Consider the following 55,881-nt stretch of genomic DNA (forward strand, 5'->3'; position numbering starts at 1 on the left):
GCCGCGACGAAAGTCGCGGCCCTTTTTCGTTCGGGGGATGATTACCGACTGGCGGCGACCAGCCGCCGGGTGACCGGATGTTCGGGGTGCGCGATCAGCCTTTCGGCGGGGCCTTGCTCGACGATCCGGCCGGCGTCGATCACCGCGATCCGGTGGCAGAGCCGCCGCGCGACCGCGAGGTCGTGGGTGATCATCAGGATCGCGAGGCCGCGCTCGCGCTGCAGCCGGCCGAGCAGGTCGAGGATCGATCCCGCCACCAGCATGTCGAGCGCCGAGGTCGCCTCGTCGAGCAGCAGCATCTGCGGTTCGGGCGCGAGCGCCCGGGCGATCGCGACCCGCTGCGCCTGGCCGCCCGACAGGCTGGCGGGCCGGCGGTCGGCAAAGCCGGCATCGAGGCCGACCTCGTCGAGCATGATGGCGACCCGCTGCCGGCGTGCCGCCCCGTCGAGCTCGGGGCGCAAATGGTGCAGCGGTTCGGCGACGATATCCCCGATCCGCCACTGGGCGTCGAGGCTGGCGAGCGGATCCTGGAACACCGGCTGCAGCCCGGCGCGATCCGACGGCCGCATCGCCTTGCGCGCGGGCAGCGGCGTGCCCTGCCACATCACCTCGCCGGCATCGATCGGGCCGAGCCGGGCGATCGCCCGGCCCAGCGTCGACTTGCCCGAGCCCGATCCGCCGACCAGCGCGACCGCCTCGCCCCGATCGACCGCGATCGATACCGAATCGACCGCGACCAGCTGCCCGCGCCGCCAGCCGGGGCGGGTGAAGGACACGCGGACGTCGCGGGCGTCGATCAGCCGGTCGCCGGTGGGACCAAGCGGTGGCGCCGGATCGCTCAATCGCGGGCTCGCGGCGATCAGTGCCCGCGCATAGGGGGTTTCGGGCGCGCGCAGCAGGATCGGCGCGGGGCCGCGCTCGATCACCGCGCCGTCCTGCATCACCAGCGCGACATCGGCATGGTCGGCGACCGCGGCGAGGTCGTGACTCACCAGCAGCACCGCGAGGCCTTCCTCGGCGCGCAGCCGATCGAGCAGCGCCATGATGTCGGCGCGCAACGCGGCGTCGAGCGCGGTGGTCGGTTCGTCGGCGACCAGAAGTTTCGGCCGGTGGGCGATCGCCATCGCGATCAGCGCACGCTGGCGCTGACCGCCCGACAGACGATGCGGATATTGGTCGAGCCGCTCGTCGGCACGATCGAGCCCGACCCGGTCGAGCGCGGCGACGAGTTCGGCGCGCGACGGGCGCGGGGCGCCGGCCTGGGTCCACGCCTCGCGCAACTGGGCGCCGATCGTCAGATGCGGGGTGAGCGCGGTCAGCGGCTGCTGGAAGACGAAGCCGACATGTGCGCCGCGCAGCCTGCGCAGCGCGGGCTCGGGCGCACCGACCAGTTCATCGCCGAGCAGCCGCGCCGATCCGGTGGCGATGCCCGGGGTGAGGCCGAACGGGGCGAGGCAGGTCTGGCTCTTGCCCGATCCCGATGCGCCGACCAGCGCGAGGCATTGGCCCGCGGCGATCTCGAACGCCATGTCGTGGACGATGGCACGGCCGTCGATCGCGATGCCGAGCCGTTCGGCGGCGAAGACGGTCATGCCGCCAGCCTGTCGCGCAGCTTCTCGCCGGCGACGGTCAGGCAGACGAGGATCGTCACCATCAGCACCCCCGGCAGCAGCAGTGCGTGCGGGGCGATGTCCATGTCGTCGGCGCCGTCCTTGAGCAAGATGCCGAGCGAGGTCATCGGCTCCTGCACGCCGAGGCCGAGGAACGATAGAAAGCTCTCGATCATCACCACCTGCGGTACTGTCAGCAGCAGATAGGCGAGCACCACCCCGGCGAGGTTGGGGAGCATATGGCGGACGACGATGGTGGCCGGGCGGGCGCCGGCGGCCTCGGCGGCGATCACGAAGGGACGTTCGCGCAAGGCCAGCATCTGGCCGCGCACCACCCGCGCCATCGTCAGCCATTCGACGAGGCCGATGCCGATGAACACGAGCAGGATCGACCGGCCGAACACCACCATCAGCAGGATGACGACGAACATGAAGGGCAGCGCGTAGAGCGCATCGACGATCCGCATCATCGCCTCGTCGATCCGCCCGCCGCACCAGCCGGCGACCGCGCCCCAGGCGGTGCCGACGAGGAGCGCGACGAGGGCGGCGGCGCCGGCGACTCCGAGCGTCACCCGGGTGCCGACCAGCGCGCGGGCGAGCAGGTCGCGGCCGACGCTGTCGGTGCCCATCACATGGCCCGCGGAGAAGGGCGGCGCGCGCACCGCATCCCAGTCGATCGTGTCATAGCTCCAGGGGATGACGAGGGGGCCGAGCAAAGCCGCCACGACGATCGTCGCCAGCAGGATCAGCGCGGTCCTCATCCGCGGACCCGCGGGTCGAGCCAGCCATAAGCGAGGTCGGCGAGCAGGTTGAACAGGATGATCAGCGCCGCGTAGAGGATGACCACGCCGAGGACGAGCGGATAGTCGCGGTTGAGCGCGCCCTGGACGAAATAGCGGCCCAGGCCGGGCAGAGCGAACACCGTCTCGATCACCACCGCGCCGGTGAGCAGCCCCGCCGCGGCCGGCCCGAGATAGCTCGCCACCGGGATCAGCGCCGGGCGCAGCGCATGGACGATCAGGATGCGCATCGGCCCGAGCCCGCGTGCGCGGGCCGAGCGGACATGGTCCTGGGCGAGCGCGGTCGCGAGGCCGGCCCGGCTGAGCTTGGCGATCGCACCGGCCGCGGGCAGTGCCAGCGCGATCACCGGCAGCACCAGATGCGCGGCGTCGCCATCGCCCCAGCCCGACACCGGCAGCCAGCCGGCGCGCAGGGCGAGCAGCAAGGCGAGAAGCGGCCCGGTGACGAAGCTCGGCAAGGCGGTGAGCAGGGTCGCGGCCAGCATCAGCACGCGGTCGGCGAATCGGCCGGCGCGACTCGCCGCGACGAGGCCGGCGCCGATGCCGAGAAGCAGCGCGACGATGAGCGCGAGCCCGCCGAGGGTCAGCGAGATCGGCAGCCCGCGTGCGACCAGTTCGGTGACGGTGAAGTCGCGATAGACCAGCGACGGCCCGAAATCGCCATGCGCCAGCCGCCAGATATAGAGGCCGACCTGTTCGGGGAGCGGGCGGTCGAGGCCATAGGCCGCCATCAGCGCGGCGCGGGTCTGCTCGTCGATCGCGCGCTCGCCGTCGAACGGGCCGCCGGGGGCGATCCGCATCAGCACGAAGGACAGGATCACCACCGCCGCCAGCGTCGGCAGCGCGGTCATCAGGCGGCGGCGGATGAGGCTCAGCATCGAGACCGCCGTCGGCCGAAGCTGCCGAAGATCAAGCGCTGTCCGTGACGGGGGCGGCCCCGGCCTCCGCCGGGGCGACGATCATTGATGGGGGTGTCGCTGCGCAGCACCCGTCCGCATCAGTTGCTGAGGGTCACTCGCGCGTCGGCATTGTCGGTGGCGGTGGCGGCGAGGATCTTGGTGGTCAGCGGACCCTTGTCGACCAGCACGGTCTGCTTGGCGGCGACCGCCGAGCGGATGCCGGGTTCGGGGACGGTGCCGGTCAGGCCGATGATGTCCTTCTCGGTCTGGCTGCGGCGCGGGGCCGATTCGGGGAACATCGCCGACAATGCCTGCTGGCTCGAATCGGCTTCCTGCGGGCGCGGGGCGCCGGGCTTGGGCGGAACCAGGGTGAAGTCGGGCGGGATGGTCAGCGGCGCGCGCTTCGAGACCATGAACTCGTCGAGGCTCGAACGGCCGGCCATGACGCCGCCCTTGTTGCTGGTACCGCATCCCGACAGGGCGACCAGCGCGACCAGCGCCGAACCGAGGATGAGCTTAGACCGCATCGACATTCTCCGAAGGAACCTTTGTCTCGCGCACGAACAGCGCGCGGACCACCAGAAGCAACACTCCGATGCTAATAGCTGCATCGGCGACATTGAACACCAAAAAGGGATGCCACCCGCCGATGTGCAGGTCGAGGAAATCGGCGACATAGCCGAGCCGCACCCGATCGGTGATGTTGCCGAGCGCCCCGCCGAGCACGCAGCCGAGTGCGACGACGTCGCCGCGCGCGGTTTCGCGCCACATCCAGATCGCGACCCCGATCGCGATGAGCGCGGTCATCGCCACCAGCATCCAGCGCTCGCGCTCGGATCCGGCGACCAGGAAGCCCAGCGACACGCCGTAATTCTCGACCCAGCGCAGGTCGAAAAAGGGGGTGATGGTGACCAGGAAGCGCTGGGGCAGCGCGAGCGGGTTGATGATGAGATATTTGCTGAGCTGGTCGAGCATCAACACGCAGGCGGCGGTGATGAGGCCGAGGATGCGGGCGTTCATCTTACCCTCTCCCCTTGTGGGAGAGAGGGCTGGTTTGCGCATGTTCACTCACCGACGACATCCTCGCAGCGAGCGCACAGCGCGCCGCTTTCGCTGACCTCGGGGAGGTGGCGCCAGCAGCGGCCGCATTTCTCATAGTCGGTCTTGGCGACTTCGAACGCGACGCGTTCGGTCGACGCGACCTCGGCGCCCAGCGCGGCGTCGCCGTCCTGGATATCGGTCTTCGCGACGATGCCGATCTCGGAAAAGTCGACCGAGCGCAGGATCGCGGTCTGGGCCGGGTCATAGCCGATCGCGGTGACGTCGACCTCGAGGCTCGATCCGACGATCTTCTCGCGGCGCAGCGGCTCGATCTGGCCGGTGAGTTTGGTGCGGAGCTGGCGCAGCACCTCCCACTTCATCCGCAGATCGTCATCGGCCCAGCCGGCATCGACCTTGGGCCATTCGAGCAGGTGGACCGAACCCGCATCGGGGAAGCGGGTGCCCCAGACTTCCTCGGCGGAAAAGCAGAGGATCGGCGCGGCATAGCGGACCAGCGCATGGAACAGGATGTCGAGCACGGTGCGATAGGCGCGGCGGGCGACCGAGGTCGGCGCGTCGCAATAGAGCACGTCCTTGCGGATATCGAAGAAGAAGGCCGACAGGTCGTTGTTCGCGAAATCGATCAGCGCGCGCGCATAGCGGTTGAGTTCGAACGCGGCGGTTGCGGCCTCGAGCTCGGTATCGAGGCTGGCGAGCAGATGGAGTACATAGCGCTCGAGCTCGGGCATGTCGGCCGGGGCGATCATCTCGGCATCGTCGAAGCCGTCGAGCGCGCCGAGCAGATAGCGGAAGGTGTTGCGCAGCTTGCGATAGGCGTCCGAGGTGGTGGCGAGCACCTCCTTGCCGATGCGGACATCCTCGAAATAGTCGGTCGAGGCGACCCACAGGCGAAGGATGTCGGCGCCGCTCTCGTTGATGATCTTGAGCGGGTCGACGACATTGCCGACCGACTTCGACATCTTGCGGCCCTGGCCATCGAGCGCGAAGCCATGGGTCAGCACCGCGTCATAGGGGGCACGGCCGCGGGTGCCGCAGCTTTCGAGCAGCGACGACTGGAACCAGCCGCGATGCTGGTCCGATCCCTCGAGATAGAGGTTGGCGCGAACGCCGGCGCCGTAGCGCGCCTCGACGGTGAAGACATGGGTCGACCCGCTGTCGAACCAGACGTCGAGGATGTCGTTGACCGGTTCATAATCGGCGGCGTCGTAATCGGGGCCGAGCAGGTCCTGATGGTCGGCGGTGAACCAGGCATCGGCGCCGCCGGCCTTGAACGCCTCGACGATCCGCGCATTGACCGCGAGGTCGCGCAGATAGTCGCCCGACTTGCTGTGGACATAGAGCGCGATCGGCACGCCCCAGGCGCGCTGGCGGCTGATCACCCAGTCGGGGCGGCCGGCGACCATCGCATGGATGCGGTTGCGCGATTTCTCGGGGACCCAGCGGGTGTGCTCGATCGCGTCGAGCGCGATCTCGCGCAGGGTGGCGCCGTTCGACGAGGGCGCTCCCGCGTTGGACGATGCGTCCTGCGCGGCGCCGGCACTGCGGTCCATGGGGATGAACCATTGCGGGGTGCAGCGAAAGATGACCTTGGCCTTCGAGCGCCAGCTGTGCGGATAGCTGTGCCTGAAGTCGGCGCTCGCCGCGAGCAGTGCGCCGGTCTCGCGCAGGTCGGTGCAGATCGGGCCTTCGGGGGCGTTGAACTTGGGATTGATCACCGATCCCTGGCCGCCCATCCACGCCCAGTCGGCGCGATATTTGCCGTCGCCCTCGACCGCGAACACCGGATCGATGCCGTTCGCCTTGCACAGGAAGAAATCGTCCTCGCCATGGTCGGGGGCCATATGGACGAGGCCGGTGCCGGCGTCGGTGGTGACGAAGTCGCCGGCGAGCAGGGGGCGCGGCTTGGCGAAGAAGCCGCCGAGCGCATGCATCGGGTGGCGGGCGATCGAGCCGGCGAGGTCGGAGCCCTTGAAAGTCGAAATCGTTTCCAACCAAGGCGCGGGTTTTTTTCCAGTGTCGGCCATTTCGACCACCGCTGATCCCATCAAGCGCCTTTCCCAAAGAGAGAGAAGCTCAGTCGCTATGATGAACTTGCGGCCTCGAAGCCTCTCAAGCGCGAGGTGGTCATGGCCGGCGAGCGTATCGTCGCCCAGTGTTGCACGGCCGCTTACGCCCATGGCCGAGAACTGAACCAGAGCATATTCGACCTCGGGCCCATAGGCCAAAGCCTGGTTGACCGGGATCGTCCAGGGCGTGGTCGTCCAGATTACCGCATAGGCACCGACCAGTTCGGGGACCCGGCTCTCGACGATCTCGAAGGCGACGTCGATCTGGGTGGAGACGATGTCCTCATATTCGACCTCGGCCTCGGCGAGCGCGGTCTTTTCGACCGGCGACCACATCACCGGCTTGGCGCCGCGGTAGAGCTGGCCGGTCTCGGCGAATTTGAGCAGTTCGCCGACGATCGCCGCCTCGGCGTCGTACTTCATCGTCAGATAGGGATCGTCCCAGTCGCCCATGACCCCCAGGCGCTTGAACTGCTCGCGCTGGATGCCGACCCATTTCTCGGCATAGGCACGGCATTCGGCGCGGAACAGGACGGGATCGACCTCGTCCTTGTTGAGCTTCTTGGCGCGATAGGCTTCCTCGACCTTCCACTCGATCGGCAGGCCGTGACAGTCCCAGCCGGGCACATAGGGCGCGTCCTTGCCGGCGAGCGACTGGCTGCGGACGATGATGTCCTTGAGGACCTTGTTCATCGCATGGCCCATATGGATGTCGCCATTGGCGTAGGGCGGGCCATCGTGGAGGATGAAGCGCTCGCGGCCGGCGCGCGCGGTGCGGAGCTGGCCGTAAAGATCGGCCTCGGCCCATTTCGCCAGAATCGCCGGCTCCTTCTGCGCCAGCCCGGCCTTCATCGGAAAGTCGGTCTTCGGCAGGAAGACGGTGTCGCGATAATCGCGCGTGCTGTTCTGGGGAGCGTCGGTCATGGGATCGTTCACATTCGGGCCCGAAAAGACGGGCGGTTGATCGCGAAGGCTCTAGGCGAGCACGGGTATCGCGGCAAGCACACGCTTGGCTTCGATACAGTCCGCGTCGATCTGCGCGGTGAGGGCTTCGAGCGTGTCGTACTTCGCCTCGGGCCGAATGAATTCGATCAACTCGACTTCGATCGCCTGACCGTAAAGATCCTCGGCGAAGTCGAACAGATGGACCTCGAGCAGTTCCTTGGGCGGGTCGAAGCTGGGGCGGATGCCGAGATTGGCGGCGCCGTCGATCAGCCGGCCGTCGGGCAGGCGGGTGCGCACGGCATAGATGCCGTAGCGCGGGCGCAGATAGTTGGCGAGCGGGAGGTTGGCGGTCGGAAAGCCGATCGTGCGGCCGAGCGCGTCGCCATGCTGGACCTCGCCGGCGATCCGGAACGGACGGGTCAGCAGGCGGGCGGCCTCGCGTGGATCGCCGGCCTGGAGCGCCTCGCGGATCCGGCTCGATGAGATCACCCCGCCGCTATCGCTGACCGGGCCGATCGCCTCGCTGGTCAGGCCGTGGCGCGCGCCGACCGTGGCGAGCACCCCGACATTGCCGGCCTTGCCGCGGCCGAAGGTGAAGTCCTCGCCGGTGACGATGTGGCGCGCACCGGCCATGCCGATCAGCCAGTCGGTGATGAAATCCTCGGCCGAGACCGCGGCGAGCCGGTCGTCGAAGGCGAACACCAGCATCGCATCGGCCCCGGCCTGCGCGAACAGTTCGGCGCGCTGGTCGAGCGTGGTCAGCCGGAAGGGCGCGGTGTCGGGCCGGAAATGGCGGACCGGATGCGGATCGAAGCTCGCCACCAGCACCGGGCAACCCTGCGCACGACCATAGGCGACCGCCGCGCCGACGACCGCCTGGTGGCCCCGATGGAAGCCGTCGAAATTCCCCAGCGCGACCACGCCACCGCGCAGATGCGCGGGCAAGGGGTGGTCGCAGATCAGCCGCTCCATGCGCGCGCTATAGAAAGCCGGGCGTTCGGGCGCAATCGGCTGCGGTTTCAGCGCCGGACAAGCGTGATCCAGCTATAGGCCGGGCGACCATCTTCGGCGGCGACGTCCTGGCGTGCGGCCTCGCGCCAGCGGGCGGGATCGAAAGGCGGGACGACCGCGTCGCCCTCGGGCGCGAGATGGACTTCGGTCAGTTCGATGCGGTCGGCGATCGGCTCGAACAGCGCATAGATTTCGGCGCCGCCGACCACCGACAGGCGGTCGCCCTCGGTCGCGAGCGCCTGTTCGAGGGTCGGCACCGGTTCGGCACCGTCGGCGCGCCAGCCGGCATCGCGGGTGAGGACGATATGGCGCCGGCCGGGCAGCAGGCCGGGCAGGCTTTCGAAGGTCTTGCGGCCCATCAGCATCGGGGTGCCCATGGTCAGTGCCTTGAAGCGCTTGAGATCGGCGGGCAGCCGCCACGGCATCGCATTGTCGCGGCCGATCACGCCGTTATCGGCGCGGGCGAGGATCATGGTGATCTGGGGCTTAGCCACAGCGCCTCTCCCCGTCGCCCCAGCGAAGGCTGGGGTCCATGGCTGGTGCGGCGAGAGGCGGCATCGCGTGTGGGCAGAGACATAGGCCCCAGCCTTCGCTGGGGCGACGGGAGCGGGTCACACCGCCACCGGCGCGGCGATGTGCGGGTGCGGCTCATAGCCCTCGATCACGAAATCCTCGAGCCGATAGTCGAACATGCTTTCGGGCGTCCGCGCGAAGCGTAGCGTCGGTTGCGCGCGCGGGCTCCGCGAAAGCTGTTCCTCGACCAGATGGGCGTGGTTCGAATAGACATGGACGTCGGCGCCCATCCACACCAGTTCGCCGGGTTCGAGCCCGGTCTGCTGGGCGAGCATGCGGATCAGCACCGCCGCCTCGAAGATGTTGAACGGGAAGCCGAGGCCGAGGTCACACGAGCGCTGGTAGAGGATACCCGACAGCCGGCCGTTCGCGACATGATATTGATAGGTCATGTGGCAGGGGGGCAGCGCCATCCCCGCCAGTTCGGCGACGTTCCAGCCGGTGAAGATCAGCCGGCGCGAGGCGGGGTTGGTGCGGATCGCGTGGACGAGGTCGGCGATCTGGTTGAAGCCCTGCGCCTCGCGGCGGAACAGTCCGTCGCCCGCCGGCGTGTAGCGCGGCCAGTCGACCCATTGCTTGCCGTAGACCGGGCCGAGATCGCCCCATGCCGCGGCGAAATCGTCGTCGCCGACGATCCGCTGCTCGAAGGTGTCGCGGTCGATATCCTCGCCGGTTGCCTGCACATATTTGGCGAGCGGCCAGTCGGTCCAGATATGGACGCCCTGGCGCACCAGCTCGCGGATGTTGGTGTCGCCCGACAGGAACCAGATCAGCTCGCGGATCGCGCTTTTCCAATAGACCCGCTTGGTGGTGATCAGCGGGATGGTGCCGTCGCTCAGGTCGTAGCGCATCGTCTCCCCGAACAGCGAGCGCGTGCCGACCCCGGTGCGGTCGTGGCGCTCGTCGCCCTCGTTCCAGGCGCGGCGCATGGCGTCGAGATATTGGTTTTCGGGGTGGGTCATGGGGGAGCCGTAGCGCTCAGGTAGGGTCGGTTTCAACCTTCTTTCACCCCTCCCTGTTCAGGGAGGGGAAGGGGTGGGTGGCGAGCGTAGCGAGCCTCCCGAACGTTCCGCAAAAGCTACGCGCGGGGCATCGAGCCCCGCGCTCCGCAACCCACCCCCTGCCCCTCCCTGAACAGGGAGGGGTGAATATAGGGCGACCACTTTCCTTAATCTTCGGCCATCGCTACATCGCAGCCGCATGTCCTCGCTCAAAATCGCCTCCTGGAACATCAACTCGGTCCGCGCGCGCATCGATATCGTGCGGCAGTTCCTCGAAGAGGAGCAGCCCGACATATTGTGTCTGCAGGAAACCAAGGTCCGCGACGACGTCTTCCCTTATGCGATGTTCCGCGAGCTGGGGTATGCGCATTTCGAATTGAACGGCCAGCCGATGCACCATGGCGTCGCGATCATCAGCAAGGTCCCGCTCCACGACAATGGCCGCCACGACTGGCAGGACAATGGCGAGGCGCGCCATGTCGGGGTGCGGCTCGATTGCGGGATCCGGCTCGAGAATGTCTATGTGCCGGCCGGCGGCGACGTCGCCGACCGCACCGTCAATCCGAAGTTCGGGCAGAAGCTCGACTTCCTCGAGCGGATGATCCGCTGGTCGGAGGAGCTGAAGGAGCCGACGCTGATCGTCGGCGATTTCAACATCGCCCCGCTCGAATCCGACGTCTGGAGCCACAAGCAGCTGCTCGACGTCGTCAGCCATACCCCGATCGAGGTCGAGACGCTCGCCCGGCTGCAGGCAAGCCATGACTGGGTCGATCTCGGCCGCCATTTCGTGCCGGCGCCGGCGCGGCTCTACACCTGGTGGAGCTACCGCGCGATCGACTGGGCGGCGTCGGATCGCGGCCGCCGGCTCGATCATATGTGGGCGAGCCCCGAACTCGCGCCCAAGGCGACCCGCCATTATGTATGCGAGCCGTGCCGGTCGTGGCTCAAGCCGTCCGACCATATCCCGCTGATCACCGAGTTCGACATTTGAGCACAGCCAGTAAGGGTGGGGGGCGCGAGGCCGCGCGCGCGATCGACGCGCTCAAGCGGGGATGGCCGGTCGCGGTGAGCGCGCCCGACGGGCGGATCTGCGTGCTGGCGATCGAGACCGCGAACGACACCAGCCTTGCCGAGTTCGATGGCAGCGTGCCGGCGGACGTGCTGTTGTCGGCGGCGCGGGCGGCGACGCTCCATCTCGCCAACCAGCGCGAGGCGGCGAGCCCCGAATGCCCGGCGCTGGTCGGGCGGGTGCCGTGGCTCGACCTGTCGGTGGCGATCGCGCTTGCCGATCCGGTGCGCGACCTGGCGACCCCGCTGAAAGGGCCGTTCCTGGCCAAGCATGTCGATGCGCCGCAGGCGGCCGCCGCGGCGCTGCGGCTCGCACGGCTGGCGGGGCTGCTGCCGGCGCTGTTCGTGCGGATCGATGGCGCGGTCGAGGCCGAGGTCACCCCCGAACAGCTCGACGCCTATGACGATCCGGCGAGCCTGATCGTCGCGGCGCGGGCGCGGCTGCCGGTCGCGGCGTCGGAGCAGGCCGAGATCGTCGCCTTCCGCCATGTCGCCGATTCGGCCGAGCATGTCGCGCTGATCGTCGGCACCCCCGACGGCCATCCGCCGCTGGTGCGGCTGCACAGCGAATGCCTGACCGGCGATGTGCTCGGGTCGCTCAAATGCGATTGCGGGCCGCAGCTTGCCGGCGCGTTGCACGCGATGACCGAGGCGAGCTGGGGCATATTGCTCTATCTGCGCCAGGAAGGGCGCGGGATCGGCCTGATCAACAAGCTGCGCGCCTATGCGCTGCAGGACCAGGGCTATGACACGGTTGACGCCAATCTGCGGCTCGGCTTCGGCATCGACCAGCGCGATTTCCGGGTCGCTGCCAAGATGCTGTGCCTGCTCGGCCAGCGTCATGTCCGGCTGATGACCAACAATCCCAAGAAGGTCGAGGGGCTCGAAGCGGCGGGCATCACCGTCGACGAACGGGTGCCGCACCGGATGGGCGCCAACCCGCACAACCTGGCCTATCTCGAAACCAAGCGCGACCGGACCGGCCACGTGTTGTGAGCCGGGTCCGGGTCGACACTAGCGCGCGGACGCTGACCGGCCCCGACGGGATCGCGATCGCCTGCACGATCGGCCGATCGGGGGCTTGTGCCGCCGCCGACAAGCGCGAAGGCGACGGCATGACCCCGCGTGGCGCCTGGCCGGTCCGGACGGTGCTGTTCCGACCGGGCCGCGCCGCGCCGCCGATGGGGATGACGTTGCCCTGGCGCTGGATCCGGCCGGGCGATGGCTGGTCGGACGGAGTCGGCGATCCCGCCTACAACCGTCCGATCCGGCATCCGCATGGCCATTCGGCCGAGTATCTCGAACGCGAGGACGGGCTCTACGACATCATCGTCGTGCTCGGGCACAACGACGCGCCGCCAGTCGCGGGGCTCGGCAGCGCGATCTTCCTCCATTGTTCGAACGGCGAAAAACCGACCGAGGGATGCGTCGGGATTGCCAGGGACAGGCTGTCGGCATTGATTGCGGGTCTCGCGCCCGGGGATGTCGTGCTGATCGGCTGAGGCCTTGCGCGACGTCGGATTTTCGCAGCCGCCGAACCTTTCGTTAACCGAAGAAATGCTAGGATAACCACGCTTTTTGAAGGAATTGCGTGTGCATGGCGATCGGTTGGGCGGCAGAGCGGAGACCGCTTCGGCATGGAACGCGATATGCCGATCGCAGGCGGTCATCGAATTTTCGGCCGACGGCACGATCCTCTGGGCCAATGACCGTTTCCTGGCGGTGACGGGCTACCGGCTCGACGAGATCGCCGGGCGGCATCATCGGATGTTCTGTACCCGCGAGCATGTCGCCGCGCCGGACTATGACGCCTTCTGGTCGAAACTGGGCCGCGGCGAATTCGACGCCGGCGAATATAAGCGGCTCGGCAAGGATGGTCGCGAGATATGGCTGCAGGCGACCTATAATCCGGTTTTCGATGCCGACGGCGTCGCACGGCGTATCCTGAAGATCGCATCCGACATCACCTCGACCAAGCTGCGCGCCGCCGAGGCGGCCGGCAAGATCGCGGCGATCGATCGATCGCTGGCGACGATCGAATTCGCGCTCGACGGCACAATCATCGACGCCAACGAGAATTTCCTCGCCTGTGTCGGCTATGCGCGCGAGGAAATCGTCGGCCGGCACCACAATATGTTCTGCGATCAGCGCACCGCGGCGTCCGCCGAATATCGCGATTTCTGGGCAAAACTGGGCGCGGGGGCGTTCGATGCCGGAGTCTATCGCCGAAAAGCCCGTGACGGGCGCGACGTCTGGCTGCAGGCCACCTACAACCCGATCCTCGATCCCGAGGGGCGGCCGCTGAAGATCGTCAAGTTCGCGACCGATATCACCGAGGACAAGCGGCGCGATGCCGTGTTCGAGGGCAAGGTCAACGCGATCGAGCGATCGCAGGCGGTCGTCGAGTTCGATCTCGAGGGCCATGTGCTCGAAGCCAACGCCAACTTCCTCGACGCCTTCGGTTACGACCGGGAGGCGGTGGTCGGCCGGCATCATCGGATGTTGTGCGATCCGCGATCGACCGGCTCGGTCGAGTATCGGAATTTCTGGGAAAGGCTCGGCCGTGGAGAATATGATGCCGGCCGCTATCGGCGTTACGGCGAAGGCGGCCGCGAGGTGTGGATCCAGGCGAGCTACAATCCGATTTTCGATGCCCAGGGCAAACCGCTGAGCATTCTCAAGATCGCCAGCGACGTCACCCGCCAGGTCGCGCTGGAAGGCGAGGTGCAAGCGCGATTGGAAGAGGGCGAGACAATTCAGGCCGAACTTGCCCGGGGTCGGCATGAGACCGACGAGATGCTCGAGCAACTCGCGGCGATCGTCGCCGCGATCAACGGCATCGCCAACCAGACCAATTTGCTGGCGCTGAACGCGACGATCGAAGCGGCGCGCGCCGGCGATGCAGGGCGCGGTTTTGCGATCGTGGCCAGCGAAGTCAAGAAACTTGCCGCCCATACGCGACAGGCGACGAACCAGGCGGCGGCGATGATGGAAAAGCGTGCCGGGGAGCGCCGCCTCGCCGCGTGACGACATGGCGCAGAGGCAGGCGCCGGCTCCGATCCGATGGGGATCGGAGCCGGTGCTCGATTATTTCTTCGGCTGCTTGACCGCGGTCACTTCGAGTTCGACGAGGAACATCGGCGCGACGAGGTTGGCGACCTGGAAGGTCGAGCGCGCGACGGTGTTGCCGTTGTTGAAATATTCCTTGAAGGCGTCGTTGAAGCCCGCGAAGTCGATCTTGCCGAGCTTGGGATCGGAGGCGAGGAACGCCTGCATCTTGATCACGTCGGTGATCGCATAGCCCTTGCTCTCAAGCAGTTCCTTGATCTTCTTGAGCACGCTCTGGGTCTGGGTCTTGGTGTCGCCGAAATCCTCCATCGTCGCCTTCTTGGCGGGATCGATCGGATCGGCGAGCTGGCCCGAGAGGTAGAAGGTCTCGTAGCCGGCGGGGACGATCACGCCCTTGAGGATCAGGCCGGGCTTGCCGTCGGGCATCGGGCTCTGGATGCGGTCGACGGGGGCGGCCTGGGCGGCCGAGGCGATCATGAGGCCGGCGAGGGCGCCGAACAGGATGCTCTTCATGGGCGTATCTCCTTGAGGGTCGTCAGTCTGGGGTCTGCGGTAGTGTCGTCGCGGGATCAATGGGCCTGGATCGGCTTCACCTCGCCGGCCTTCGGGGCGGTGCCGGTGCGGATCGCGGCAACCTCGGCGGCGGTGACCGGCCCGGCGGCATTGCCCCAAGAGGTGCGGACATGGGTGAGCGCGGCGGCGATCTGATCGTCGGTCAGGTCGGCCTTGAAGGTCGGCATGCCCGCGCGCCCATCGAGCACGACATGGATCGGTGCGGCGGCGTCGCCGAGCACGAACTTGTCGCCGGCAAGCGCTGGGAAGGCGCCCTCGATCCCCTTGCCGTCTTCCTGGTGGCAGGCGGCGCAATTGTCGCTGAAGGTCTTGGCCGGATCGAGCCCCGCCGCCGGCGCCGACGGCACCGGCGGGGCGTGGGTGGCCTGGGCGGACACCGTCTGCGACAGCGCGGCGACACCGAGCAGCGCCGCGGCGGGGAGGAAAGTCAGCACAATACGCATCGCCGTCAACCCTTCATCGCCCGCGCATGGAGCCGCTCGATCTGCTGCCAGGCGCTTTCGAAGGCGCCGGCCTGCCAACCGCCGATATAGCTCAGATGTTCGCCGGCGAGGTAGATGCGGCCGTCGGGCTCGCACAGCACCGGATAGGCGGTGGCGCGGGCCTCATCGCTCCACACGCCCCAGCCGCCGAGATTATATTTCACCCGGTGCCAGGCGACCGAGAAGCTGCTTTCGTAGCTTTCCTTATAGGCCGGGAACACTTTCTGGCCGAAATCGACCGCCATCGCGGCGCGATCGGCGATCGACTTGCCCGACACCTTCGCCGCGTCGGGACCGAAATTATAATAGCCGAGCAGCACGCCCTTCTGGCTCTGCCAGCCGGTCGACGGCAGCGAGATCGAATTGATGTCGGCATTGTCGGTGAAGACATGGCCGCCATAGATCGAATGGTCCTCCTCCCAGAAACGGCGCTTCATCTGCAGGCCGATCTTGCCGACCGGCGCATAGGCGCATTTGGCCATCGCGTCCTTGAACGGCTGCGACAGGCCGTTGTCGATGCCCTTGAGCACCGACAGCGGGATCGTGCAGATGCACCAGTCGGCGGTGATCGTCGCCGGCGCGCCGTCCTTGATCACATCGACGGTCACGCCCTTGGCATCCTGGCGGATGCGCTGCACCTCGGTCGAGAATTTGATCATGCCCTCGGGCAGGTGCCGGGCGATCGCCTTGGGGATCTGCTCCATGCCCTGGACCGGCTGGAACATCGTGCGCTGCTGGTCCCAGCCGGCGATGCCGGTGAGGGTGCGGTAGAGGCCCGAGTTGAGCAGGTCGTCGAGCTTGTAAGGGACGTTGGGCTTGCCGGGGCCGGGATCGGTGCCCGCGCCGGGCTCGATGATGAAGCCGCGGCCTTCGGCGCCGGTGTAGCTCAGATCCTTCTTCGACAGCGCGCCATAGTTGACGAGGAATTCGATGAATTTCTCCTTGTCCTCGGGCGAAAGCTGGCCGTCGAGCGCGCCCTGCTTGGCGTTCTTGGCGAGGATCTCGGACGAATAGCCGACCATGTCGGCCGCGATCTCGCCCTTGCGGATCGGCTTGCCGGCGAGCGGGCCCTTGCCCTTGTCCATGTACAGGTAGGAGGCGTCGTTGTCGTTGTTGAACAGCTCGAGCGGCACGTTGAACAGCTTGGTGTAGTGCAGCGTCGAATGATGGTGATAGGGGATCCGCCACGGGCCGATGTTGATATACTGGCCTTCGTCGAAGGTGCAGGTCTGCGGCTGGCCGCCGAGTTCGGTCAGCGAAAAACCCTTGCGCGCGGTCTGGGCGCGGCCGCCGGGGAAGGAGCGCGCCTCGATGACGGTGACCTCATAGCCGGCCTTGGTGAGCTCATAGGCCGAGGCGAGTCCGGCATTGCCGGCGCCGAGCACGATCACCTTCTTCTTCTTGGGGGTGCCGCTCAGCTTGGGCGGTGCCGCCATTGCCGATCCGATGCCGAACCCGAGCGCGTCCATGCCCGCGAGCAGCATCGCGGTGCCGCCCATCGTCGCCAGCCGCTCGAGAAAACGACGCCGGGTGAAGGCGCCGACGCCCACCCCATCAGCAAGCTCACCCATCATTCGTCCTTCATGTGCGCGACCCATCGGGTCGATCGTATCGATTGATTTCAGGCAAAGAAAGGCCGGGAGCGGCGATGCCACCCCCGGCCGGCAACCTATTAGAATTTAAACGTTGCACGTGCGTAATAATATCCGCCGTTGATGCCATAGGGCGAGAAGGTCGGATATTTGGTGATGTAGCCGGTGCCTGGCGAGCAGGTCGTCGGGCTGCCGGTGATGCAATATTGCGCGCCACGGTAGGTGGTCACGTCGTTCTTGTCGCCCGGATATTTGTTGGGATATTTGTTGAACAGATTGTTGGCGCCGAGCGCGAACTTGATTCCCGTCGTCAATTCATAAGCGACTTCGAGATCGGTGATGAACGCCGAGTTGACGTAATAGGTGTTATATTGGCTCGCGTTGGTCGGGAAGGTCTGATCCTGCGAAGTCCTGCTGTAGAATGATTCGCGCAAGTTGACGCTGAAACCGCCCAGTTCCCAGAACGCGCCTGCCGTGGCGCGGAATTTCGGCGTCGTATTGGTCAGCGTCGTCTGCGCCCCCCGATCGAGGATCGGCGTGGACTGGTTGACGTTGGCCGGCGGAGCATTGACCGACTTGATCTTGGTCTTGTTGTAGTTGGCGGCGAAGGACCAGGAAACCTTGCCGTAATCGTTGAAGTCGCTGCTGTAGGTCGCGAGGAAATCGATGCCCTGGGTCAGCGTCTTCACGCCGTTGACGAAGCTCTGCACCGACAGCGAACCGCTCTGGCCGCCGTTGATCGTGTTGATCACGCTCTGGATCGGTACGCCGTTGGCATACAGGGCGTTCAATACCTGGGGCGACACGACGCCGGTGCAAGTATTGCCCGTGTTGGCGGCAAATGCCCGGTACAGGGCGTCGACGTCCTGGGTTCCGGTATAGCCGGCCGGCAGATATTTGCAGTTGTTCGAATAGCCGGTGAAGCTGCCCGACTGGACGATGCGGTCGCGAATCCCGATCGAATAGGCATCGAGCGTCACGGTCAGCCTGGATACCGGCTTGAAGACGAAGCCGAAGCTATAGTTCGTCGATTTCTCCGGCTTCAGCCCTGAAATGCCGAGGAACTTCGCACCCGCGGAATTGGGCGCGAAAACGCCCGACAGCGACGCAACGCTGACGTTGATCCCCGAATAAAAGGCTTCTGGCAGCGTCGGCGCACGGAAGCCGGTCGAGACGGTGCCGCGAACCGCGATGGCGTCGTTGAAGTCGTACCGGCTGGTGACCTTGAAGATCGTCGTGTTGCCGAAGTCGCTATAATGTTCGTGGCGGGCGGCGGCGTCGATCAGCCAGGCGTCGACCGGCTTGGTGCTGATGTCGAGATATTGCGAGAAGTTCTTGCGATAGTTGTAGCTGGCGTTGGCGGGGCCGTAACCGAAGAAGGACTGGATGCCGCCACCGGGCGCGGACGGGTTCTTGGAGACATAATAGGATGCTTCCTCGCCCTGCTTGAGCTCGAAGCTCTCGCGGCGATATTCGAGGCCGCCGGCGATGTGGACGGGCTCGGCCAGCCCCGCGTCGAGATCCTTGCCCAGGTCGAGTGTGCCCGAATAGGTCTTGAACAGGAAGGCGCCGTTGAAGGTCTTGGTTGGCGAGAAGCCCTTGGTGGTCGTGCTCGACGAGTCGTAATAAAGCGCGGCGTTGGCCGAGCGGTCGACGAAGATGTCATGGCGATCATAGCCATAGTTGAAGCCGGCATCGAAGGTGACGGTCGCCAACTCGCCCTTGACGCCCGATGCATAGGAGTAATCGGTCTCCTCCGTCAGTTCCTGCGGCTGGAAGCCCGACGGATAAGGGACGTCCGCCGAGGTCGCGGCGCTGGTCGCAGCCGCGGTGCCGGTCTTGGGCATCTTGCCGAAGATGACGTTCGGCAGGCGGTAATTCTGGTTGGTTCGTCCGATCTTGCGGCCATAATTGCCGAATGCATAGAGCTCGATGCCGTCGAAGCCTTTATAGCCCGCATTCACGAAGCCGTTGGTCAGTTGCAGGCGGCCGTCACCGACGATGCGGTTCACATAGGGGTAATATGGCGCGCTGGTCGCGCCCGGAAACTGGGCGAGCAGCGCAGGGCCCGTGCGGGAGTCGGGTGCGACGCGCGGGTCGACGTCGCCGCGGAAGCTGTAATTCTTGAACTTGCGTTCGATCGTTACGTCGATGTAGCTGTCTTCGATCGGCGCGAAGCCGACCGTGCCCATCGCATCCCAGCTCTGGCCGCCCTGATCGAAATATTTGCCGCCGGTGAGGTTGATCTCGCCGCCATGGTCCTTGTCTTTCAGGATGATGTTGATGACGCCGGCGATCGCGTCGGTGCCATATTGCGCGGCGGCGCCATCCTGCAGCACCTCGATACGTTCGATGGAGTCCTGCGGAATGAAGGCGAGGTCGGCCGATGCGTTGCCGCCGAACGGACCGCCGGCGACCGCGACGCTGGCGGTGCCATGGCGGCGCTTGCTGTTGACGAGCACGAGCGCGTGATTCGGGTTGAGACCGCGCAGCTTGACCGAAGGGTGGAAGGCGGTCTGGTCGCTGCCGAAAGCCTGGACCTGGATCGACGGGATATTCTGCGCGAGCGCCTGCATCAGATCGGTCTGGCCGACCTTCTTGAGCGCGTCATTGCCGAGCACCTGGATCGGCGCGGGGCTGTCCGACGCCTTGAAGCCGGTGGTGCGGGTGCCGGTGACGATGATCGTGTCGTCGCCGGTTGCCTCGTCGGCGGCCGCGGCGGGCGCTGTCTGCGCATAGGCGCTGGACGATAGCGTGACGAGCGCGACCGCCGCCGTCGATAAGAGACTGATTCTTTTCATGTGACCCCCCAAAGAAAGATTCTCATCTTTCAGGTCCCACCCCCGTAGGTCGGTCAAATGTAGAATATGTTCGACTGGCTAAAGACAAATTGCGACCGGACGAACGAAAAACGCCAGGCGTCTCCCGTATTTATTATTATCCAGAAATTTATTTACTTCAGCTGTTGGTTCGAATCATGCTCCCAATGACCGTTATATCATGCAGCCTATTTGAATTTTGATCGGCTACAATATTTCAAATCCGTAAAAACCTGCGGTGGCCGCGAAAAGGGAGTTGCTGTTGTAATTCTGCAACTCGCTGTTCGGGCGCCCGCGTGCGGGCGCAAAGGCCTGCTCTCCCTGTCAGACGAGCGAGGTGCGCGTTTCCGCCATCATCGAATTGAAATATTTTACGATTGTGGAACGTGAGAGGTCGGGTGCCGACGTCCGGCCGCGCTTTTCGGCGCTTTCCCGCGGCTTTTCAGCCTGCCGTAGCGGTAGCGTGTGCCTGGGTGCCGCGATGCAGGACATCGTCCTGCGGCAGGATGGTGCCGGGTGCGATATCCTCGCCATCGGCGAGCTCCGCGTAGAGCGGGCCGAAATCGGCCTCGAGGGTCTGGCGGAGCAGATCGTCGAAGCTGTCGATCACGAAATAATTCTGCTGATAGTCGTCGATCCGATAGCGGGTGCGCATCACCCGCTTGAGGTCGAAGCCGATCCGGTTCGGCGACGGATCGTCGAGCGCGAAGATCGATTCGCCATAGGAGGAGACGATGCCCGCGCCGTAGAGCTTGAGCCCGGTGCCGTCGCGGATCAGCCCGAACTCGACGGTGTGCCAGTAGAGCCGCGCCAGCTTGTCGAGCGCGCCGAGTTCGAGCGAGCGCAGGCCGCCTTCGCCATAAGCCTGCATATAGTCGGCGAACACCGGGTTCGCGAGCAGCGGGACATGGCCGAACACGTCGTGGAAGACGTCGGGCTCCTCGAGATAGTCGATCTGGTCGGGCCTGCGGATGAAACGGCCGGCGACGAAGCGGCGATTGGCGAGATGGTCGAAGAACACCGCGTCGGGAACCAGCCCCGGCACCGCGACCACGCTCCAGCCGGTCGCCTTGCCGAGCCGGTCCGACAGTTCGGCGAAGTCGGGAATGCCGGGCTTCGACATGCGCAACATGTCGAGGCCTTCGAGGAAGGCGGGGGCGACCCGCCCCGGCAGCATCGCCGACTGGCGGGCGAACAGCCGGTCCCACATCGCATGCTCGTCGGCGGTATAGCGTGCCCAGTCCTGCGGGATCGTCCAGTCGGGCGCGGCGCCCGGCGGCGGCGTCGGATCGGGCTGGGTGCCGCCCTTCATGCCGCAGCCTCCTGCGGCGTATCGGCCAGCGCCGCGGTCTCGATTCGCCGCAGCATGGCGACGAAGGCGTCGAGCTCGGCCCGGTCGAACCGGCCGAAAATCTCCGCTTCGAGTTCGAGCGCCTTGGGGGCGACCTCGGCATAGAGCGCGCGTCCTGCCGGGGTCAGCTCGAGCAGATGCGACCGCCGGTCGCCTTCATGCGGCTTGCGGTCGATCAGCCCGCGGCCGGCGAGCGCGATCGCGGCGCGGCTGACGGTGACCTTGTCCATGCGGGTCTTCAGGCAGATCGTCTGCTGGGTGATGCCGTCATGCTCGGCGATCACCGCGACCAGCCGCCATTCGGGGATCTTGAGCCCGAACAGCGCCTCATAGGCCGTGGCGATCCGATCGCTGACGACATTGGTCGCCACCGACAGCCGGTAGGGCAGGAAGTCGTCGAGGATGAGTGCGGAACCGGTCATGCTGCAGATCGTATCGTTTGACACCATTTAGGCAATGCCGCATATTTGGTTTCAATTGATACGACTTGCAAGTGTTAACGGAGATGGACATGGATTCGGCCACCCAAAATCCGCTGGGTCTCGACGGTTTCGAGTTCGTCGAATTCACCAGCCCCGAGCCGCAGCTGCTGGCCGACCTATTCGAGGCGATGGGCTTCACCCATCTCGCCAACCACCGTTCGAAGAAGGTGCGCCGCTACCAGCAGGGCGACATGAACTTCCTGCTCAACATGGAGACCGAGGGCCAGGCCGCCGCCTTCCGCAATGCCCATGGCCCGTCGGCCAATGCGATGGCGTTCCGCGTCCACGACGCGAAGGCGGCGTTCGAGGAGGCGGTGAAGCGCGGCGCCACCCCGGTCCACGGCCCGGTCGGTCCGATGGAGCTCAACATCCCGGCGATCGAGGGGATCGGCGGATCGAACCTCTATCTGGTCGACCGCTATGGCGCGCAGGAGATTTACGACGTCGATTTCGTGCCCGTCGCGGACGCCGAGCGCGACAGCCGCTCGGTCGGGCTGCACACGCTCGATCACCTGACCCACAATGTCCATCGCGGGCGGATGAACCACTGGGCCGGATTCTACGAGAGCATCTTCAATTTCCGCGAGATCCGCTATTTCGACATCGAGGGGAAGGCGACCGCCTTGCTGTCGCGGGCGATGACCGCACCCGACGACAAGATCCGTATCCCGCTCAACGAAAGCCAGGACGAGCATTCGCAGATCGAGGAGTTCCTGCGCGAATATAAGGGTGAGGGGATCCAGCATCTCGCGCTGGCGACCGACGACATCTTCGCCACCGTCGACCGGCTGCGGGCCAACGGCATCCGCTTCCAGGATTCGCCCGAGACCTATTTCGACATGATCGACCAGCGCCTGCCCGGCCATGGCCACGACATCGAGGCGATGCGCCAGCGCCGCATCCTGATCGACGGCGCGCCCGAGACCGGCGGCGGCCTGCTGCTGCAGATCTTCACCGAGAATATGGTCGGGCCGATCTTCTTCGAGATCATCCAGCGCAAGGGCAATGACGGCTTCGGCGAAGGCAATTTCAAGGCGCTGTTCGAATCGATCGAGCTCGACCAGATCCGCCGCGGGGTGGTGAAGGTGGCGGAGTGAGGGGGCAAATGCCTCCCCCTCCCTTGAAGGGAGGGGCGTAAAGTGATGCTGACCGGTTTCGGCAACCATTTCGCCACCGAGGCGGTGCCCGGGGCGCTGCCGGTCGGGCGCAACTCGCCGCAGCAGGTCCCGTTCGGGCTCTATGCCGAGCAGCTGTCCGGCAGCGCCTTCACCGCACCCCGCGCCGAGAATCGGCGCAGCTGGCTCTACCGGATGCGGCCGGCGGCGAACCATCCGCCGTTTGTGCCTTATCCGCAGCCGACCCTGCTTCGCCCGGCGCCTTATGACGAGTTGCCGCCCAGTCCCAATCGGTTGCGCTGGGATCCGCTGCCGTTGCCCGAATCGCCGACCGACTTCGTCGACGGGCTGGTGAGCTTCGCCGGCAATGCCGGGATCGGCGTCCATCTCTATGCGATCAACCGGCCGATGACCGGTCGCGTCTTCACCAATGCCGATGGCGAGATGCTGATCGTGCCGCAGCAGGGGGGGCTGCACATCGTCACCGAGATGGGGGTGATCGCGGTCGCGCCGCTGCAGATCGTCTTGATGCCGCGCGGGGTGCGGTTCCGGATCGATCCGGTCGGGGGCACCGCGCGCGGCTATGTCTGCGAGAATCACGGCGCACCGTTCCGCCTGCCCGATCTCGGGCCGATCGGATCGAACGGCCTCGCCAATCCCCGCGATTTCGAGAGCCCGGTCGCGTGGTACGAGGATCGCGACGTGCCGACCGAACTGGTCCAGAAGTTCAGCGGGCGGCTGTGGGCGACGATGCTCGACCATTCGCCGTTCGACGTCGTCGCCTGGCACGGCAATATTGCGCCATGCCGCTACGACCTGACCCGCTTCAACACGATCAACACGGTCAGCTTCGATCATCCCGATCCGTCGATCTTCACCGTGCTGACCTCGCCCAGCGACACCCCCGGCACCGCCAACTGCGATTTCGTGATCTTCCCGCCGCGCTGGATGGTCGCCGAGGGCACCTTTCGACCGCCCTGGTTCCATCGCAACGTGATGAGCGAATATATGGGGCTGATCACCGGCGCCTATGACGCCAAGGCCGGCGGTTTCGCGCCCGGCGGCGGATCGCTGCACAACCGGATGGCGGGGCACGGCCCCGATCGGGCGAGCTACGAGGCGGCGGTCGCCGCGGATCTGAAGCCGCACAGGATCGAGAACACGATGGCGTTCATGTTCGAAAGCCGCGACATATTTGCGCCGACCCGCTTCGCGACCGAAACCCCGCTCGCCCAGCTCGATTATGACGATTGCTGGTCGGGCTTCGCCAAGGCAAGGCTGCCCGCATGACCCACGACATCGACGAGACCCATGATCCCGCGCGCACCAGCTGGGTCGAGAGCGCGAACGGCCATGCCGCCTTTCCGATCCAGAACCTGCCGTTCGGCGTCGTCCGTCCGGGCGGCGGAGCGCCCCGGATCGGCGTGGCGATCGGCGACGCGGTGCTCGATCTCAAGGGCCTGCTGCACGATAAGATCCTGCCGGCCGATTTCCACGAGGCGCTGAGCGAAACCACGCTGAACCGGCTGTTCGCGCTTGCCCCCGAGCGGCGGCTGGTGCTGCGCCACTGCCTGTCGGAACTGCTCGGCAATGCGCGGCATCGCGACCGGATCTCCTATCTCGTCTATGACGCCGCCGACTGCGCGATGCAGCTGCCGGCGGCGATCGGCGACTACACCGATTTCTACGTCGGCATTCATCACGCCAACAATATCGGCCGCCAATTCCGGCCCGACAGCCCGTTGCTGCCCAACTATAAATATGTGCCGATCGGTTATCATGGCCGGGCGTCGTCGGTGCGGCCGTCGGGCACCCCGGTCATCCGTCCGAACGGGCAGCGCAAGACGCCCGACGCGCCGGCGCCGAGCTTCGGCCCCGCGCGGCGGCTCGATTATGAGCTCGAACTCGGGATCTGGGTCGGGCAGGGCAATGAGCTGGGCACGCCGATTCCGATCGGCGAGGCGGGCGGGCATGTCGCGGGCTATTGCCTGCTCAACGACTGGTCGGCCCGCGATCTCCAAGCCTGGGAATATCAGCCGCTCGGGCCGTTCCTCGCCAAGAATTTCCTGACCACGGTCTCGCCCTGGGTGGTGACCGCCGAGGCGATGGCGCCGTTCGGGCTTCCCCAGCCGCCGCGACCCGAAGGCGATCCCCGGCCGCTCGATTATCTGTGGGACGATGCCGACCAGCGCGCCGGCGCGCTCGCCATCGACCTCGAAGTGTCCATCGCCACCGCGCGGATGCGCGAAGCGGGCCTAGCGCCGCACCGGCTGAGCCGCGGACCGGCCTCGAACATGTATTGGACCGTGGCGCAGATCCTCACCCACCATGCCTCGAACGGCTGCAACCTGCAGCCGGGCGACCTGATCGGTACCGGCACCATCTCGGCGCCCGACGAGACCGGCTATGGCAGTCTGATGGAGTTGTCGGTCGGCGGCAGCCGGCCGGTGGCGCTGCCGAACGGCGAGACGCGAACCTTCCTCGAGGATGGCGACGAGTTGACTCTGTCGGGGACCGCGCGCGCCGACGGCTATGCGCCGATCGGTTTCGGATCGTGCAGCGGGATCGTCATGCCGGCGCGTTGAGCGCCGCATTTTACGTCGCCGAGTCGATCCGGTCGGTGGCCTGGCGTTCGACGTCGATCAGTTCGGCGATCGTCAGTTCGAGCGCTTCCTTCTGGTGGCGAAGCTCGGCGACGCGCTCGCGCACGCGTTCGCGCAGATGCTTGACCTGGGTCAGATGGAGCGTGTCGACGTCGTAGAGGTCGAGGAACTCCTTGATGTCGCGCAGCGTGAAGCCCAGCCGCTTGCCGCGCAGGATCAGCTGCAGGCGGGCGACCTCGCGCTTGGTGTACACGCGCATCGACCCGGCGCGCTGCGGGTCGAGCAGGCCCTTGTCTTCATAGAAGCGGATCGTCCGGCTGGTGATCCCCAGTTCGGCCGCCACTTTCTGGATATTCTGGAGGCTTTCGCGCTCGCCCTGTGCGTCCCGTCTGGCCATAGTCGTCCCCTGTCGGCCCTCTCGGCGATCGGTCACCGTCTGGCAAGCCCCCGCGTCATGCCGCACCCGCGGATTTCCGGGCTTCTTCCTCGACCAGTTCCTTTTTCGACAGCTTGCCGATCAGTGTCTTGGGCAGGCTTTCGCGAATCTCGATCTGCTTGGGCATCTCGATCTTCGACAGCCGGGTCTTGAGGAATTCGCACAGCGCATCGACCGTCGCGCTCTGGTCGGGCCGCAGCACCACGAACGCCTTGGGCGCCTGGCCGCGATATTCGTCCTTCACCCCGATCACGACCGCCTCGAGCACCGCCGGATGATCGTAGAGCGCTTCCTCGATCACCCGCGGATAGACGTTGTAACCGCCCGCGATGATCACGTCCTTGATGCGATCGACCAGGAAGAGATAGCCGTCCTCGTCGAGATAGCCGACGTCGCCGGTGCGCAACGCGCCATCGACGAAGGTCTTCTCGGTGTCGGCGGGGCGGTTCCAATAGCCCTTCATCACCTGCGGGCCGCGCGCGCAGACCTCGCCGCGCTCGCCCTGCGGCATCAACACATGCGGGTCTTCGAGGCTGCGGATCTCGATCACCGTGCCCGGGAAGGCGGGGCCGGCGCTATTGTCCTTCACCGCGCCATAAACGGGGTTGCAGGTGATGATCGGTGAGCTTTCGGAGAGGCCATAGCCCTCGACGACGCGGCAGCCGGTGAGTTTCTCGAACTCGTTGCGGACGTCGAACGGCAGCGGCGCGCCGCCCGAGACGCAGAATTCGAGATCGTCGAAATGGAGTTCGCGCTGCTGCGCGGCCTTGATGATCGCGGTCAGCATCGTCGGCACCGCGAGCAGCTTGGTCGGCCGGGTGCGCTTCGCGGCTTTCAGGAACTGGTCGATCTCGAAGCGCGGCAGCAGCACCATCTCGGCGGCGGTGTCGATGCTGAAATTGAGCACCGTCGTCAGCGCGAACACGTGGAACATCGGCAGCACACCGAGGATTCGATCCTGCCGCAACGGCTCGCCGCCGATATGCAGCACCATCTGGCGGCAATTGGCGGTGAGATTGGCGTGGGTCAGCATCGCTCCCTTGGGGACGCCGGTGGTGCCGCCGGTATATTGGAGCACCGCGACATCGTCGGGCGAGATCGCCACCGGCTTCGCGCCGCCATGATTGGCGATGATCGTCCGGAACGAGACATGGCGCCCGTCATGCGGGACCAGGGCATGGTCGGCGCGCTTGAACAGCGCGAAGCCGATCGACTGGAGTCGCGGCAATATGTCGGTCATCGGGCAGACGATGATCGTCTTGAGGCCGGCTTCGTCGGCGACCGCGGCGACCTTCGAATGGATCATCTTCAGGTCGGGGACCGCCATGAAGGTCGTGCCCGAATCCTTGATCTGATGCCGGAGCTCATGCTCGACATAGAGCGGATTGAAATTGACGATCGTCGCCCCGCATTTGAGCGCGGCGAAATAGAGGATCACGAAATAGGGGGTGTTGGGTAGGCAAAGGCCGAAGCGGGTGTCGGGTCCGACGCCGAGATCCTGCAGCCCCTTGGCGGCGCGGGCGACGAGGTCGCCGAGCTGGGCATAGCTGGTGCGGCGGCCGAGAAAATCGATCGCGACCCGCTCGGGATGTTGCGCAACCGCCTTGTCGATCAGTTCGGGGAGCAGCCGCGGGGGGATGTCGACGGGAGCATGGCCGGCCGCTCCGCCTGGGGTGGTGGGAGTCGCTGTCACGGTATCGCCGGCCATTTTGCTTCGGTCTCCGGTAATCTGTCTTGTTCCCGCCGGGCGATTCCGCCCGGCGGGAAGAGAGGGCTCAGAACGAGGCGCGGGCGCCGAGGCTGAGCACGATCGCGCTGGCCTTGACCCGGCCGTCGACCAGGATCGGGGTCTGCACCGCCGTGCCCGCATAGGCCGCGGTGACCCGGTCGATGCTCGCCTTCTGGAAGCGGACATAGTTGGTCGCCGCATCGAGGGTGATCGCGTTCGAGATCTTGTACGAGGTGCCCAGCGCGAAGTTCACGCGGTTCGAATCGGGAACGCGGGCATCGCGTTCGCCGTCGCGGGTCGGGGTCTGGTCCCACTGCACGCCGCCGCGCAGCGTCCAGGCCGGGGTCATGTCATAATCCCAGCCGCCGCCGATCGCCCAGGTGCTGCGATAGTCCTCGGGGATCGCGGTGTTGAGCGGCGCGCCGAGCCGGATCGCGTCGAACTTGTTCCAGCCCGCGCGGGTGACCTGGCCGTTGAGGGTCAGATTCTCGACGACCTTCACGCGCGCGGATCCGGTGATCTGCCACGGGGTGCGGAAGGTTGCCTTGGCGGGAATATTGGCGTTCTGGCCGGCGAGCGGGCCGAGCAGGCCGGCGATGGTGACGTCGCCGTCGAGCTTGTGCTTGACCGACGATTTGTAGGCCAGGCCGAGGTCGATCTTGTCGGTCGGGTGGAGCTGGACACCGATCGAATAGCCGACGTCCCAGCCCTTGCCTTTGAGCGTCTGCGAACCATCGGGCAGCGACGCCAGGACGTTGGGCAGCGCGTTCGACAGGGTCGCGTCGCTATGCTCGACGTTCAGGCCGATGCCGATGCCGATCATCGGCGTCGGGGCGAAGGCGATCGTCGGCTGGATGTCGATCGTGGTCAGCTTGGTCTTGTCGGCGGTGTAGCGCGCCCAGCTGGTCGCGGGATAATCGGTCTTGAAGCTGAACGGCGAGGTCACCGCGACGCCGACTGCCCACTGGTCGTTGAGGCGGTAGGCGACGCCCATCGACGGCAGCACGCCCTTCTTGATCGGATCGTTCGACACCTGGTCGCCGCCGACCGCGACCGGGGTCGCGTTGGTCGGACGCTTGATCAGCGTGTTGTTGTTGCTGACCTTGGTATTGGGCAGGATCGCCGAGGCACCGATATAGGCGCTGCTCTTCGCGTTGCCGGCGATCGCGGCCGGGTTCCACCACAGCGACTCGGCGCCCTGGTCGGCGGCTTCGCCCGAGAAGGCGCGGCCCGCGGCCTTGGTCGACTGCTCCTGCAGGTAGAAGGCCGACGCGTTGGCCGCGCCGCTCCACGCCGTCAGCGCGGCGCCGCACACCGTGGCCCACAGCGCGGTGCGGCCGATCTTGCTCGTCATCATATAGGGGTTCCTCATCTCTTTTCTGGTTCTGTCAGCGCACGCGGCGCCAGATCTGGTTCTTGCAGAGCGGCACGAAGATGCAGCCGCGCAGCTTTAGCGTGTTGGCATCGACCATCGTGATGCGGGCATCATAGGTCTTGCCGTCGTCGGCGTTGTAGATGCTGCCGTCGTTCCAGACGCCGTCGGCATATTTGAAGCCGTTGAGCATCTGCAGCCCCTTGAGCTTGCGCCCGCGCAGCGATGCTTCCTTGTTGTTGGCGTCGGTCAAATTGGGATTGGCCGCGATGCCGTCCGACGTCAGCAGCGTGCCGCACAGCGAGGTGCCGCAGCGCGCGATCTCGACGATCCCGTTCTTGGTTTCGGTCTTCCAGCGTCCAACAGCTGCCTCCGGCGGCATTACCGCGGCGGCCATTGCGATGGCGATCAGGGTGACGGCCATTTTTTTCTCCATCCTCTCGCAGCTTTTCCGCGGCTCGGCGGTTGTTGCTGCACTCCGGCGCCGGTTGATCCGACCTCCTGCCGACCTTTCTGCATCAAAATTATCTTGACGTATAGGGCAATCTTTGCACCATTAGGGCAAATTTGTCGGTCGTTGCAAAAAGGCCGCATGTCGGAGAGCCGTTCCATGCAGAATGTCGTTATCGCGGGCTTCGCCCGTTCGCCCTTCCACCTCGCAGGCAAGGGCGCGTTGGCCCGTGTCCGCCCCGACGATCTCGCCGCCCAGGTGATTCGCGGGCTCATCGAAAAGACCAAGGTCAAGGCGGAGGATATCGAGGACATCGTTCTCGGTTGTGCCTTCCCTGAAGCCGAACAGGGCCTCAACGTCGCCAGGCTGATCGGGTTGCTTGCCGATCTGCCGATCAAGATCGGCGGCATGACCGTGAACCGCTTCTGCGGTTCGTCGATGAGCGCGATCCACATCGCTGCCGGCCAGATCGCGATCGGCGCCGGCGAGGTGTTCATCTGCGCCGGGCTCGAGAGCATGAGCCGGGTGCCGATGATGGGCTACAACCCGCTGCCGTCGCCCGAACTCGTCAAGAAGCGCCCTGGCGCCTATATGTCGATGGGCGAGACCGCCGAGAACGTCGCGAGCAAGTTCCAGATCACCCGCGCCGACCAGGAGGCGTTCGCCGCCGGCAGCCAGCACAAGGCCGCAGAGGCGCGCGCCGCGGGCAAGTTCGTCGACGAGATCGTCCCGATCCAGACCAAGAACGGCATCGTCGACCAGGACGGCATCATCCGCCCCGACACCACCGCGGAGATCCTCGCCGGCCTCAAGCCCGCCTTCGACGCCAACGGTACCGTGACCGCCGGCACGTCGTCGCCGCTGACCGACGGCGCCTCGGCGGTGCTGGTCACCAGCGAGGACTATGCCAAGGCGAACGGCCTCGAGATCCTCGCGCGCATCAAGAGCGTCGCGGTATCGGGCTGCGAGCCCGAGATCATGGGAATCGGTCCGGTCTCGGCGTCGCGCAAGGCGCTCGATCGCGCTGGTCTGTCGGCCGGCGACCTCAATGTCGTCGAGCTCAACGAGGCGTTCGCCAGCCAGTCGCTGGCCTGTGCCCGCGAACTCGGACTGAACGCCGAGACGATCAACATCGATGGCGGCGCGATCGCACTCGGCCATCCGCTGGGTGCGACCGGTGCGCGCATCGTCGGCAAGGCGGCCTCGCTGCTCAAGCGCGAGGGCGGCAAATATGCGCTCGCTACCCAGTGCATCGGCGGCGGCCAGGGCATCGCCACCATCCTCGAGGCGATCTGACATGAGCGGCCAGATCAGGAAGGTCTGCGTCATCGGCGCAGGCACGATGGGCGCGGGTATCGCCGCGCAGGTCGCCAACGCCGGGGTGCCGGTGCTGCTGCTCGACATCGTCCCCAAGGACGGCGCGAATCGTAACGCGGTCGCCGAGGGCGCGGTAGCGCGCATGCTCAAGACCGATCCCGCGCCGTTCATGTCGAAGGCCGCGGCGAAGCTGGTCGAGACCGGCAATATCGACGATCATCTCGCCAAGGTCGCCGAATGCGACTGGATCGTCGAGGCGATCGTCGAGCGGCTCGACATCAAGCAGTCGCTCTATGCCAAGCTCGAAGAGGTCCGCACGCCGGGCACCGCGGTGTCGTCGAACACCTCGACCATCCCGCTGGCCAGGCTGATCGAGGGGCGTTCGGACGCCTTCGCGCAGGACTTCCTGATCACCCATTTCTTCAATCCGCCGCGCTATATGCGGCTGATGGAACTGGTGGTCGGCGAGAAGACCGACGCCGCGACCGCGGCTAAGGTCGATGCCTTCTGCGACCGCGCGCTCGGCAAGAGCGTGATCCACGCCAAGGATTCGCCGGGCTTCATCGCCAACCGCATCGGCACCTACTGGCTGCAGGTCGCGGTCAACGCCGCGATCGACCTGGGCCTCACCGTCGAGGAAGCCGACGCGATCGCCGGCCGGCCGATGGGCGTGCCCAATACCGGCATTTTCGGGTTGATCGACTTGGTCGGCATCGACCTGATGCCGATGCTCCAGCACAGCATGGTCAACAGCCTGGCCGCTGGCGACGCCTTCCACGCCTCGGTACGGCCGTCGCCCTTGATCGACAAGATGATCGCCACCGGCTTCACCGGCCGCAAGGGCAAGGGCGGATTCTATCGCCTGGTCAAGGACGGCGCCCAGCGCCGCAAGGAGGCGATCGATCTGGCGACCGGCGACTATCGCCCCGCCATCAAGGCCGATGCGCCGAAGGTCGAACTCGCCAAGCTGATCGCGATCCCGGGCAAGACCGGCGATTTCGCCTGGGCGGTGCTCGGCCAGACGCTTTCCTACGCCGCCGGCCTGGTACCCCAGGCGACCGATGATATCGTCGCGATCGATGACGCGATGAAGCTCGGCTATAACTGGCAATATGGTCCGTTCGAACTGATCGACCGGATCGGTGCGGCGGCGTTCGCCAAGCGGCTCGCGGCCGAAGGGCGGCCGGTGCCGAAGCTGGTCGAGATTGCGGGCGACCGCAGCTTCTACCGGATCGAAAATGGCAAGCGCCAGGCGCTCGGCCTCGACGGCGACTATCATGACGTCGTCCGCGCCGACGGCATCGTCCTGCTCGAGGACATCAAGCGCACCGCCAAGCCGATCCTGAAAAATGGTTCGGCGGCGCTGTGGGACATTGGTGACGGGGTTGCCTGTTTCGAGTTCACCTCGAAGATGAACGCGCTCGACGGCGATACGCTCGGCCTCCTCGGCAAGGCGGTCGGCCATGTCGCCCAGTCGATGAAGGCGCTGGTGATCTACACCGATGCGGCCAATTTCTCGGCCGGCGCCAATCTCGGCCTCGCCCTGTTCGCGCTCAACATCGCCGCCTATGGCGAGATCGAGAAGCTCGTCGCCGGTGGCCAGCAGGCCTATAAGGCGATCAAATATGCGCCTTTCCCGGTGGTCGGCGCTCCCGCCGGGCTCGCGCTCGGCGGCGGCTGCGAGATCCTTCTCCATTGCGATGCGATCCAGGCGCATGCCGAGGCCTATATCGGGCTGGTCGAATGCGGCGTCGGCCTCGTCCCCGGCTGGGGCGGGTGCGGCGAGATGATCGACCGCTGGGCGAAGTCGGGCCTGCTCCCCAAGGGGCCGATGCCGGCGGTCGCCAAGGTGTTCGAGACGGTGAGCGTCGCCACCGTGTCCAAGTCCGCGGCGCAGGCGAAGGAGCATATGTTCCTGCGCGCCGGCGACGCGATCACGATGAACCGCGACCGCCTGCTCGCCGATGCCAAGGCCAAGGCGCTCAGCCTCGTCGACGGCTATGCCCCGCCCGAGCCGCCGACCTTCCGGCTGCCCGGCGCGAGCGGCCGCACCGGCATGAGCATCGCTGCGCAGGGCTTCCACCGGCTCGGCGTCGCCACCGACTATGATCTGGTGGTGTCCGACACGCTGGCGAAGGTGTTGTCGGGCGGCGATGCCGATCTGGTCGACACCGTTTCCGAGCAGGACATGCTCGCGCTCGAACGCGAAGCCTTCATGGCGCGCGTTCGCGATCCCCGTACCGTTGCCCGGGTCGAGTCGATGCTCGAAACCGGCAAGCCGCTGAGGAACTGATCCGATGCAGACCTATGATGCTCCGCTGCGCGACATGCGCTTCGTCCTCCACGAACTCCACAACGACGATGGATTCGGCGGTCTTGCCGCGCATGAGGAGTTCACGCCCGACCTGCTCGACGCGGTGCTCGAGGAAGCCGGCAAGCTCGCCCGCGACGTGTTGCTGCCGATCAACGCCAGCGGCGATCTCGAGGGCTGCCTGTGGGAAAATGGCGTGGTTCGAACCCCCGCCGGCTTCAAGGCGGCCTATGACCAGTTCGCGCAGGGCGGCTGGTGCTCGCTTGCCAGCGATCCCGAATGGGGCGGGCAGGGGTTGCCGGAGACGGTCAACAAGCTGGTCGAGGAGATGATCTGCGCGGCGAACGTGTCGTTCAGCCTCTATCCGGGCCTCACCCACGGCGCCACCGCGGCGCTCGAAAGCCATGGCAGCGCCGATCTCAAGGCGCGCTACATGCCGAAGATGGTGTCGGGCGAATGGTCGGGATCGATGTGCCTGACCGAGCCGCATTGCGGCACCGACCTGGGGCTGTTGCGCACCAAGGCCGAACCCCAGCCCGACGGCAGCTACAAGATCACCGGCAACAAGATCTTCATTTCGGCCGGCGACCATGACCTGACCGCCAATGTCGTCCACCTGGTGCTGGCGCGGATCGCCGGCGGCCCCTCCGGGGTCCGCGGGATCAGCCTGTTCCTGGTGCCAAAATATCTGCCGAAGGAAGACGGCTCGGTCGGGCCCTCGAACGGGGTCAGCTGCACCGGCATCGAGCACAAGATGGGGCTCAAGGGCTCGGCGACCTGCCAGATGAGCTTCGACGAAGCGACCGGCTGGATCGTCGGCGAGCCCAACAAGGGCCTCGCCGCGATGTTCACGATGATGAACACCGAGCGCGTCTCGGTCGGCGTGCAGGGCCTGGGCCTGGGCGTCGCCTCCTATCAGGGCGCGGTCGCCTACGCCAAGGACCGCATCCAGGGCCGTTCGCTGAGCGGGGTCAAGCGCCCCGATCTCGCCGCCGATCCGATCATCGTCCATCCCGACGTGCGTCGCATGCTGATGACGATGCGCGCCTACACCGAGGGCTGCCGTGCGCTCGGCCTGTGGGTGGCGCGTGCGCTCGATGCCGAGAAGCATTCGCCCGAGCCAGAGGTGCGCCAGCGCGCGTCGGACTTCATCGCGCTGATGACCCCGGTGGTGAAGGCGCTGTTCACCGATCTCGGCCATGACGCGGCCCAGCTCGGCATCCAGACCTATGGCGGCCATGGCTACATCCGCGAGCATGGCATGGAGCAATATGCCCGCGATGCCCGGATCGCGATGATCTACGAGGGCACCAACGGCATTCAGGGGCTCGACCTGGTCGGGCGCAAGCTCGGCGCGCATGCCGGCCGCTATCTGCGCAGCTTCTTCCATCCGGTCGCCAGCTTCGTCGAAGCTCACAAGGCGGTGCCGGGGATGGAGGATCTGGTCGGCGGGCTCGAAAAGGCGTTCGGCGCACTCCAGCTCGCTACTGCGACGATCGCCCAGAAGGGCCTGTCCGATCCCGAGGAAGCGGCGGCTGCCGGCACCGACTATCTCCGGATGCTCGGGCTGGTCGGGATCGCCTATGTCTTCGCCAAGTCGGCGAAGATCGCCGGGGTGAAGGTGGCGACAGGCGAAGACGGCGACGGCTTCTATGCCGCCAAGCTGACCACGGTCCGCTTCTTCTACGAGCGCATCCTGCCGCAGGTCGGCGGGCATCTGATGGCGATCAAGGCCGGCAAGAGCTCGATGATGGCGCTGGACGCAGACGCGTTCTGATCGATGACCTGGGACGAAGCCGATCGCCTCGTCCCAGGTCAATCACTTGAGCTGGGGAAACGCCGCCTGCTGCGACAGGCCGGCCATCGCCGGTGAGACTTCGACCAGACGGGTGATCGCGCCGGCGACCAGCAATTCGATCCCTTCGTCGCTCGCGAAGCCGCCATAGATCAGGCAGCGCGACTGGAGGACGCGGCAGAAGGCGTCCCAGATCTCGGGATCGGGCCTGGTCGGATTGGCCCAGAATTCGTCGAGCGGCCCGTCGAAGGTGATCGGCGGGACATTGTAGACGGCATGGCCGAGCGCGATCGTCGGGACCCCGAAAGTCAGCGCGAGCGTGCCGGTGGTGCTGTTGATCGTCACGACCCCCGCCGAGCCGTTGATGATGTCGTTGATGTCGCCGCCCTTGGCGAACAGCACCCGATCCTCGACCCCGAGCCGCGAGGCTTCGCGCCGGATCAGGCGTCCCCAGCTGAACAGGCCGTTGTCGAGCGGATGTTCCTTGATCAGCAGCAACGTGTCGGCAGGCGCCGACCGCGCGAAGCTTTCGATCACATAGCTGGCGCCGGCCTCCATCGACCCGAACGGCGAATGGACGCGGATCTGGTGATCCGAGGTGAGCTGGAGCGGAAAGGCGAAATAGCGCCGCCCTTCGAGCCGCGCGAGCGCGGCCTCGGCCTGGCCGCGGTGGATGCGGCGCAGCGCGAATTGCTTGACCCAGCCGAGCGCCTCCGCGACCGACGAGCGATCGCGATGCGAACGATAATGCGGGAAGCGGATGCGACCGAGATAGGTTCGCGCATAATAGACGGTCGCCTCGCGCGCGCGACGGCGGAAGGTTGCCGGCACCGGGGGCAACGACTGCAGCGGCGGCAGGTCGCGCGCGGCCTCGACATACCAGTGCGGATCGCGCGGCAGGGTCGAATGGCCGTTGACGCCGTCGAGTTCGAGCGTCGCCCAGTCGGGACGGATATAGCCCTCCTCGAACACATGGACGCGGATGCCGCGCAGCTTCGCCATGCCCTTGGCCGCGACGTGCGGGGCACGGCAATCGCCGAACAGGATCATGTCGGTGATGCCCTGATCGACGAGGAAGCTGTCGATATAGCTGGGCCAGCGTTCGGCGGTCCCGGCATAATCGATCGCCTCGCCCGGCCAGGATGCGCGGTCGCCGCCGTTCAGGTTGATCCGGTGGACGCGGTGTCCCAGCGCGCGCAGCGACTGACCCAGCGTGAAGAAGAAGGGGCCCGGCGGTCCCTGCAGGAACAGGAAGCGCTGTCGCGGGCCGATCCCGGGTTTCATGCGCGTGTTCCCTGTCCCGAAAGGGCACGACGCAGCCTGCCCTGGAGGCGGCGCAGACGGGTCAGCATGGTCGCGCGTGGCGCGGGTTCAGCCATCAGCCGTTCCACGAGCAGCTCGGGCGTACACGGCAACTTGGTGACCGGGTCGAGATATCGTGGATATTCTATCAATGTCGCAGCTACCAATTCGGTGATTGTTACGGTGCGACCCCTTCTGCGTTCAATGCTTGGGGCAAGGTCGCGCGTCAACCCCCATCCGGCGAAGAAGGGCTGGCCATGGGTGACAACCTCGCAGTTGCGCATAAGTGCCTCGAACCCGGTGAGCGACGTCAAAATATGTACCCGCGCAACGATATCGAGCAGCGACGCCATTGGCACGTCGCGCACGATCAGGTCGGCGTGCCGGAGCACCTCTCCGTCGTCAACCTTGCCCTTGCGGTGGCCGGCATCGACGTCGGGGTGCGGCTTGAAGATCAGAAAAGCGTCGGGTTCCTCGGCGCGTGCCCGCCGGATCAGGTCGAGATTGCTGCTGATGCCGGCCCCGCCCAACCGCACCGAAAGATCATCGACGACCTGGCCGGCGACCAGCACCAGCGGCCTGGTCGTCGTGGGCGCTGCGAACGGGGCGCGGCTGGTAGCATATTTGCTGATCCCGCCGTCGACGATCATGTGCCGCAGCCGTTCAGCGCGGGCGAGCAGGTGCGGATCGTCGATTCCGGCGGCGATCAGCTTCTCGAGATCGCTTGGCTGGCGCGGATCGAAATGGAGGCCGCTGCGATCGACGATGATCGAGTGCGGCGGATAGAGATCGCTGCCGAGCCCCGCCGAGCGCATGAAGCCGTCCTCGACCGGAATGACCTGAACCCCCTGTGCGGCGGCCAGCGCGTCGAGGCCGCGCGGGGCGCGGGTCGGCCAGACCGCGATCGCGCCGCCAAGGTCGGTCGCGGTCCGCACCGCACCCGCGGCGCTGCGCTCGAAACGGAAGCGATGATCGCCGGGCCACAGCATCGCCTCGACCTCGCGCTGCTTCCAGCGCTTGATCCCGGTGGCGACCGCCAGCCCCTGGTTGCGGTCGATCATCCGTCGCCACGCGCCGAGCTGCGCGATCGCGCCCTCGACCTGGAGCGATTTCCCCGAAAAAGGGTCGCGATAGTCGATGTCGTCGATCAGCAGGCCGGTGACCGCACGCTCGATCGCGTGCGGGGCGCCGTCCCGGGCATAGTCGGCGAACAGGCCGGCGCTGGTCCACGCGACATCGCCTCCGCGCAGCCAGGCGACGAAGCCGCATTCGTCATCGCCGCCGGCCTCGATCGGGGGGGCAGGGAGGCGCGGACGCCAGGGGTCGACGGCATGATCCCAGAACGCGCCACCGACTTTTTCCGCGACTAGCGCGGCGATCACGTCGCCGGCACGTACCAGTTCGGCGGGCGACAGCACGGTGCGATGGACGAGCCCGGCCCGGCGCGAACCGATCGCCGCGATCACGGGGTCGGTTCCCGGAAAAGGCGGTGAACGCAGAAAGGGAGCCGTCGAGCGGATCCCGATAGGCGAGGATCGGTCCTCGTCAGAGCTGCTGCGCGTCGCCATAAACAAGCCCGGGAACGATGGAGCCGAACTGTGGCTCCATCAAGGCGTCGCCGCCGATCAGTCGAACAGGCTCGAAACCGAGCTTTCGTCGGCGATGCGCTTGACCGCCTCGCCGAGCAGCGGCGCGATCGTCAGCACCCGGATCTTCTTGGCATCGGCGACCGCGGCCGGCGCGCCGATCGAATCGGTGATCACCAGTTCGGTCAGCGCCGAACGTTCGACCCGGGCGACCGCACCGCCCGACAGCACGCCATGGCTGATATAGGCGACGACCCCTTCGGCGCCGGCCTGGAACAGCGCTTCGGCGGCGTTGCACAACGTGCCCGCCGAATCGACGATATCGTCGACCAGGATGCAGAAGCGGCCGGCGACGTCGCCGATGATGTTCATCACCTCGGATTCACCGGGGCGCTCGCGGCGCTTGTCGACGATCGCCAGCGGCGCATTGTCGAGCCGCTTGGAAAGCGCGCGGGCGCGCACCACACCGCCGACGTCGGGCGACACCACCATCAGGTTGCGTCCCGAAAAGCGCGCCTGGATGTCGGCCGACATCACCGGGGCCGCATAGAGATTGTCGGTCGGGATGTCGAAGAAACCCTGGATCTGACCGGCATGGAGATCGACCGACAATACGCGGTTGGCACCGGCGGTCTCGAGCAGGTTGGCGACCAGCTTGGCCGAGATCGGCGTGCGCGGGCCGGGTTTGCGGTCCTGGCGGGCATAGCCGAAATAGGGGATCACCGCGGTGATCCGCTTGGCCGACGCGCGCTTGAGCGCATCGATGCAGATCAGCAATTCCATTAGATTGTCGTTGGCCGGATAGCCGGTCGACTGGATCACGAAGCAATCTTCGCCGCGCACATTCTCGTGAATCTCGACGAAGACCTCTTCGTCGGCGAAACGACGCACGCTCATGTCGGTGAGCGGCTGTTCGAGATAGGCGGCAATCGCCTGGGCGAGCGGCAGGTTGGAATTGCCGGTGAGGAGCTTCATGGACCTATTTTCCCTGTGCGCGGCGCTTGGGCTTCGGCGGCGCTCTTAGTCGCAAGGGCCGCCGGGGGGAAGGGGTGGCTTGCGCGGGCGGATACGCTTATGCGGGCGGAGATGATCGTCACCCGTTTTGCACCGTCTCCGACCGGCCGTCTCCATGTCGGCAATATCCGCGCCGCGCTTCACAACTGGATGTGGGCGCGCAAGCAGGGCGGGCGCTTTCTGCTCCGGCTCGACGACACCGATGTCGAGCGCTCCACCGCCGAATATGCCGACGCGATCCGCGCCGATCTCGGCTGGCTGGGGCTCGTGCCCGATGCCGAGACGCGCCAGTCGGACCGCTTCGCGCTCTACCAGGCGCGGTTCGACGAACTGCACGCGGCGGGCCGGGTCTATCCCTGCTACGAGACCGCGCAGGAACTCGAACTCAAGCGCAAGATCCTCGCCGGGCGCGGCCTGCCGCCGATCTACGATCGTGCCGCGCTGGCGTTGGGCGACGCCGATCGCGCCGCGTTCGAGGCCGAGGGGCGCAGCCCGCACTGGCGGTTCAAGCTCGACCATGCTGCGCCGATCGCCTGGGACGACCTGATCCGCGGTCCGCAGCACCTCGACCCGCGTCTATTGTCCGATCCGGTGATCCGTCGTGCCGATGGCAGCTGGCTCTACATGCTGCCGAGCGCGATCGACGATATCGACATGGGGGTGACCCATGTCGTGCGCGGCGAGGACCATGTCACCAACACCGGGCTGCAGTTGCAGATGTTCGCGGCATTCGGCGCCGAGCCGCCGGTCTTCGCGCATGAGGCACTGCTGACCGGCGCCGAGGGCAAGCTGTCGAAGCGGCTGGGATCGCTCGGCTGCGACGCCTTTCGCGAGGAAGGGATCGAACCGCTGGCGATCGCCGCGCTGCTGGCGCGGATCGGCACCAGCCTGCCGGTCGAGCCGGTCACCGACCCCGCGCCGCTGATCGCGAGTCTCGATTTCGCGCGCTTCGGTCGTGCGCCGGCGCGCTTCGATCCCGAGGAACTCAAGAGCCTCAACGCACGGATCATCCACCAGCTAGACTATGGCGCGGTGGCCGGCCGCCTGCCGGCGGCAATGGACGAGGCCGCCTGGAAGGCGATCCGCCCCAATCTGTCGACGGTGGCCGAAGCCGCCGTCTGGTGGGCGGTGGTCGAAGGTCCGATCGTGGCGAGCGTGGCGGCGGAGAACCGCGATTTCCTCGACCGGGCGGCGGAAATCGCCGACACGGTCGATTGGTCCGACGGCCCCTGGAAGGCGCTGACCGCCGCACTGGGCAGTGCGACCGGCCGCAAGGGCAAGGCACTGTTCCTGCCGTTGCGCCGCGCACTCACCGGGCTCGATCATGGGCCCGACATGAACGCGCTGCTGCCGTTGATCGGCAGGGCGCGGGCGCTGGAGCGGCTGCGGGCCTGAGCGGACGCTTCGCGGCATCCCGTTCGCTGCCCGTCGATCAGTAGCCGGCCTTGGGGGCGACCAGGCCGACGAGCAGATAGAGCAGGATCGTCGATCCGACCCCACACAGGGTCAGCAGCACCAGGCCGACCCGGATCAGCATCAGGTCGATGCCGCTATAGTCGGCGAGTCCGGCGCAGACGCCCATGAACTTGCCGTCGGTCTTGTTGAGGCGGAATGCGTTGGTCATGGCAATTTCCTTTGTGAAACAGGGTGGGTTCAGAGCATCGCCAGCCCGCAGGCCGAAACCGGCGCGGCATTGGCGGGGCTGAGCGCGGCGGAGAGGCAGGCGACGCTCAGCAGCATCGCGGCGCCGGCGGCGAGCAGAAACCTCTTGGTGTCGCTCATCGTGAAATCGGTCATCGTCTTGCTCCCTCGTCGATCTGGTCCGCTGTGCGGTTGATGCTCCCAACATTGCAGGAGCCGTGCCAATTCGACGAAAGGCTGATTTTTCTCGATATTACGCGTGTCGCGCGGCGATTATCGAAAAAAAATCGCGAAAATTTGGGATTTTTCGACCATGGAAATTGGGAAATTTCGCCAACTCCGCAAAACTACAGGTTAGTAATTTTCGCTCACGGTGTAATTTGCGATACATTGTATCATCGGTCCTGCGAGCGGCCTCAACGCCGCCGCGTCCGGAGAAGGAGACCGATATGGTGGCGCAAGGCGGCTTTTACGAACCCCGCAAGACCAACAAGACTGGTATCGCGCTCGTCATCGCGGGCCATGCCGCGGCGATCGTCGCGGTGCTGCTCGCCAAGGGGCCGCAGGTCGTGCCGTTCATCCCGATTGTGACGATCGCGGACAACATCAAGGATACGGTTCCTCCCGAGCCCGACAAATTACCACCGCCCAAGCCTGTGGCACGTCAGGACCAGGTAGACGTGGTCAAGTCCGTCGTCCCGCCAATCGCTGTCGACCCGGGGCCGATCTTCGTTCGGAACATCGAGCCGCCCACCATCAGCGATGGCGCCGGTTCCGAGCCCGTCAAGCCCGTGCCCGATCCGGTATTCGTCACGGCGACGATGGAGCCCGGTGCCGCGAACCGCTTCCAGCCCGATTATCCGCCGGCGCTGCTCCGTGCCGATATCGAAGGCTCGGCAACGGTGCGCATCCTGATCGGTACCGACGGCCGCGTGCATCAGGTCGAAAAGGTCTCGGCAACCGAGCCGGCCTTCTTCGACGCCACCGAGCGCCAGGCGCTGCGCTACTGGCGGTTCAAGCCGGCCACCCGCGACGGCGTGCGGGTCGAAAGCTGGCGGACGCTGACCGTCCGCTTCAAGGTCGAAAGCTAGAATCCGAGGCCAGGGAGGGAGGCCTGCGGCCCGGCGGACCCCATAGGGGACGCCGGGCCCTTGCCGCCTCGGCGCGAGTCCGCCTATCCTGTCGGCATGGCCCTTCCCCGTCCTTCGCGCCCCGGCGTCCTGCTCGCCGATCTCAAGGCCTTCTTTGCAGGGGGCGAGCGGCACAAATTCGTCGCCGGCGGCGTCGCCATCCTGATGCCGGTGATCATCATGGCCGGTTTCTACGTGGACTCGAAGAAGGAGCCGCCCAAGCCGCAGCTCATCTACGTCCAGGAGTTCGCCGCCGACCGCACCGACGACGATATCCGCAAGCAGAACATCGCCGACCAGAAGGATCTCGACGCGCGCCGCGAGGCGAAGCGCAAGGAATGGCAGCGGCTCGCCGACAAGATGGGCATTGAATAGCCCCGACCCGGCGGCCGACCGGCGCTGGATTCGCGCGGCGATCGCGCTGGGAATGCGCGGCCAGGGACGGACCGCGCCCAATCCCGCAGTCGGCTGCATCATCGTCAGCGACGGGCATGTCATCGGCCGCGGCTGGACCCAGCCCGGCGGCCGCCCGCATGCCGAGGCGATGGCGCTGGAGCAGGCGGCACATTCCTATCTCGCCGCCGCCACGCTCTATGCGACGCTCGAACCCTGCGCCCATGTGTCGTCCCGCGGGCCGGCCTGTGCCGATCTGATCGTCGCGGCGCGCCCGTCGCGGGTGGTGATCGCGGCCGGTGATCCCGATCCGCGCACCAACGGCCAGGGGATCGAGCGACTGCGCGCGGCCGGCATCGACACCATCTTCAATGTCGAGGCCGAGGCGGCGCGCAAGGCAATGGCCGGATTCTTCACCCGGCAGGCGCTCGGCCGTCCGCACGTCACCCTCAAGCTCGGCCTCTCGCTCGACGGCCGGATCGCGATGGCGGACGGGTCGAGCCGCTGGATCACCGGCGCGCCCGCGCGCGCGCACGCCCATCTCGAGCGTGCCCGCGCCGACGTCATCCTGGTCGGCCGCGGGACGCTGGAGGCCGACGCGCCACGGCTCGACGTGCGTCTGCCGGGGCTCGAGGACCGCGGCCCGCGCCGGGCGGTGCTCGGCCGGGGGCGGGCGCCCGACGGCTGGATCGCGCTGGACGGTCCCGATCGGATCGGGGCGCTCGACGCCTGCGACCATCTGTTCGTCGAAGGCGGGGCAGGGGTCGCGGCGGCTTTCCTGCGCGAAGACCTGGTCGACCGGCTGCTGATCTACCGCGCGCCGATCCTGATCGGGGCGGGCAAGGCCGCGATCGGCGATATCGGTCTGGCCGATCTCGGCGATGCCCATGGCCGCTGGCGGCAGGTCGAGTCGCGGATGCTGGGCGCGGATCGGCTCGACATCCATGATCGGGTGCGGTCATAAGGGGCCATGTTCACAGGAATCATCACCGATATCGGTACCATCACCCAGGTCGAGGAACGCGGCGACCTGCATGTCACGATCGCCTGCGGCTATGACACCGGCGGCATCGACATCGGCGCGTCGATCGCCTGTTCGGGCGCCTGCATGACCGTCGTCGAGAAGGGCCCCGACTGGTTCTCGGTCGACGTCAGCCATGAAAGCGTGTCCCGCACCGCCGGCGGGCGCTGGGCCGCGGGCACCAGGCTCAACCTCGAACGCTCGCTCAGGCTCGGCGACGAACTGGGCGGTCATATCGTCACCGGCCATGTCGATGGCGTCGGCACGGTCGCCGCGATCGCGGTCGAGGGCGATTCGCACCGGATCGACATCGTCGCGCCGAAGGAACTCGCGCCCTATCTGGCGCCGAAGGGATCGATCACGGTCGACGGCATCTCGCTGACCGTGAACAGCATCGCCGATCAGCCCGACGGATCGACCCTGTTCGGACTCAACATCATCCCGCACACCGCCGCGGTCACGACCCTGGGGGCGGCGCAACTGCACGACAGCGTCAATCTGGAGATCGACGTGCTGGCGCGCTATCTGGGGCGGATGGACCAGTTGCGGAAGCAGTTCGCGGCCTGACCGCCGGTCCGTCCGCTCATCTATTGCATAAGGAGATCGCCCGATGGCGAAGATATTGATCGTCGAGGCGCGCTTCTACGACCACCTCAACGACCTGCTGATCGACGGTGCGCGCGAGGCGATCGAAGAGGCCGGCCACAAGCATGAGACCGTCACCGTGCCCGGCGCGCTGGAGATCCCCGGCGCGATCGCGATGGCGGCCGAGAGCGGCCGCTATGACGGCTTCGTCGCGCTCGGCGTCGTGATCCGCGGCGAGACCTATCATTTCGAGGTGGTCTCGAACGAAAGTGCACGCGGGCTGATGGCGCTGTCGATGGACGGGATCGCGATCGGCAACGGCATCCTCACCGTCGAGGACGAAGCGCAGGCGCTCGCCCGCGCGCGCAAGACCGAGAAGGACAAGGGCGGCGAGGCCGCCAAGGCGGCGCTGGCGATGCTCGCGCTGCGCGAGAAGTTCGGGGGATAGGTCGCACCGCGCGTCCCAACGCTATTGCGCGCCGGAAACGGCGGTTTAAGGCGGGTTCATGGACAACACCGCCTCGCCCCTGAAGCCGCCGACCGCCGCGCGCGGATTCGCGGCGATGGTGGCGAGCAATGTCCTGCTCGCCTTCGGGCCGCTGTTCGTGCGGGTCGCCGATGTCGGGCCGGTCAGTTCGGCCTTCTGGCGGCTCGCGCTGGCGATCCCGATGCTGCTGATCCTGCTCAGGGTCGCGCGCCAGCCGATGCCGCGGCTCGGCGGCGGATTGCTGGCGGTCGTGCTCGCCGCCGGCCTGTTCTTCGCGGCCGACCTCGCCGCCTGGCATCTCGGCATTCTCAGGACCAAGCTCGCCAACGCCACCCTGTTCGGCAATATCGCGATCTTCAGCTTCGCGATCTACGGGCTGGTGATCGCCCGGCGGATGCCGAGCCGCAACCAGGCGATCGCGCTGTCGCTCGCCGCGGTCGGTGCGGCGCTGTTGCTCGGCAGGTCCTATGAGATGTCGGCTGCCAATCTCGCGGGCGATGCGCTCTGCATCTTCGCGGGGGTCTGCTACACCGTTTATCTGATCGCGATGGACCGTGCGCGCGGCCGGCTGCAACCGCTGCCGACGCTGCTGCTGTCGACCGCGGTCGGGGCCGGGCCGGTGCTGGCGGCGGCGCTGCTGATGGAGCCGACGATCTGGCCGACCCATTGGGGGCCGCTGATCATGCTCGCACTCGGCAGCCAGGTGATCGGGCAGGGGTTGCTGATCTATGCGATCGGCCATCTCCCGCCGCTCGTCATCGGGCTCGGCTTCCTGATCCAGCCGGTGATCTCCGGGGCGATCGGCTGGGAGTTTTATGACGAGCGGCTTGCGACCGCCGATCTCGTCGGCGCTGTCGCCATCTGTATCGCGCTTGTCCTCGTTCGGCAGGGGGATGCGCGGGGCGGTGAAACGGCTTAAGGCACGCTCATGGATACGACCATCGCCCCGATCGACATGACCCTCGACGAACTGCGCGAGGCGCTGGCGGTCGTGCTGCCCGCACAGGCGGTGTTCGACGGCTGGAGCGACGTCGCGCTTGCCGCCGCCGCGGCCGAACTCGGCGTCCCCGCCGACCGCGCGGCTTTATGTTTTCCGGGCGGCGCCACCGAGATGATCGATGCCTGGTTCGCGAGCATCGACCGGGCGATGGCGACGGCCTTTCCGCCCGAGCGGGTCAAGGCGATGAAGATTCGCGCTCGGATTCGCGCGCTCGTCTGGGAAAGGCTGGCGCTGGCCAGCGCCTTTCCCGATGCGCTGCGCCGTGCGCATCTCATCCTCGCCCGGCCCGGCAATGCCGCGCTGTCGGCGCGGCTGGTCTGGCGCGCCGCCGACGCGATGTGGCGGACCGCTGGCGACAGCAGCGTCGACTTCGCCTGGTACAGCAAGCGTACCACCCTGTCGGCGGTCTATGCCGCGACGATGCTCGCGTGGATCGACGACGACAGCGAAGGCTTTGCCGACACCGCCGCCTTCCTCGATCGTCGGATCGACAACGTCATGAGCTTCGAAAAGCTCAAGGCGCAATGGAAGCCCGATCCCGACCGGCATTTCAGCCCCGCCCGCTTCCTCGGCCGGCTGCGTTACCGCATCCAGGAATAGCCGGTTGGCGGCAGCGACGCGGCCACCGATAATGCTGGCCTTCGTGTCGCTCTATTGATAATCACTCGCAGCATGAACATGCATGCCGGCCCGCTCACGGTGCCTCTGGACAAGATGCCGCTCAGGGTCTGCGGCACGATCGCATCGATCGACTGGTCGATGCTGAACGAGAAGGACGCCCGCCGCCTGCGCGAACTGGGCGTCGATGAGGGTGTCGGCGTCGAAAAGCTCCACAAGGGGCCGTTCGGCGCCGATCCGATCGCCTGCCGGATCGGCCGGATGACGGTGGCGCTGCGCAGCGCCCAGGCGGCGGCGATCGCGGTGGAGCAACTGGTCAAGCCATGAACGCCACACCGCTGATCGCGCTCGTCGGCAACCCCAATGCCGGCAAGAGCGCCCTGTTCAACGCCCTGACCGGCGCCCGCCAGAAGGTCGGCAACTATCCCGGCGTCACCGTCGAGCGGAAGTCGGGCCGGATGGCGCTGGCCGATGGCCGCCCGGTCGAACTGATCGACCTGCCCGGCACATACAGCCTGATCCCGTCGAGCCCCGACGAGGCGGTGACCCGCGACGTGCTGTTCGGCAAGCAGGAGGGCGAGCGCCTGCCCTCGGCGCTGATCGTCGTCATGGACGCGACCAATCTCGACAATCATCTCCGCTTCGCATTGCAACTGATCGCGCTCGGCCTGCCGGTGGTGGTCGCGCTCAACATGGTCGACATGGCCGCGCGCGACGGGTTGGTGATCGACGTCGACAAGCTTTCGGCGGAACTCGGCGTGCCGGTGGTCCCGACCGTCGCGGTGCGCAAGAAGGGGCTCGATGAGCTCAAGGCGGCGATCGGCCTGATCGCCACCGGCGGCCCGCGCTTGTCCACGGGCGAGGCGGCGATCTTCCATGACGATGTCGTGGGGCTCCAGCGGCGTGCGCGCGCGATCGCGGTCGCCGCGACTACCGAGGAGAATTTCACGCGGCGTTGGACGCATCGGGCAGATGCGGTCGCTCTCCATCCGATCATTGGTCCGATCCTGCTGTTCCTGATCATGTTCGTGATGTTCCAAGCGGTATTTTCCTGGTCCAAGATACCCGCTGACTTGATGGGTGAGGGGATCGAGGCGCTGGGCGTGATGATCGGTGACGCCTTGCCCGAAGGCTTCTTCCATTCGCTGATCGTCGACGGACTTATCGCTGGTGTCGGCGCGGTGGTGGTGTTCCTGCCACCGATCCTGATCCTCTTCTTCTTCATCCTGGTCCTCGAGGCGAGCGGCTACATGGTCCGCGCTGCCTTCATCATGGACCATCTGATGGCGCGGGTCGGCTTGTCGGGCCGCGCTTTCATCCCGCTGCTCTCGTCCTTCGCCTGCGCGATTCCCGGCATCATGGCGACGCGGACGATCGACGATCCCAAAGATCGGCTGACGACGATCCTGATCGCGCCGCTGATGACCTGTTCGGCGCGGCTACCGGTCTATGCGGTGATCATCGGGGCGTTCATTCCCGATCGCGACGTTGCGCCCTGGATCGGCCTGCAAGGTTTGGTGCTATTCGGCCTTTTCCTCCTCGGAATCTTCGGAGCGATGGCCGCGGCCTTCATCCTGCGGCGCACCGTCACCAAGGGCGACCCGCCGGGCTTCATGATGGAGATGCCCAAATATCAGATGCCGGCATGGCGCGACGTCGCGCTGGGCCTGTGGCAGCGCGCGATCATCTTCCTCAAGCGCGCCGGCACGATTATCGCCTTCACCACGGTGATCCTGTGGTTGCTCGTCTCCTATCCCAAGCCGCCTGCGGGCTATGACCAGCCCGCGATCGACTATTCGATCGCCGGCCGCATCGCCAACGGGCTCGAGCCGGTCGTGCGTCCGATAGGCTTCAATCGCGACATCGCGCTCGCGCTGATCCCGGCGATGGCGGCGCGCGAGGTCGCGGTATCGGCGCTGGCCACGGTCTATGCGGTGAGCAGCGACGACGAGGCGCAGCAGGAACAGTCGCTGCAGGATCGGCTCGAGGGCCGCTGGCCGTTGCCGACCGCGCTCGCTTTCCTCGTCTGGTTCGTGTTCGCGCCCCAGTGCATTTCCACCATCGCGGTCGTCCGCCGCGAAACCAATGGCTGGAAATGGACGAGCTTCATGCTAGCCTATCTCTTTGCCTTGGCGTACGTCGCCGCCGGCGCGACATATTGGGTCGCGACGGCTTTGGGCCTTTAGGAGAGCATTGATGGCAGGCAGCGTGAACAAGGTGATCCTGGTCGGGAATCTGGGCCGCGATCCCGAATCGCGCAGCTTCCAGAACGGCGGCAAGGTGGTGAATCTGCGGATCGCCACCTCCGAATCGTGGAAGGATCGCAACACCGGCGATCGCAAGGAAAAGACCGAATGGCATTCGGTCGCGATCTTCAACGAAGCGCTGGCGGGTGTCGCCGAACGCTATCTGCGCAAGGGCAGCAAGGTCTATCTCGAGGGTGCGCTGCAGACCCGCAAATGGACCGATCAGAAGGGCGAGGAGCGCTATTCGACCGAGGTCGTGCTCCAGGGCTTCAACGCGGTGATGGTCATGCTCGACGGTCCCGGCGAGCGCGGCTCGGGCGGTGGATCCGGCGGCGGTGGCAGCAGCAGCAGCAGCAGCAGTGGCGGCGGCTGGGGCGATGACGACGGCGGCTATGCCGGTGGCACCGGCTTCGGTGGCGGTGGCGGCGGATCGTCGTTCGGCGGCGGTGGTTCGTCCTTTGGTGGCGGCAACCGCGGCGGCGGTGCCCAGCCGGCGCGCAAGCCCGATCCGTTCGACAGCGATCTCGACGACGACGTTCCGTTCTGAGATCTTTTTGGCGGCGCTTCGGCGCCGCCTTTTCATTTCGACCTTGCACTTGATCCCCGGGACAGGGATGGGCGCCGCATGACCGACGACGATATCCGCCTCGCCGAACGCCTCGCCGACGCTGCCGGGGCGGCGATCCGGCCGCTGTTCCGCGCCGCTTTCGCCAGCGAGATCAAGCCCGATGCGTCGCCGGTGACCGAAGCCGACCGCGCCGCCGAGGCGGCGATGCGCGCGATCATCGCCGCCGAGCGCCCGGGCGACGGCATCATCGGTGAGGAATATGGCGTCGAGCGCGAGGATGCGCGCCGGATCTGGGTGCTCGACCCGATCGACGGCACCCGCAGCTTCACCGCAGGTCGGCCGATCTTCGGCACGCTGATCGCGCTGATCGAGAACGACCGGCCGATACTGGGCGTGATCGACCAGCCGATCGCGGGCGAGCGCTGGCTTGGAACGGGCGGGCGCACCACCCTCAACGGCCGTCCCTGCACCACCCGCAAGGCCGAGCAACTCGCCGGCAGCCTGTTGGCGACGACCAGCCCGCATCTGTTCGCCGACGACGAGATCGAGCGCTTCCTCTCGCTCGGCCGCGCCTGTGCGCCGTCGGGCAATCTGCGCCAGGGACCGGTCTATGGCGGCGACTGCTATAATTATGGCCTGGTCGCCAGCGGCCATCTCGACATCGTCGTCGAGTCGGGCCTGAAGCTCTATGATTTCGCGGCGCTGGTGCCGGTGGTCGAAGGCGCGGGCGGCCGGATGACCGATTGGCGCGGCCGGCCGCTAGGCCGGTCGAGCGACGGCGATGTCATCGCCGCGGGCAACCCGGCGCTGATCGATCCGATCATGGATATCCTCGCATGAGCGTGACGATCCGCGCGGCGCGTATCGACGATGCTGTGGCACTGGCCGCCCTCAAGCTCGAGACCTTCCGCCAGACCTTTCTCGTAGGCGGTTTCGCGATCCCCTATCCGCCCGCCGACCTCACGGCGTTCGAGGCCGAATCCTATGCGCCCGATGTCATCGCGCGTGAGATCGCGGATCCTTCGCGCGCGACCTGGGTCGCGGAGGGCGAGGGCGGGTTGCTGGCCTATGCCCAGGTGGGGGGCTGCAAGCTGCCGCACCCCGAGGTGACCGAGGACGCCGGCGAACTCTACCAGCTCTACGCGCTCAAATCGGCGCAGGGACTGGGTCTTGGCGGCAAGCTGCTCGACCTGTCGCTCGATCATCTCGCGCGGACCCGGCCCGGGCCGATCTGGCTCGGCGTCTGGTCGGGCAATGCCCGCGCTCAGGCGGTCTATGCGAAGCGCGGTTTCGCCAAGGTCGGTGATTACCGCTTCAAGGTCGGAAGCTGGTACGACGAGGAATATATTTTCCGTCGCGACTGAGCGATCGCCTTATTTGATGATCGTCTTCGGCTGCTTGCGATCCCCGGCCTGCTGGCGATTCTCGCTGACCTTGCCGGTGTCCTTGCGCGGATCGCCCTTGGTGGTGCGCTGCGCGGCGGCGTTGGCGCCGGCCAGGATCGGGCCGCATGCCGCCGATTTGGCGTCGCCCGGATCGACGAACGCCAGCACCGCGGCGAGCGGGCTTGCGACCACACCCAGGCCGACGCCGACCGCACCGCGGGTGAGCAGCTGCGGACTGACGATATTGATGCCGGGCGCGGCGAAATAGCCCTTGATGCCGACCGGCGACTGGCCGGAGAACAGGCTGAACTTCTTGCCGTCGGCGCGGAACGCCATGTCGAGGCTCTCGTCCTTGAAGCTGAAGCCGCCCTTCGCGGTCATCACATTCTTGTCGGTGTCGATCAGGATCGGATCGGCGGCGGCGACGCCGTTGCGGACGGTGAAGCCGATAAGGCCGCAATTGATCTGGACCGGCTTCTTGAGCTTGTCCTGGAACAGCCGCTGGACGAACACGCCGAGGTCGAACTCGCTGAGCTGGATATATTTGGTCCAGAAAGTGCCGCGCGGCAGGATGATAGCGATCCGTCCATTCGAGCTGCCCAGCGAATCGCGCAGCGTATCGCCGGTGCCCTTCATCTGGATCCGCGCCTTGATCGTGCCGGTGGTGCCTGCCTGCTCGACGCCGAAGCCGGCGAGCAGCTTGCCCATCGGGGTCGGCGACAGGCGGATGTCATATTCGGTGATCACCGACGGCACCCGCGCGTCGATCGAGATGTCGGAGGCGAGACGGCCGCCAGCCACAGTCATCGTCAGCGGCGACAGCTTCATCAGGCTGTGGTCGAGATCGAAGGTCAGATCGACGTCGGAGATCGGGAATTTGGGATTCCTGAAATCCTTCACCTTGTAGAGGATATGCGCGTCGTAGCTCTTGATCGATTCGATCCGGAGCGGCGCGTCGGGCAGGATGCGCGGGGTGCCGCCGGTCTGGGCGACCGCGGCCTGCGGGCCCTGTGCCGCCAGCGCATTGGGCGCATAGCCGATGAACGGCCCGACATCGATGATGTCGACCAGGTTCGAATCGAGCACCGCATCGAGAAACAGCCGATCTTTCGGAAAGCTGATCGTCATCTTGCCGTGGAGGTCGCTGGCACCATAGCGGCCGTTTATCCGGGTGAAGCGCCATTCGTCGCCGGCCTTGGTCAGCTTCGAGGTGAAGGTGTAGGCGCGGGTGTCGGGGGCGGCGACGCCGAGGAAGTCGAACAGCAGCCGGATATTGGATCCGCGCACCTTCAGATTGAGGTCCGATCCCTCGATCTGGGTGGCGGCGGGCAGGGTGCCGTTCAGATCGAGATAGGTCGGCCCCGACTTGGCATGCATCTCGAATTGGGTCCGCCCGAAGGTAACCGTCGAATTGGGCGACAGGATCGCGCCGTCCATCGTGAAGGGCTTGCCGCGCAGCGTACCGTCGCCGGTGAAGGGCACCTTGCCCTGGATCTCGGTGCCGCCCGCGCGGACCGTGCCGACCTTGATCTCGGTCTTCAGGAACAGCTGCGGGTCGATATAGCGGACCTGGGTGTCGGTGACCGCGGCGCGGCCGATCACCGGCCATAGGAACGGCTCGCCCTTCTTGTTCGGATCGCCGAAGGTCCAGGTGTTCTGGCGCTTGGCGTTCCACTCGGCATCGACCCGGCCGCCGTCGAGCACCAGCCAGTCGGCGCGGCGCTCGCCGAAGATCAGCGGGATCGTCTTGATCCGGCTCTCGATGTGGCGCGCCTCGAAGAAATTGGGTTTGGTCGGCCAGCTCTGGCCCTTCGGATTGGAGATCGTCATCCCGTCGGCGAGGAAATGCGCGTCGATGATGTCGAAATAGAACTGGAAGTCGCCCGCGACCCTGATGTCGCGTTCGGCCATGCGGCTGGCGAAGGATTCGAAGGTCGATTTGAGGAATCGGCCCTTGGTGACGTAGAGGATCGTCCAGGCAAGCACGATCAGCCCGAGGATCGTCGCGAGGATCGCGAATCCGACCGCGATCGCGGTATCCGCGCGGCGGCGCGGGCGCCCGGCCCGGGGAGAATCGGGCGCAGCGACCGTCTCGGGAACGCTGATCGGAGGGTGGGGCTCTACTACCATGACCCGCTGAAACCCTTGGGATGCGGGGGTTGTTCCTTCGAGGTTGCAATCGGCGGCCGAGCCCCTTATAGGCCCGCGCTTCCGCGATTTGATGGATGGTCCGGCCGGTATGGGCTGCCGTGGCCATCTGCAAACGTCGCTAGACAGGAGACGAAAATGCCCAAACTCAAGACCAAGAGCGGCGTCAAAAAGCGCTTCAAGCTCACGGCAACGGGTAAGATCAAGCACGGTGTCGCCGGCAAGCGCCACCGCCTGATCAGCCACAACGCCAAGTATATCCGCCAGAATCGTGGCACCAGTGTTCTCGCCGACGCCGATACGGCTCGCGTGAAGCTCTGGGCGCCGTACGGCCTGAACTGAGGGAGGGCCGTTAGATGGCACGCGTCAAACGGGGTGTAACCACCCACGCCAAGCACAAGCGGGTTCTTGATCAGGCGAAGGGCTATTATGGCCGCCGCAAGAACACGATCCGTATCGCCAAGCAGGCCGTCGAGAAGGCCGGCCAGTACGCCTATCGCGACCGCAAGGTTAAGAAGCGTTCGTTCCGCGCGCTCTGGATCCAGCGTATCAACGCCGCGGTCCGCGCCGAGGGCCTGACCTATGGCGTGTTCATGCACGGCCTGAAGCTGGCCGGCGTCGAACTCGACCGGAAGGTCCTGGCCGATCTCGCCATGCACGAGGGTGGAGCTTTCTCCGCTATCATCGCGCAGGCGAAGGCCGCTCTCCCCGAGGACGCCCGCGTCGCGGCGTAAGTCTTCGTAGGACTGCAAGATAGAAGGGCGCGGTGGCGATGGTCACCGCGCCCTTTTTCTTTTTCCCTCTCCCTGCAGGGGAGAGGGAAGGGGCCCGCGCCGAAGGCGTGGGAAGGGTGAGGGCACGCTTCCCCACGCGTTACGTAAATGGAAAAGCTTGCCCTCACCCTTCCGCCGCTACGCGGCTCCCTCCCTCTCCCAAGTGGGAGAGGGATATCAGCGCCCGACCATCGCCTCCGGCCGCACCACCCGGTCGAAGGTCGCCTCGTCGATCAGCCCGAGCGCCAGCCCGGCCTCCTTCAGCGTCAGCCCTTCATGATGGGCGTGCTTGGCGATCTTGGCGGCATTGTCGTAGCCGATCTCGGGGGCGAGCGCGGTGACCAGCATCAGCGAGCGGCCGACCAGATCGGCGATGCGCTTGCGGTCGGGCTCCATCCCCGCCAGCGCGCGTTCGGTGAAGCTTTCCATGCCGGTGGCGAGCAGGTCGATCGAGCGCAGGACATTGGCGCCGATCAGCGGCTTGAACACGTTGAGCTCCATATGGCCCTGGAGGCCGCCGACCGTCACTGCCTGGTGGTTGCCGATCACCTGTGCCGCGACCATCGTCAGCATCTCGCACTGGGTCGGGTTGACCTTGCCCGGCATGATCGAGCTGCCGGGCTCGTTCTCGGGAAGAACCAGTTCGCCGAGGCCCGAGCGCGGGCCCGACCCGAGCAGGCGGATGTCGTTGGCGATCTTGGTCAGCGCGACCGCGAGCGTCGACAGCGTCCCCGACAGATGGACCAGCGCATCGTTCGCGGCGAGCGCCTCGAACTTGTTCGGCGCGGTCTCGAACGGCAGGCCGGTCAGATCGGCGATCACCGCGGCGATCGCCTCGCCGAAGCCGGGTGGGGTGTTGAGTCCGGTGCCGACCGCGGTGCCGCCCTGGGCGAGCTTCATGATCCCGCCATTGGTCGCGCCCTCGAGCCGCTTGCGGCAGGCGATCAGCTGCGCGGCATAGCCCGAAAATTCCTGGCCCAGGGTCAGCGGCGTCGCGTCCTGCAGATGGGTACGGCCGATCTTGACGATATCGTCCCACGCCTCGACCTTGCGCAGCAGTTCGGCGAGCATGAGGTCGAGCGCCGGATAGAGCCGGTCATGGACCGCGCGGGCCGCGGCGATGTGGAGCGCGGTCGGAAAGCTGTCGTTCGACGACTGGCTCATGTTGACATGATCGTTGGGGTGGACCGGTTTCTTGCCGCCGCGGGTGCCGGTCAGCGCCTCGTTGGCGCGGCCGGCAATCACCTCGTTGACGTTCATGTTGCTCTGGGTGCCCGATCCGGTCTGCCAGATCACCAGCGGGAAATGCTCGTCGAGCGCGCCGTCAATCACCTCGGTGGCGGCCGCTTCGATCGCGTCGGCCAGCGCCGCGTCGAGGCCATGGCGCCGGTTCACGATCGCGGCGGCGCGTTTTACGATCGCCAGCGCATGGACGATGCCGAGCGGCATCTGCTCGCGCGCGCCGAACGGGAAATTCTCGATCGATCGCTGGGTCTGCGCGCCCCAATAGGCCGATGCCGGCACCTCGATCGGCCCGAAGCTGTCGGTTTCGGTGCGGGTGTCGGCCATGGTCATGCTCCTGATCGAGGGGGACCAGAGAGATAGCGCGGCCGCGCGCTTATTCCAGCTTTGCCGCGGTTTCCTGCGCACCATTCCAGCGCGCGAGCGCGGTGGTCGCGGCGACGTCCATCGTCACATTGCCGACTGTGCGCACCAGATCGGGGATCATCTCGACCGCGATCAGCAGCGCGAGCGGCTCGAGCGGGACGCCCATCGCGACCGCGATCGGAGTGATCGAGGTCAGGAAGCTGACCTGTCCCGGCAGGCTGATCGTGCCGAGCGTGGTCGTCCCCGCGACCACCGCGCCGGCGGCGATCGCCCCCCAGCTCAGCGAAATGCCGAACCAGTGCGCGACATAGATGGCGACCGCAAGGTTCATCGCCGGGCTGGTGATCCGGAAGATCGCGACCGCGATCGGCAGCGATATGCCCGCCGCCTCGACCGGGGCGCCGAGTTGGGCGCTGCTCTTGAGCATCGCCGGCAGCGAGGCGAGCGAGCTCTGGGTGCTGATCGCGACTGCCTGGGCGGGGGCCACCGCCTTGACGAAGCGGATCAGCCCGACCCGCCCGCCGAACAGCGCCATCGGATAGGCGAGCGCCCAGGCGGCAAGGCCCGCGCTCGAGACGATGACGATATAATGGGCGAGCGCGCCGATCGCCGCGGTGCCGGCCTTGGTCCCGACCACGAAGGCGAGCGCGAAGATGCCGATCGGGGCGATCCACAGCACCCAGCCGACGATGACCAGCATCGCCGCCTCGATCGCCGCGAACAGGCCGGTGATCCGGTCGCGCAGGTCGGCCTCGATCTGGGTGGTGGCGATCGCGAACAGCATCACGAACAGGATCAGCGGCAGCATCGCATCGTCGACCGCGGCGGCGAGCGGGTTGGACGGTACGATCGTCTTGAGGAAATCGGCGAGGCCGGGGGCCGCGGCGACGGTCGGATGGGCCTGGCCAAGCGCCTCGTTGAGCGCGGCGGCGGCCTGCGCCGGCATCGGCCAGAGCTCGAGCAGGGCAGGCACTAGGAAGGCCGCGATCAGCGTCGAGGTCCACAGCAGCAGCACGAACAGCGCGACCGATCGGAAGGCGAGCCGCCCGCCGCGTGCGCTGTCGGCGGTGCGGGCGATGCCGGTCACCAGCAGCGCGACCACCAGCGGCACCACCGTCATCCGCAGGGCGTCGAGCCATAGCGAGCCGATCGGCTCGGCGACCGCGACCGCATCCTGCCAGCCGAGCCGGATGCCGATCGTGCCGAGCGCGAGGCCGGCGAGAAGGGCGATCAGGATCCGGGCGGTCTGGGACATTCGCCGGCGAGACTAGCGGTCCCCCGGCCCGCGTCAAACGGCGATTATCGGGGCTTGCGGAACTTGAACAGGAAACGGTCGGTATGGCCGCGCACCGCGGGATCGAACACCAGCTTGCTGTGATCGTCGGCCGGGTTGGCGAGGATCGGGCTCTCGCCATCGAACAGGAATCCGGCGGCCTTGAAATCGGCCTTCACCGTCGCCGGATCGATGCGGTGCAGCTTGTCGACGATCGCGCGGGTGTCGCCCGCCGGCCCGACATGGTCGACGATCCCGACGATTCCGCCGGGCTTCATCGCGGCATAGAGCGTCCTGAGGAAGGCGGCCGGGTCGGTATGCGGGATCCTGTACTGGGCCGATTCCCAGTAGAGATCGTGATAGTTGAGGCTCATCATCGCGAAGTCGAAACTGGCGGGCGCGGCGGCGAAGCCCTCGAACGGATAGCGGACCAGCACGATGCCGGGGCGGCGGGCCTGCAAGGCCGCCAGCACCTTCTGCTCGTCGGGGGTGGTGTAGAATTGGGTCGGCTCGAAGGCGGTGACCTTGCCCTTCGATCCCACCGCGCCCGCCATGATCTCGGCCCAATAGC

At 66.5% G+C, this 55,881-nt stretch carries 53 protein-coding genes (1 of these 53 only partly in view); 25 read left to right on the forward strand and 28 right to left on the reverse strand.

What is annotated here, in order from left to right:
* Positions 1–41: 41 nt before the first annotated feature.
* The 9 genes from AC1RM6_RS17080 to AC1RM6_RS17120 form a co-directional block, all read right to left on the reverse strand.
* Positions 42–1,592: an ATP-binding cassette domain-containing protein gene (locus AC1RM6_RS17080; RefSeq protein WP_493103312.1), complete on the reverse strand. Its 1,551-nt coding sequence runs from the start codon at positions 1,590–1,592 to the stop codon at positions 42–44.
* On the reverse strand, positions 1,589–2,371 hold the full coding sequence (locus AC1RM6_RS17085; protein ID WP_493103314.1) for an ABC transporter permease: 783 nt from the start codon (positions 2,369–2,371) through the stop codon (positions 1,589–1,591). Before AC1RM6_RS17085 ends, AC1RM6_RS17080 begins: the two co-directional genes overlap by 4 nt.
* Positions 2,368–3,288: an ABC transporter permease gene (locus tag AC1RM6_RS17090; RefSeq protein WP_493103316.1), complete on the reverse strand. Its 921-nt coding sequence runs from the start codon at positions 3,286–3,288 to the stop codon at positions 2,368–2,370. Before AC1RM6_RS17090 ends, AC1RM6_RS17085 begins: the two co-directional genes overlap by 4 nt.
* Positions 3,289–3,407: 119 nt before the next feature.
* Positions 3,408–3,836: a DUF3035 domain-containing protein gene (locus AC1RM6_RS17095; RefSeq protein ID WP_493103318.1), complete on the reverse strand. Its 429-nt coding sequence runs from the start codon at positions 3,834–3,836 to the stop codon at positions 3,408–3,410.
* On the reverse strand, positions 3,826–4,329 hold the full coding sequence (gene lspA, locus AC1RM6_RS17100; protein ID WP_493103320.1) for a signal peptidase II: 504 nt from the start codon (positions 4,327–4,329) through the stop codon (positions 3,826–3,828). Before lspA ends, AC1RM6_RS17095 begins: the two co-directional genes overlap by 11 nt.
* Positions 4,330–4,373: 44 nt before the next feature.
* The gene (locus tag AC1RM6_RS17105; RefSeq protein ID WP_493103322.1) at positions 4,374–7,361 is read right to left on the reverse strand and encodes an isoleucine--tRNA ligase; all 2,988 of its coding nucleotides are present in this window, start codon (positions 7,359–7,361) and stop codon (positions 4,374–4,376) included.
* Between the two features lie 51 nt (positions 7,362–7,412).
* Positions 7,413–8,354 (reverse strand): bifunctional riboflavin kinase/FAD synthetase, encoded by a 942-nt coding sequence (locus AC1RM6_RS17110; protein WP_493103324.1) that lies wholly within the window; start codon positions 8,352–8,354, stop codon positions 7,413–7,415.
* A 47-nt stretch (positions 8,355–8,401) separates the two neighbouring features.
* Positions 8,402–8,866, reverse strand: coding sequence for a dihydrofolate reductase (locus AC1RM6_RS17115; protein ID WP_493103571.1), 465 nt, complete (start codon positions 8,864–8,866; stop codon positions 8,402–8,404).
* Positions 8,867–9,004: 138 nt separating this feature from the next.
* Positions 9,005–9,928 (reverse strand): thymidylate synthase, encoded by a 924-nt coding sequence (locus tag AC1RM6_RS17120; RefSeq protein WP_493103326.1) that lies wholly within the window; start codon positions 9,926–9,928, stop codon positions 9,005–9,007.
* Positions 9,929–10,166: 238 nt separating this feature from the next.
* Here AC1RM6_RS17120 and AC1RM6_RS17125 point away from each other — a divergent pair, with 238 nt between their 5' ends.
* The 4 genes from AC1RM6_RS17125 to AC1RM6_RS17140 all read left to right on the forward strand — a co-directional run bounded on the left by AC1RM6_RS17125 (position 10,167) and on the right by AC1RM6_RS17140 (position 14,062).
* The gene (locus AC1RM6_RS17125; RefSeq protein WP_493103328.1) at positions 10,167–10,958 is read left to right on the forward strand and encodes an exodeoxyribonuclease III; all 792 of its coding nucleotides are present in this window, start codon (positions 10,167–10,169) and stop codon (positions 10,956–10,958) included.
* Entirely contained in the window at positions 10,955–12,031 is a 1,077-nt protein-coding gene (ribA, locus tag AC1RM6_RS17130; RefSeq protein WP_493103330.1) for a GTP cyclohydrolase II, read from the forward strand. Before AC1RM6_RS17125 ends, ribA begins: the two co-directional genes overlap by 4 nt.
* A complete protein-coding gene (locus tag AC1RM6_RS17135; RefSeq protein WP_493103332.1) occupies positions 12,028–12,537 on the forward strand; it encodes a L,D-transpeptidase family protein in 510 nt (169 codons plus the stop codon). Before ribA ends, AC1RM6_RS17135 begins: the two co-directional genes overlap by 4 nt.
* A gap of 106 nt (positions 12,538–12,643) precedes the next feature.
* A complete protein-coding gene (locus tag AC1RM6_RS17140; RefSeq protein WP_493103334.1) occupies positions 12,644–14,062 on the forward strand; it encodes a methyl-accepting chemotaxis protein in 1,419 nt (472 codons plus the stop codon).
* 60 nt (positions 14,063–14,122) lie between these two features.
* Here the strand turns inward: AC1RM6_RS17140 and AC1RM6_RS17145 are convergent, their stop codons facing one another.
* The 6 genes from AC1RM6_RS17145 to AC1RM6_RS17170 all read right to left on the reverse strand — a co-directional run bounded on the left by AC1RM6_RS17145 (position 14,123) and on the right by AC1RM6_RS17170 (position 21,343).
* Entirely contained in the window at positions 14,123–14,617 is a 495-nt protein-coding gene (locus tag AC1RM6_RS17145; protein WP_493103336.1) for a RidA family protein, read from the reverse strand.
* A 56-nt stretch (positions 14,618–14,673) separates the two neighbouring features.
* Complete coding sequence (locus AC1RM6_RS17150) at positions 14,674–15,120, reverse strand: c-type cytochrome (protein WP_493103338.1); 447 nt, start codon at positions 15,118–15,120, stop codon at positions 14,674–14,676.
* Between the two features lie 5 nt (positions 15,121–15,125).
* Positions 15,126–16,730: a flavin monoamine oxidase family protein gene (locus tag AC1RM6_RS17155; RefSeq protein WP_493103340.1), complete on the reverse strand. Its 1,605-nt coding sequence runs from the start codon at positions 16,728–16,730 to the stop codon at positions 15,126–15,128.
* A gap of 101 nt (positions 16,731–16,831) precedes the next feature.
* Entirely contained in the window at positions 16,832–19,552 is a 2,721-nt protein-coding gene (locus tag AC1RM6_RS17160) for a TonB-dependent receptor plug domain-containing protein (RefSeq protein ID WP_493103342.1), read from the reverse strand.
* Positions 19,553–20,012: 460 nt separating this feature from the next.
* The gene (phhA, locus tag AC1RM6_RS17165; RefSeq protein WP_493103343.1) at positions 20,013–20,882 is read right to left on the reverse strand and encodes a phenylalanine 4-monooxygenase; all 870 of its coding nucleotides are present in this window, start codon (positions 20,880–20,882) and stop codon (positions 20,013–20,015) included.
* On the reverse strand, positions 20,879–21,343 hold the full coding sequence (locus AC1RM6_RS17170) for a MarR family winged helix-turn-helix transcriptional regulator (RefSeq protein WP_493103345.1): 465 nt from the start codon (positions 21,341–21,343) through the stop codon (positions 20,879–20,881). Before AC1RM6_RS17170 ends, phhA begins: the two co-directional genes overlap by 4 nt.
* 89 nt (positions 21,344–21,432) lie before the next feature.
* On the opposite strand from AC1RM6_RS17170, the gene hppD reads away from it, so the two are divergent.
* The 3 genes from hppD to fahA are packed head-to-tail and all read left to right on the forward strand — an operon-like array spanning position 21,433 to position 25,103.
* The gene (gene hppD / locus AC1RM6_RS17175; RefSeq protein WP_493103347.1) at positions 21,433–22,500 is read left to right on the forward strand and encodes a 4-hydroxyphenylpyruvate dioxygenase; all 1,068 of its coding nucleotides are present in this window, start codon (positions 21,433–21,435) and stop codon (positions 22,498–22,500) included.
* A gap of 45 nt (positions 22,501–22,545) precedes the next feature.
* Positions 22,546–23,808, forward strand: coding sequence for a homogentisate 1,2-dioxygenase (gene hmgA / locus AC1RM6_RS17180; RefSeq protein ID WP_493103349.1), 1,263 nt, complete (start codon positions 22,546–22,548; stop codon positions 23,806–23,808).
* The gene (gene fahA, locus AC1RM6_RS17185) at positions 23,805–25,103 is read left to right on the forward strand and encodes a fumarylacetoacetase (protein ID WP_493103351.1); all 1,299 of its coding nucleotides are present in this window, start codon (positions 23,805–23,807) and stop codon (positions 25,101–25,103) included. The genes hmgA and fahA overlap by 4 nt, the downstream gene beginning before the upstream one ends.
* A gap of 10 nt (positions 25,104–25,113) precedes the next feature.
* Here the strand turns inward: fahA and AC1RM6_RS17190 are convergent, their stop codons facing one another.
* From AC1RM6_RS17190 to AC1RM6_RS17205, 4 genes are all read right to left on the reverse strand, one after another.
* Positions 25,114–25,518 (reverse strand): MerR family transcriptional regulator, encoded by a 405-nt coding sequence (locus tag AC1RM6_RS17190; protein ID WP_493103353.1) that lies wholly within the window; start codon positions 25,516–25,518, stop codon positions 25,114–25,116.
* A 55-nt stretch (positions 25,519–25,573) separates the two neighbouring features.
* Positions 25,574–27,265, reverse strand: a complete 1,692-nt coding sequence (locus tag AC1RM6_RS17195; protein ID WP_493103355.1) for a long-chain-fatty-acid--CoA ligase — start codon at positions 27,263–27,265, stop codon at positions 25,574–25,576.
* A 67-nt stretch (positions 27,266–27,332) separates the two neighbouring features.
* Positions 27,333–28,643, reverse strand: coding sequence for an OmpP1/FadL family transporter (locus AC1RM6_RS17200; RefSeq protein ID WP_493103357.1), 1,311 nt, complete (start codon positions 28,641–28,643; stop codon positions 27,333–27,335).
* 31 nt (positions 28,644–28,674) lie between these two features.
* On the reverse strand, positions 28,675–29,082 hold the full coding sequence (locus tag AC1RM6_RS17205) for a DUF2147 domain-containing protein (protein WP_493103359.1): 408 nt from the start codon (positions 29,080–29,082) through the stop codon (positions 28,675–28,677).
* A gap of 186 nt (positions 29,083–29,268) precedes the next feature.
* Between AC1RM6_RS17205 and AC1RM6_RS17210 the strand changes: the two genes are divergently transcribed.
* Genes AC1RM6_RS17210 through AC1RM6_RS17220 form a run of 3 tightly spaced genes read left to right on the forward strand, consistent with a single transcriptional unit; the run spans position 29,269 to position 34,514 of the window.
* On the forward strand, positions 29,269–30,405 hold the full coding sequence (locus AC1RM6_RS17210) for a thiolase family protein (protein ID WP_493103361.1): 1,137 nt from the start codon (positions 29,269–29,271) through the stop codon (positions 30,403–30,405).
* A gap of 1 nt (position 30,406) precedes the next feature.
* Complete coding sequence (locus AC1RM6_RS17215; protein WP_493103363.1) at positions 30,407–32,719, forward strand: 3-hydroxyacyl-CoA dehydrogenase/enoyl-CoA hydratase family protein; 2,313 nt, start codon at positions 30,407–30,409, stop codon at positions 32,717–32,719.
* 4 nt (positions 32,720–32,723) lie between these two features.
* A complete protein-coding gene (locus AC1RM6_RS17220) occupies positions 32,724–34,514 on the forward strand; it encodes an acyl-CoA dehydrogenase C-terminal domain-containing protein (protein ID WP_493103365.1) in 1,791 nt (596 codons plus the stop codon).
* Positions 34,515–34,556: 42 nt separating this feature from the next.
* On the opposite strand, the gene AC1RM6_RS17225 is transcribed toward AC1RM6_RS17220, so the two are convergent.
* The 3 genes from AC1RM6_RS17225 to AC1RM6_RS17235 form a co-directional block, all read right to left on the reverse strand.
* Positions 34,557–35,816, reverse strand: coding sequence for a capsule polysaccharide biogenesis protein (locus AC1RM6_RS17225; RefSeq protein WP_493103367.1), 1,260 nt, complete (start codon positions 35,814–35,816; stop codon positions 34,557–34,559).
* Positions 35,813–37,300 (reverse strand): capsular polysaccharide export protein, LipB/KpsS family, encoded by a 1,488-nt coding sequence (locus AC1RM6_RS17230; protein ID WP_493103369.1) that lies wholly within the window; start codon positions 37,298–37,300, stop codon positions 35,813–35,815. Before AC1RM6_RS17230 ends, AC1RM6_RS17225 begins: the two co-directional genes overlap by 4 nt.
* 159 nt (positions 37,301–37,459) lie before the next feature.
* Positions 37,460–38,395, reverse strand: a complete 936-nt coding sequence (locus AC1RM6_RS17235; RefSeq protein ID WP_493103371.1) for a ribose-phosphate pyrophosphokinase — start codon at positions 38,393–38,395, stop codon at positions 37,460–37,462.
* A gap of 111 nt (positions 38,396–38,506) precedes the next feature.
* Between AC1RM6_RS17235 and AC1RM6_RS17240 the strand changes: the two genes are divergently transcribed.
* Entirely contained in the window at positions 38,507–39,829 is a 1,323-nt protein-coding gene (locus AC1RM6_RS17240; protein WP_493103572.1) for a glutamate--tRNA ligase, read from the forward strand.
* A gap of 37 nt (positions 39,830–39,866) precedes the next feature.
* On the opposite strand, the gene AC1RM6_RS17245 is transcribed toward AC1RM6_RS17240, so the two are convergent.
* A complete protein-coding gene (locus AC1RM6_RS17245) occupies positions 39,867–40,058 on the reverse strand; it encodes a PspC domain-containing protein (protein WP_493103372.1) in 192 nt (63 codons plus the stop codon).
* A gap of 29 nt (positions 40,059–40,087) precedes the next feature.
* Complete coding sequence (locus AC1RM6_RS17250) at positions 40,088–40,231, reverse strand: hypothetical protein (protein WP_493103373.1); 144 nt, start codon at positions 40,229–40,231, stop codon at positions 40,088–40,090.
* A gap of 293 nt (positions 40,232–40,524) precedes the next feature.
* On the opposite strand from AC1RM6_RS17250, the gene AC1RM6_RS17255 reads away from it, so the two are divergent.
* From AC1RM6_RS17255 to AC1RM6_RS17310, 12 genes are all read left to right on the forward strand, one after another.
* Positions 40,525–41,166: an energy transducer TonB gene (locus AC1RM6_RS17255; RefSeq protein ID WP_493103374.1), complete on the forward strand. Its 642-nt coding sequence runs from the start codon at positions 40,525–40,527 to the stop codon at positions 41,164–41,166.
* Positions 41,167–41,262: 96 nt separating this feature from the next.
* Positions 41,263–41,580, forward strand: a complete 318-nt coding sequence (locus AC1RM6_RS17260) for a hypothetical protein (protein ID WP_493103376.1) — start codon at positions 41,263–41,265, stop codon at positions 41,578–41,580.
* Between the two features lie 28 nt (positions 41,581–41,608).
* A complete protein-coding gene (gene ribD, locus AC1RM6_RS17265) occupies positions 41,609–42,562 on the forward strand; it encodes a bifunctional diaminohydroxyphosphoribosylaminopyrimidine deaminase/5-amino-6-(5-phosphoribosylamino)uracil reductase RibD (protein ID WP_493103574.1) in 954 nt (317 codons plus the stop codon).
* A gap of 6 nt (positions 42,563–42,568) precedes the next feature.
* A complete protein-coding gene (locus tag AC1RM6_RS17270) occupies positions 42,569–43,186 on the forward strand; it encodes a riboflavin synthase (protein WP_493103378.1) in 618 nt (205 codons plus the stop codon).
* 43 nt (positions 43,187–43,229) lie between these two features.
* Positions 43,230–43,652, forward strand: a complete 423-nt coding sequence (gene ribH / locus AC1RM6_RS17275) for a 6,7-dimethyl-8-ribityllumazine synthase (protein ID WP_493103380.1) — start codon at positions 43,230–43,232, stop codon at positions 43,650–43,652.
* A gap of 58 nt (positions 43,653–43,710) precedes the next feature.
* Positions 43,711–44,610, forward strand: a complete 900-nt coding sequence (locus tag AC1RM6_RS17280) for a DMT family transporter (RefSeq protein ID WP_493103382.1) — start codon at positions 43,711–43,713, stop codon at positions 44,608–44,610.
* 9 nt (positions 44,611–44,619) lie between these two features.
* Positions 44,620–45,291 carry a COQ9 family protein gene (locus tag AC1RM6_RS17285; protein ID WP_493103384.1) on the forward strand — a complete coding sequence of 224 codons (672 nt, stop codon included), beginning with the start codon at positions 44,620–44,622 and terminating at the stop codon, positions 45,289–45,291.
* Positions 45,292–45,363: 72 nt separating this feature from the next.
* Positions 45,364–45,636 carry a FeoA family protein gene (locus AC1RM6_RS17290; protein ID WP_493103386.1) on the forward strand — a complete coding sequence of 91 codons (273 nt, stop codon included), beginning with the start codon at positions 45,364–45,366 and terminating at the stop codon, positions 45,634–45,636.
* Positions 45,633–47,495 carry a ferrous iron transporter B gene (gene feoB / locus AC1RM6_RS17295; protein ID WP_493103388.1) on the forward strand — a complete coding sequence of 621 codons (1,863 nt, stop codon included), beginning with the start codon at positions 45,633–45,635 and terminating at the stop codon, positions 47,493–47,495. Before AC1RM6_RS17290 ends, feoB begins: the two co-directional genes overlap by 4 nt.
* A gap of 10 nt (positions 47,496–47,505) precedes the next feature.
* Positions 47,506–48,102 (forward strand): single-stranded DNA-binding protein, encoded by a 597-nt coding sequence (gene ssb, locus AC1RM6_RS17300; protein ID WP_493103390.1) that lies wholly within the window; start codon positions 47,506–47,508, stop codon positions 48,100–48,102.
* 78 nt (positions 48,103–48,180) lie between these two features.
* The gene (hisN, locus tag AC1RM6_RS17305) at positions 48,181–48,963 is read left to right on the forward strand and encodes a histidinol-phosphatase (RefSeq protein WP_493103392.1); all 783 of its coding nucleotides are present in this window, start codon (positions 48,181–48,183) and stop codon (positions 48,961–48,963) included.
* The gene (locus AC1RM6_RS17310; protein ID WP_493103394.1) at positions 48,960–49,487 is read left to right on the forward strand and encodes a GNAT family N-acetyltransferase; all 528 of its coding nucleotides are present in this window, start codon (positions 48,960–48,962) and stop codon (positions 49,485–49,487) included. Before hisN ends, AC1RM6_RS17310 begins: the two co-directional genes overlap by 4 nt.
* Positions 49,488–49,496: 9 nt before the next feature.
* On the opposite strand, the gene AC1RM6_RS17315 is transcribed toward AC1RM6_RS17310, so the two are convergent.
* Positions 49,497–51,638 (reverse strand): AsmA family protein, encoded by a 2,142-nt coding sequence (locus AC1RM6_RS17315; protein ID WP_493103396.1) that lies wholly within the window; start codon positions 51,636–51,638, stop codon positions 49,497–49,499.
* 156 nt (positions 51,639–51,794) lie between these two features.
* Here AC1RM6_RS17315 and rpmI point away from each other — a divergent pair, with 156 nt between their 5' ends.
* Positions 51,795–51,998 (forward strand): 50S ribosomal protein L35, encoded by a 204-nt coding sequence (gene rpmI / locus AC1RM6_RS17320; RefSeq protein ID WP_149522988.1) that lies wholly within the window; start codon positions 51,795–51,797, stop codon positions 51,996–51,998.
* A gap of 14 nt (positions 51,999–52,012) precedes the next feature.
* Positions 52,013–52,390, forward strand: coding sequence for a 50S ribosomal protein L20 (gene rplT, locus AC1RM6_RS17325; protein ID WP_493103398.1), 378 nt, complete (start codon positions 52,013–52,015; stop codon positions 52,388–52,390).
* A 216-nt stretch (positions 52,391–52,606) separates the two neighbouring features.
* Here rplT and fumC read toward each other — a convergent pair whose 3' ends face one another.
* The 3 genes in view from fumC to AC1RM6_RS17340 are tightly spaced (at most 49 nt apart) and all read right to left on the reverse strand, a layout consistent with a single transcriptional unit that may run on beyond the window.
* On the reverse strand, positions 52,607–53,998 hold the full coding sequence (gene fumC, locus AC1RM6_RS17330) for a class II fumarate hydratase (protein WP_493103400.1): 1,392 nt from the start codon (positions 53,996–53,998) through the stop codon (positions 52,607–52,609).
* A 49-nt stretch (positions 53,999–54,047) separates the two neighbouring features.
* The gene (locus AC1RM6_RS17335; RefSeq protein ID WP_493103402.1) at positions 54,048–55,292 is read right to left on the reverse strand and encodes a dicarboxylate/amino acid:cation symporter; all 1,245 of its coding nucleotides are present in this window, start codon (positions 55,290–55,292) and stop codon (positions 54,048–54,050) included.
* Positions 55,293–55,336: 44 nt separating this feature from the next.
* Positions 55,337–55,881, reverse strand: partial view of a class I SAM-dependent methyltransferase gene (locus tag AC1RM6_RS17340; protein ID WP_493103404.1) — the 3' portion only. Its footprint extends 208 nt past the window's final position; the window shows 545 of its 753 coding nt (coding positions 209–753); the start codon falls outside the window, past its right edge; it ends in the stop codon at positions 55,337–55,339.

The sequence above is a fragment of the Rhizorhabdus sp. GW822-FHT03C02 genome, assembly GCF_058801765.1.

What these genes read in the sequence shown, in the direction of transcription:
- AC1RM6_RS17080 (WP_493103312.1), bottom strand. Translation starts at nt 1,592, where the DNA reads ATGACCGTCTTCGCCGCCGAACGGCTCGGCATCGCGATCGACGGCCGT.
- AC1RM6_RS17235 (WP_493103371.1), bottom strand. Translation starts at nt 38,395, where the DNA reads ATGAAGCTCCTCACCGGCAATTCCAACCTGCCGCTCGCCCAGGCGATT.
- AC1RM6_RS17205 (WP_493103359.1), bottom strand. Translation starts at nt 29,082, where the DNA reads ATGGCCGTCACCCTGATCGCCATCGCAATGGCCGCCGCGGTAATGCCG.
- AC1RM6_RS17085 (WP_493103314.1), bottom strand. Translation starts at nt 2,371, where the DNA reads ATGAGGACCGCGCTGATCCTGCTGGCGACGATCGTCGTGGCGGCTTTG.
- AC1RM6_RS17190 (WP_493103353.1), bottom strand. Translation starts at nt 25,518, where the DNA reads ATGGCCAGACGGGACGCACAGGGCGAGCGCGAAAGCCTCCAGAATATC.
- AC1RM6_RS17310 (WP_493103394.1), top strand. Translation starts at nt 48,960, where the DNA reads ATGAGCGTGACGATCCGCGCGGCGCGTATCGACGATGCTGTGGCACTG.
- AC1RM6_RS17315 (WP_493103396.1), bottom strand. Translation starts at nt 51,638, where the DNA reads ATGGTAGTAGAGCCCCACCCTCCGATCAGCGTTCCCGAGACGGTCGCT.
- AC1RM6_RS17255 (WP_493103374.1), top strand. Translation starts at nt 40,525, where the DNA reads ATGGTGGCGCAAGGCGGCTTTTACGAACCCCGCAAGACCAACAAGACT.
- AC1RM6_RS17250 (WP_493103373.1), bottom strand. Translation starts at nt 40,231, where the DNA reads ATGACCGATTTCACGATGAGCGACACCAAGAGGTTTCTGCTCGCCGCC.
- AC1RM6_RS17290 (WP_493103386.1), top strand. Translation starts at nt 45,364, where the DNA reads ATGAACATGCATGCCGGCCCGCTCACGGTGCCTCTGGACAAGATGCCG.
- AC1RM6_RS17270 (WP_493103378.1), top strand. Translation starts at nt 42,569, where the DNA reads ATGTTCACAGGAATCATCACCGATATCGGTACCATCACCCAGGTCGAG.
- AC1RM6_RS17110 (WP_493103324.1), bottom strand. Translation starts at nt 8,354, where the DNA reads ATGGAGCGGCTGATCTGCGACCACCCCTTGCCCGCGCATCTGCGCGGT.
- fumC (WP_493103400.1), bottom strand. Translation starts at nt 53,998, where the DNA reads ATGGCCGACACCCGCACCGAAACCGACAGCTTCGGGCCGATCGAGGTG.
- AC1RM6_RS17145 (WP_493103336.1), bottom strand. Translation starts at nt 14,617, where the DNA reads ATGAAGAGCATCCTGTTCGGCGCCCTCGCCGGCCTCATGATCGCCTCG.
- AC1RM6_RS17155 (WP_493103340.1), bottom strand. Translation starts at nt 16,730, where the DNA reads ATGGGTGAGCTTGCTGATGGGGTGGGCGTCGGCGCCTTCACCCGGCGT.
- rpmI (WP_149522988.1), top strand. Translation starts at nt 51,795, where the DNA reads ATGCCCAAACTCAAGACCAAGAGCGGCGTCAAAAAGCGCTTCAAGCTC.
- AC1RM6_RS17215 (WP_493103363.1), top strand. Translation starts at nt 30,407, where the DNA reads ATGAGCGGCCAGATCAGGAAGGTCTGCGTCATCGGCGCAGGCACGATG.
- ribH (WP_493103380.1), top strand. Translation starts at nt 43,230, where the DNA reads ATGGCGAAGATATTGATCGTCGAGGCGCGCTTCTACGACCACCTCAAC.
- phhA (WP_493103343.1), bottom strand. Translation starts at nt 20,882, where the DNA reads ATGAAGGGCGGCACCCAGCCCGATCCGACGCCGCCGCCGGGCGCCGCG.
- hisN (WP_493103392.1), top strand. Translation starts at nt 48,181, where the DNA reads ATGACCGACGACGATATCCGCCTCGCCGAACGCCTCGCCGACGCTGCC.
- AC1RM6_RS17170 (WP_493103345.1), bottom strand. Translation starts at nt 21,343, where the DNA reads ATGACCGGTTCCGCACTCATCCTCGACGACTTCCTGCCCTACCGGCTG.
- AC1RM6_RS17280 (WP_493103382.1), top strand. Translation starts at nt 43,711, where the DNA reads ATGGACAACACCGCCTCGCCCCTGAAGCCGCCGACCGCCGCGCGCGGA.
- AC1RM6_RS17220 (WP_493103365.1), top strand. Translation starts at nt 32,724, where the DNA reads ATGCAGACCTATGATGCTCCGCTGCGCGACATGCGCTTCGTCCTCCAC.
- AC1RM6_RS17160 (WP_493103342.1), bottom strand. Translation starts at nt 19,552, where the DNA reads ATGAAAAGAATCAGTCTCTTATCGACGGCGGCGGTCGCGCTCGTCACG.
- AC1RM6_RS17120 (WP_493103326.1), bottom strand. Translation starts at nt 9,928, where the DNA reads ATGACCCACCCCGAAAACCAATATCTCGACGCCATGCGCCGCGCCTGG.
- AC1RM6_RS17200 (WP_493103357.1), bottom strand. Translation starts at nt 28,643, where the DNA reads ATGATGACGAGCAAGATCGGCCGCACCGCGCTGTGGGCCACGGTGTGC.
- AC1RM6_RS17240 (WP_493103572.1), top strand. Translation starts at nt 38,507, where the DNA reads ATGATCGTCACCCGTTTTGCACCGTCTCCGACCGGCCGTCTCCATGTC.
- AC1RM6_RS17335 (WP_493103402.1), bottom strand. Translation starts at nt 55,292, where the DNA reads ATGTCCCAGACCGCCCGGATCCTGATCGCCCTTCTCGCCGGCCTCGCG.
- AC1RM6_RS17285 (WP_493103384.1), top strand. Translation starts at nt 44,620, where the DNA reads ATGGATACGACCATCGCCCCGATCGACATGACCCTCGACGAACTGCGC.
- fahA (WP_493103351.1), top strand. Translation starts at nt 23,805, where the DNA reads ATGACCCACGACATCGACGAGACCCATGATCCCGCGCGCACCAGCTGG.
- AC1RM6_RS17095 (WP_493103318.1), bottom strand. Translation starts at nt 3,836, where the DNA reads ATGCGGTCTAAGCTCATCCTCGGTTCGGCGCTGGTCGCGCTGGTCGCC.
- AC1RM6_RS17245 (WP_493103372.1), bottom strand. Translation starts at nt 40,058, where the DNA reads ATGACCAACGCATTCCGCCTCAACAAGACCGACGGCAAGTTCATGGGC.
- AC1RM6_RS17125 (WP_493103328.1), top strand. Translation starts at nt 10,167, where the DNA reads ATGTCCTCGCTCAAAATCGCCTCCTGGAACATCAACTCGGTCCGCGCG.
- AC1RM6_RS17260 (WP_493103376.1), top strand. Translation starts at nt 41,263, where the DNA reads ATGGCCCTTCCCCGTCCTTCGCGCCCCGGCGTCCTGCTCGCCGATCTC.
- feoB (WP_493103388.1), top strand. Translation starts at nt 45,633, where the DNA reads ATGAACGCCACACCGCTGATCGCGCTCGTCGGCAACCCCAATGCCGGC.
- AC1RM6_RS17195 (WP_493103355.1), bottom strand. Translation starts at nt 27,265, where the DNA reads ATGGCCGGCGATACCGTGACAGCGACTCCCACCACCCCAGGCGGAGCG.
- AC1RM6_RS17115 (WP_493103571.1), bottom strand. Translation starts at nt 8,866, where the DNA reads ATGATCCTCGCCCGCGCCGATAACGGCGTGATCGGCCGCGACAATGCG.
- hppD (WP_493103347.1), top strand. Translation starts at nt 21,433, where the DNA reads ATGGATTCGGCCACCCAAAATCCGCTGGGTCTCGACGGTTTCGAGTTC.
- hmgA (WP_493103349.1), top strand. Translation starts at nt 22,546, where the DNA reads ATGCTGACCGGTTTCGGCAACCATTTCGCCACCGAGGCGGTGCCCGGG.
- AC1RM6_RS17090 (WP_493103316.1), bottom strand. Translation starts at nt 3,288, where the DNA reads ATGCTGAGCCTCATCCGCCGCCGCCTGATGACCGCGCTGCCGACGCTG.
- rplT (WP_493103398.1), top strand. Translation starts at nt 52,013, where the DNA reads ATGGCACGCGTCAAACGGGGTGTAACCACCCACGCCAAGCACAAGCGG.
- lspA (WP_493103320.1), bottom strand. Translation starts at nt 4,329, where the DNA reads ATGAACGCCCGCATCCTCGGCCTCATCACCGCCGCCTGCGTGTTGATG.
- AC1RM6_RS17210 (WP_493103361.1), top strand. Translation starts at nt 29,269, where the DNA reads ATGCAGAATGTCGTTATCGCGGGCTTCGCCCGTTCGCCCTTCCACCTC.
- AC1RM6_RS17150 (WP_493103338.1), bottom strand. Translation starts at nt 15,120, where the DNA reads ATGCGTATTGTGCTGACTTTCCTCCCCGCCGCGGCGCTGCTCGGTGTC.
- AC1RM6_RS17105 (WP_493103322.1), bottom strand. Translation starts at nt 7,361, where the DNA reads ATGACCGACGCTCCCCAGAACAGCACGCGCGATTATCGCGACACCGTC.
- AC1RM6_RS17225 (WP_493103367.1), bottom strand. Translation starts at nt 35,816, where the DNA reads ATGAAACCCGGGATCGGCCCGCGACAGCGCTTCCTGTTCCTGCAGGGA.
- ssb (WP_493103390.1), top strand. Translation starts at nt 47,506, where the DNA reads ATGGCAGGCAGCGTGAACAAGGTGATCCTGGTCGGGAATCTGGGCCGC.